Genomic DNA, 57671 nt, shown 5'->3' with positions numbered 1-57671 from the left:
CTTACCACAACGGGCACGCCGTACTCGGCGGAGACCATGTGCGCGAGTTCCCCGGCGATCCGGCGGAACTCGTCGGCGAGGCGAGTGTCTCCGCTGTCGTACAGCACCAGCTCGTGCCGCTCGTCCACGGGTACGGACGGAGACGCCGCGCCGGACCGCTCGCGCCGACCGTGTATCCAGAGGCCGCTCGGCGTCACCTCCACCGCCGCGTCCGGGCCGTGGCGGTAGACACCGGGGCGCAGCAACGGGAGTTCGCGCAACGGCCAGTGATGGTCCGTCACCAGCGGTTCGCGGTGCTGACCGGCCCGCAGCGGCGGGAACTGGACGGACTCCCGGGCCATCACCATGCGTCCGGGGGAGCCGCCGGAGCCGACCGCCACCACCGTCCCCGCGGTGTCCGGCCGGGAGCCGGGACCGATGGGCAGCCCGTTGTATGTCCGCACCGCCCTCCCGGCCTTCTCGGCCAGCGCCGCGCCGAGCGACATGCCCGCCGGCAGGGCGACCGGGCCGAAGCGGGCGAACCGCGCGACGGTCCTGACCTGGTCCGGGAGCGTCCACCACAACCGTGTGACATCGGCCAGCGGTACGGCCTCGGCCCCGGGTGCGCCGACGACCACGGTGACCGCGTCGCACCTGCTGCTCAGACGGGTCGTCAGCAGTGCCCGGTGACGCGGAAACACAGGCGTCACCCGGGCCGGGCGCAGCCACAGTCCCGCGGGGACCGGCTCGGCCAGCGTGCGTCTGCTCACCAACCAGGCGTCCGTGGGCAGGTGCTGCTCCCACTCGGGGCGGGGGAAGCGCCGCCCCTCCCCCGAAGTGCCTCCACCGGGGTCGTACCGCGTCCAGCCCGGTCCCTGTTCGGCGTCGACGAAGAGGGCGCCCTCCGCCGTGGGCCGGGGCCGGCCGAGCGCGGTCACCACGGTCCGGCCCGTGCGGGCGGCGAGCCACCGCCCGGCCTGCGCGGCGCCGCCGGGAGGCGTACGGCCGAAAACGACCCGCAGGCCCGCCGCGCCGGCGGGCAGCGCCCGGACCACGTCGTGCAGCGCCCGGACCACGTCGTGCAGGAAGCCGGGGGAGGCGCCCGGCGGGACGTCGATGACGACCAGGGTGTGCTCGGGGTCGTGGGCCAGTCCGGCCGCGTACATCCAGGACCGCTGGTCGAGGGCTGCGGAGGGGTGGACCAGCCAGGAACTGCCGGCCCGGCGGGCGACCAGGCGCGTGCCGGGCCCGGCGCCCGCCTCGCTCACCGGACCGTCCGGACCCTCGCTCAATGCCCGGTGCCCGTCTGCCAGAGCACGCTGTCGCCGAGCTTGATCTGCACGTTGCCGTCCGGAGTGATCACCAGGACCGCGCCGGGGTGGCCGTTGGTGTACGACGACCAGTGGACGGTGCCCTGCGGATCGTAGATCGCCATGCAGCCGTCGTCCTGGAAGACCGTCTGCAGGTCGGAGCCCGAAGTGTGGGACGCCCAGCGGGTGACGCCCCGCTCGTCGGTGACGACGAGATCGCCGCCCCCGGTCATGGCCAGCGTCGCCTTGCCTCCCGCCACGGACTGGCCCGGGTTCAGCACGGCGGTGGCCTGGACGACGTACGGTTCGCGGACGGGGGTGGCCGTGGCGATCGGTGTCCTGGAGTGCGCCGGGGGAGCGGTGCGTGGCCCGGAGGAGCCGACGCCGTGCCCCACGACGGCGGTCGTACCCGGGGACGTCGCCGTGGACCGCACACCCTGGCCACCGGCCGGCGTGGGGTCGGCGGGGCTGGACGACCCATGGCCGGGCGAGGGGGACGTCTTCGGCGGTGAGGTTCCCGACGAGACCGGGGCCGGTCCGTCCACGCCCACGTGAACGGCCGGTGCCGCTTCGGTCCGGTCCTCGCCGTGCTGGCTGCCCAGGACCGCGGCCACTGCGATCACACCCGTGCCGACGAGGCCCGCCCCGATGGCCATCGACCCCTTCCTGCGCGACCACTTCCGGTTTTCGTGCGATCGTTTCCGGCCGGTGAGGGGCGTGGAGACCGGCCGTCGCGCGTCCACGCCGGAAGCGGGCGCGCGCACGGGCCCGCTCAGTGACTCCGACGGTGGCGGAGCGGTGACAACCTCGGTACCGGACACGTCGTCCACCCAAGGCAGTGGCTCGTTCCACAGGGCGGTCTCCGCGTCGGTACGACCGGGGGGCCCGAGCTCCCACCCGGTGCCGCGCCCCGGCGTGGGTTCCCCGCTCGGCTGCGGCACCTGAAAGGCATTCATGTTTCCCACTTCACTTCAGCGTGCGCCCGGCGCGGCTTGCGAGCGCAGGCTAACGCGCCCGCGGGCGCGGCCGGTTCGGTGCGGACAGCGGGCGGGTACGAACGGGAATCCGAGTGGTCCTTCCGTACATCCCGCGAGCCGACCCGCAGGCCGCCTTGCGCGGACACGCCCCGCGGGACCTATGCGACAACGGGCTGCGCCGGAACCCGCCCCCAGGCCGCGACGGTGCCCAGACACAGGTCCGTGAGTTCTCCACTGCTGACCTGGGTCAGGAAACTGTCCAGTTCGGCAGGGGTGATGTGGAAGGAGTCCTGGAGATCAGACCTCAGCTGTTCGGCGCTGAGCCGCCAGAAGCGGCCCATCGGGCCGGGGCCCACCGAGGAGGCCGATGCCTCCATCCCGACGGCCGTCAGGCCCGCCGACGCGAGAACTCGGGATAGGTCACGGGCCCATGTGCAGTCGGTGCCGATCCGCGCCTGGACGGCGGCGCACATGGCGAGGCTGACCTTGCGGTAGAGCGGGTTGGGTGAGGACTCCAGCGGGAACTGGGCCAGGTCTTCGACGACGAGCCATCCTCCCGGCTTGAGCCAGCGGGCGACCCTCGCGAGGTCGGCGTCCCGACTGCGCAGGTGGGAGAAGACCCAGCGGGCGTGGATGAGGTCGAAGGAGCCCGTGGGAAACTCGTCCCGTGTGACGTCGTGTTCCCGCGCCTCCCAGCCGTTCCTGCCGTCGAGGTCGGGGAAGAGCCGGGTGTCGATGTCGGTGGCAACGACCCTTCCCCGCGGGCAACGGGCCGCCAGCCAGCGGGCGGTGGTCCCGAGTCCGGCTCCTATCTCCAGACAGTGCCAGTCCTCCCGCAGGGGCAGACGTCCAAGACGCTGGAACGTGTTCTCGTCCAGCGCCTGGGCGAGTGCTTCGAGGCGCTCGGCCTCGTCCGGACGCAGATGCGAGAAGACATGCTCGCCGTACACCTCCCCGGAGGGGGCCGGCGCGCTTGATGTGTCGGTCACTTCACTGCTCACTATCTCTTCACGAAACGGTGACCCGGCGGAACGGAAAGTCGCCCGGAAGCCGTGGCCCACGGCCGCGCAGCCGGAAGCCTGCGCGGCGACAGAAGGGGTCAGGCGCTGCCTGGTTCGATGAAAGGCGCGCGCTCCATCAGGTGCCGGACCCGGGCGAGAGCGCTGTCACGGTCCGGCTCCGACGATTCGGCCACGCTGAAGGACAGGCCGAGGAGGGAAGCGAACCGCCCTCCGTTCTCGTGGGCCAGCGCGGTACTGCCCTCCCACAGGGCCGACCGCAGAAGGGCCGGGGTCAGTTGCAGGGTACCCGCGGAGCCGACGACGATGTGCCGCGCGAGGCTCTGCTCCAAGGCGGTCGGCGTCCACTTGCCCGTGGCCGCGTCCTGCTCCAGGGCAGCGGTCAGCTCGGAAAGCAGGCCGGACGGCGAGACCGGTGCCGAAGGCGGCGAGTCGTCCAGGTCGACGGGTTCGGACATGTGTCAGTTCCTTCGGAGTGACGGCCGGAGTGTCGGCGAGGAGGAGATATTGGAACGGGCCCGTGCTCGGGCCGTCGCATCCGTCAGCGGTCGCGCAGCAGATCCGCCGCTCGCTCCGCGATCGCGAACACCGTGGCGTTGGTGTTGGCGGACACGATGGTCGGCATGACCGAGGCGTCGGCCACCCGCAGCCCCTCGACGCCCCGCACGCGGAGCTGCGGATCGACCACGGCTCCGTCGTCGGTGCCCATGCGGCAGGTGCCGCTGTAATGCGCGTACGTACGGATGTTCCGGCGGACATAGGCGCGCAGGGCCTCGTCGTCCTGGACGTCAGCCCCCGGCAGGGCTTCCGCGCCGCGCCACTCGGCCAGTGCCTCGGTCCGGCCGATCTCCCGGACCGTGCGCAGACCGTGCACCAGGGCGTCGACGTCCCGAGAGTCCGTGTAGTAGCGGGGGTCGATGACGAGCGCGTTGCCGGGGGTCGCATCGGCCAGCCGGACCGTGCCCCGGCTGAACGGCCGCATGAGCGCCACCATGAGCATGTAGCCCTGGTCCATCGCGGGACCGGGCAGGGTGTCCTCGCGCAGCGGCACGTCCACCATCTGGAGCTGGACGTCGGGTCCGTCCAGTGACGGGTCGGTGCGGATCAGTCCCGCGACCTCGCCGTGGTTGCCCATCGAGGGCGGAACCGGCCGGGAGGACTGGTAGACGACACCGGTGAAGGGGTGGTCCTGGAGGTTCGATCCCACCCCGGCGAGGTTCAGTCGCGGTTCGACGCCCACCTCACGCAGATGCTCCTCCGGGCCGATGCCGGAGAGCATCAGCAGCTGGGCGGAGCCCAGCGCGCCCGCGGTGAGCACCGTCTCCCGGGTTGCCCGCGCGCTGTACCGCAGCTCCCCGACCCCGTACTCGACGCCCGTGCACCGCTCGCCGTCGTAGGTCAGCCGGTGGGCAAGGGCGTCCGTCACCACGGTCAGGTTGGGCCGGTCGAGGGCGGGGCGGAGGTACGCGGTGGCCGCATCCAGCCGAAGACCGTCCATGATGGTCAGGTCCTCCCAGCCGAAGGCCTCCTCCAGGCCGCTGGTGAAGTCCTCGGTGATCGGGTGGTCTGCCTGCCGCACCGCCTCGAGGAACGCCTCGGACAGCGGGTGGGGCCGGGCGGCGGGAGCGACCCGCAGCGGTCCCTCCATGCCGCGGTAGCGGGGGTCACGGCCGGGTACACCCGTGAGGTTCTCACTGCGCTTGAAGTAGGGAAGGAGCTCGTCGTACGTCCAGCCGGTCGCGCCGGCCTGCTCCCAGGCGTCGTAGCTCGAGCGGTGCCCGCGCAGGAAGGTCATGGCGTTGATGGACGAACTGCCGCCGAGGGCCCGCCCGCGCGGCAGAGGGATCACCATGCCGCCCGCGCCCTCCTGTGGGACACTGCGATCGGCCCAGTCGGCGTCGGAGCCCATCAGGGCGGGCCAGGCGGGGGGAACCGCCATCAGGTCGAGGGGTTCGGCGCTCCCCGCCTCGATCAGCAGGACGCGGACTTCCGGAGTCTCCGACAGGCGGGCCGCCAGCACACATCCGGCCGTACCGGCTCCCACCACGACGTAATCGTACGCTTCTGTTTGCATCATCCAGCCTGTCCGGGCCAGTCACATGAGTGACTCAGTAACTCAAGTTTGAGATCATATTAGTCACATGTTTCAAGGTGTGCGAACAGGAGGTCCCGGATAGATACCCGGAGGCGCTCGTCGGCGTCGCTTCCTACGTATCGCCCGGGCCATCACCGTCAGATGACGTATGGGAAAGGGGAGGACACGGCTCGCATCATGGAGGAGCGGCACGGGGTAGTGCGGGGCGGCCCCTGTCCCAGAAGCGGGAAGCGAGCAGATGACACAGCCGGAAACAGTGAAATACCACCCCTTCCATTCATCGTCGGAGCGGCGGTGGGAGGAATGAGAAAAGCGCATCTCGCCTCCACCGCCACGTACTGGGTCGCCAAGCGGTTTCCGGTGATCATCTCCTGTGAGTTCTCCTACGACGTACGCGATCCGTACGCCGTCACGCTGATCCTCAATTCGGAGGGTGAGCATCCGGTGCGGTGGGTCTTCTCACGGGAACTGCTCGCCGACGGGCTCACGGGTGGCGCCGGGGAGGGCGATGTCACCGTGTGGCCGGAGAACGACGGGGCCGACCGGTGGTTCCTGTGGCTGGAGGTGGGGCGCGACCCACACACCGCTCTCTTCGAGATACCGGCCGATGCCGTCACCGAGTGGCTCCTCGAGACCTACCACCTCGTGCCCGAGGGGCGAGAAGGGGCATGGGTGACATGGGACGAGCTGCCTCACCTCATCGAATGAGACTGTCGGACTTCCTGTGCTCATACTGCTGCGCATCTCACCAAGGAATGTCACACTGAGTTCGTGCACTGACGCCCGGAGACCTGTGTTCGATGTCTCCGGCGGCAGTCCGGGATTCACCTGCGGAGCGCGATCAGCATGAGGAGCCGACCCAAGGAGGTGCCGCATGCCCGGACCCGAGGCAACGAACACCACGGACTTGGTGACGCACTACAGCGCTCAGCTGGCCAACGACCTTGAGCGGAACGCCGAGGAACAGGACGGTATCCGTGCCGAGCTGGAGCAGCTGGAAGCCCGCCTCGGCGCGCTGCGGCGCGATCACGCCGTTCTCATGACGATGCGGCAGGCTCTGGAGAGCGGCATACCCCTCCAGCACGTGCCCGCGTCACCCGGGGAGAACGCGACGGGTGGCCCCCTGGGCGGGCGGGGCCTCGGCGGGCGCAAACAGCGCGTACCGACCCTGGTCAGTCTCATCCGAGCCCACCTGGCCGAGCGGTCCGGCCCCTGTTCCGCCGGCGACGTCGCGGCGACGCTGAGTGAGACACAACCGGACCGGGCCATCAAGACCACTGTGGTGCGTACGACATTGGAGGGGCTTGTCGCGAGAGGTGAGGCCCGACGCATCAAGGAAGGGCACTCGGTTCGCTACGTCGCTGCCTGAGACACACCGGGTCCCGCTCTTTCCCGTGCAGGGGGAACGGCGGGACCCGGAGGCGGTCACTGGAAGTCGCAACCCGGGTTCGGGGCGTCCTCGGACAACGGCGCGCCGTGGGGAAGGACGTAGAGGACGTCGAGAACGACCGGGACGGTGCCCAGGTTGCGCCCTATGTGCACGTGGTCGGCGCCCGCGGGCTCCTTGATGTAGTGGCCCTGCTTGTAGACGCCGTCCGAGGCGCACGAGGCGTCGAAGTGGCTCAGTGTGCCCTGCTCGACGTAACCGATGAGCGTACCGTCGTGGTAGTGCCAGCCCGTGCTCTGCCCCGGCGGCAGGGTGATGCGGCGCAGGATGTAGTCCTTCGAGCCGATCGTGGTTTCGGAGATGATGGTTCCGGTCACGCCCGGGCCGGCAGGGGTGGCGGAAGCCGGCACCGCCGCGGCACTCAGCGAGAGTCCCGCGACCGCCGCGGCGGCGAGGCTGGCACGGACCAAGTTCCTGGCCATAAGTAACCTTTCAACAAAAGCCGCTAGAAGCATCACTCATGTTAATGCCTCTTCGAGGGGCAGAGTGACATCATATGACTTGTGTTGATGACAGCATGACAGAGTCAGATCACTTGATCGCTCTGTGGCCGGACATGCTGGACAGATCACGAATGCGCGGTATACAAGCCGTGCCATGAACCCGGTGTCGCTCGGCGTCTTCCTGTGCTTCTTCTTGCTCGTCTCGGTCATGGGATTCCTGGCCGCACGGTGGCGCCGGATCGACGGCGAGCAGACCCTGGACGAGTGGGGTCTCGCCGGACGCTCCTTCGGCACCTGGGTGACCTGGTTCCTGCTGGGCGGCGACCTCTACACCGCGTACATCTTCGTGGCCGTGCCGGGAGCGGTGTACGCGACGGGCTGGCCCGGGTTCTTCGCCATCGCCTATTCCAATCTCGTCTACCCGCTCGTCTTCACCTTCCTGCCGCGCCTGTGGTCGGTCTCCCACCGGCACGGATACGTGACCACGGCGGACTTCGTCCGTGGCCGGTTCGGCTCCAGAGCCCTGTCCCTGGCCGTGGCGGTCACCGGAATCCTGGCGACGATGCCGTTCATCGCACTCCAACTGGTCGGCCTGCGGGCCGTGCTGGACGTGATGGGCCTGGGGGGCGGGAGCGACACCAGCACGGTCGTCAAGGATCTGCCCCTGCTGGTCGCCTTCGGCGTGCTCGCGGCCTACACCCTCACCTCCGGGCTGCGCGCACCGGCCTTGACCGCCTTCGTGAAGGACCTGCTGATCTATGTCGTGGTCGTCGTGGCGATCGTCTACGTTCCCTTCCGGCTCGGTGGGTTCGGTCAGGTGTTCGCCGAGGTCCGCCGCACATTCGCTGAGACCGGTCCGGGGACCGGGCTGCCGCGCGGCGCGCTCGTCCCCACGGAGCGGGGACAGTGGACGTACGCGACACTGGTCCTCGGCTCCGCGCTGGCGCTGTTCGCCTACCCGCACGCCGTCACGGCGACCCTCTCCTGCCGAAGTCGTGAGGTGATTCGCCGCAACACCGCGATCCTGCCACTGTACTCGCTGATGATGGGGTTCCTCGCACTGCTCGGCTTCCTGGCGATCGCGGCTCAAGTCAAGGTGTCCGATGCCCAGTTGGCTGTACCACAGCTGTTCGAGGACCTCTTCCCCGCATGGTTGGCGGGCGTCGGGTTCGCGGCGATCGGCGTGGCCGCGCTGGTGCCGGCCGCCGTCATGTCGATCGCGGCGGCCAATTTGTTCACCCGCAACGTCTACAGGGAGTTCGTCAAGCCGGACGCGACGGCCGAGCAGGAGACCCGCGTCTCGAGAATCGTCTCCGTGTCGGTGAAGGCCGGCGCACTGGTCTTCGTCCTGACCATGGAAGACACTGTGGCCATCAACTACCAGCTTCTCGCCGGCATCTGGATCCTGCAGACCGTTCCCGCGCTGGTCGGCGGCCTCCTCACCCGCTGGTTCCACCGCTGGGCGCTGCTGGCCGGCTGGGCCGCGGGCATGGTGTACGGCACGGTGGCGGCATACGGGAAGGCGTCACCGACGCGGAAGCACTTCGCAGGCAACGCCACGGAGATCCCGGGCATCGGCGCGAGTGGCTACATCGGCCTCACGGCCTTCGTGCTGAACGCCGTCGTCACCGTGGCGCTCACCCCCTTGCTCAGGGCGGTGCGGGCGCCGGAGGGCGGCGACGAGACCGAACCCTCGGACTACACGGCGGACCCGTACGGCGAAGCGGGCAGAGGGAGGCGCTCCCACTGATCCGGCCGTGCCCGTCCCGAAATCACTGCGACAATGCGTCCCTCAGCGCGGCACGGGAGGTGATGCCGAGCTTCGGGAAGATGCGGTAGAGATGGGTGCCCACCGTCCGGTGGGAGAGGTAGAGCCGCTCGCCGATCTGTTTGTTGGTCAGCCCCTCGGCGGCGAGCATGGCGATCTCCACCTCCGTGGCAGTGAGACTGCCGGTACCCGTCCCGCCGACGATCGGCAGAGGATGATTGCGACCGGCGGCCCGCAGCTCGGCGCCCGCCCGGTTGGCCCAGGGGGTGGCGCCGAGGCGCTGGAAGACCGCGAGGGCGGTGCTGAGGTGTGAGCGGGCTTCGGCCATGTCGCCGTCGCGGCGCAACCGCTCACCGTAGAGGAACTGCACGCGGGCGTAGTCGAACGGCCAATGATGGGCGCCCGGGGCCGACACGGCGCGCTCGAACAGGGCAAGTGCCTCCTCGTCAGGGGCGACGAGCGCCTCGGCGGCCAGGGTGAGCAGGGCGAGCCTGGGCGACAGGTCCGGCAGTCCCGCCTCCCGTATCGCCCGGGTGTGCGACTCCGCCTCCGCGGTGCGGCCGGTCCGCACCGCCGCTTCCACGAGATCGAGGGCCACCCACAGGGCGTGGGACGTGTACGGGGCCAGCCGGCCGGCGGGGCTGAGCCGGGAGGCGTGCTGGTAGGCGGCCTCCCAGTCCCCGCGTCCGGCGGCGGAGAGTGCCTGGGGGTGGTGCGCGGTGCGAGCGGCGCCGTGGGCCTTGCGGGCGGTGGTGACACGGGTGAGTTCATCGGCCCACCGGTCCGCCTCCGTGTCGCCGCGGACGGCGGCCAGCAGGGCCTTGTGCAGGTAGAAGAACCAGGTCACAAAGGTGTATCCGTGGCTCTCGGCGAGTGCCAGGCCCTCGTCGGCCAGCCGTTCGGCCTCCTCCCAGCGCCCGGCTGCGAAGTCGTCGAGGCCCAGGTGCAGCAACGCGCTCAGCGCGCTGCGCACGGCACCGCCCGACCGGCCGCTTTCGACAAGGGCCCAGGCCCGCGCGCGACAGCCGTCGAGCAGATCCAGGTAGATCGCCGAGGCGTGGAGGCGGACCAGCTGCTGCGGCTCCCGCCACTCCTGCTGGCGGTCGATGAGCTCGGCCAGGCGCCGCCGCTGCCCGGGTGACGTGCGGGCGGCGTCAGGCAGGGTCCTGCTCATGAGCAGCAGCAGCTCCGGGGACTGAGGCCGGAGCCGTTCGATGGCGGCGTACAGCGGCGGCCAGTAGTCCTCCCGGCCGGCGAACCAGCACATCATCAGCAGGGTGTGGAGAGCCTCGACGAGGTCGGTGCGGGAGGCGTCATAGCCGTGGTCGCCGTTCTCGATGGCGTCGACGAGCAACGTGTGCGCCGCCTCGACGTCGCCGTCACCGTTGACGAGCACGTAGGCGGCGGCCGCAGCCGAGTGCAGCGAGCCGCCGAACCGCGGACCGACAGTGCGGATCTCGGCCAGCAGACGGGTGGCGGTACCCAGGTCACCGGTGAGGTGGGCGGCCAGGTAGGAGGCCTGGGCCAGCCGTCGGCAGCGGTCGTCGGCGGCGGTGCTGAACTGCGCGGCGCGCACGAGAGCGGACAGCGCACCGGCCGCGTCACCGCGGCGGAGCTTGCGGTGGGCGGCCTGCTCGAGCGCGTTCGCGACCGACTCGTCGGTCCCGCTCGTCGCCTCGGCGAGGTGCCGGGCACGGCGCTCCGGATCGTCGGTGAACAGGTCGGCGAGCAGACGGTGGATCCGGCGCAACGCGGCTTCCTCGGCGGACTCCACCACCGCCGAGCGTACGAGGGGGTGACGGAACTCCACCTGCCGCGAGGCGAGGTCCACCTTGACCAGTTTCGCGCTCTCCGCCGGTGCGAGATGTTCGAGGGCGGGTTCGGCGCCGGTGGCCCGCTGGAGGATCCGCAGGTCACCGGTGCCCTCCTGAGCCAGAATCAGGAGGGCTTCCCGCGTCCGCGCAGGCAGCAGCGCGATGCGTGCCGCGAACGCCGACTCGACATGGCGGGTGAGCGGGAGCACGTCCGGCAGTGCCGCGACGCCGGAGAGCTGGTCGGGGCTCAGGGCCGAGGGCAGTTCCAGCAGTGCCAGCGGATTGCCGCGGGCCTCGGTGACGAGGCGGTGGCGTACACCGGGCACCAGATGGGGGAACGCCGTGCGCAGCAGTTCGTCCGAGGCGGTCCGGTCGATCGGTCTGACCTGGAGGGTGGGCAGACCGCTGCGCTGGAAGTGGTCGCGTTCGTCGTTGCGCGCGGCGGTGATCAGGCCGACCCCGCTGCCGGTCAGACGCCGGGCCACGAAACCGAGCGCGACCGCACTTGGGCTGTCCGCCCAGGGCAGGTCGTCCACGACGAGGAGCAGCGGTCCCGACTCGGCCTGGCGGCGCAGCAGGGTGAGGAACGCGTTGAGGATCACCAGCCGTGGTGGGATCGGTCCGGTCAGCATGCCGAAGGCCGCCAGCAGGGCGTCGCGGAACACGTCGTCCAGCTCTGTCAGCACCGAGGCCATCGGGAGGAGCAGTTCGGCGAGCACCCCGTAACTGACGTCCGCCATGTACTGCACGCCGGTCGCCCGAATGACGTGTGCGCCCTGCGCGGAGGCGAGGTCGGCAGCGGTGTCCAGCAGACGGGTCTTCCCCACACCGGGCTCACCGTAGAGGAACAGGGAATCGCCCCGGACCCGGGACCGCTCCAGGAAGGTTTCGATCCTGCGCAGCTCTTCGGCGCGGCCGAACAATGGCCGCGAAGGGGTGGCATCGTCCATGGGCACACCTCTGGAGGGTCCCACTGTCACCTCGGGCAGCCTGGAGGAAGCTTAGGTGACCATGGAGACTGACTGGCTCTTACTTAACTTATTCAACATACATGATTTAGTCTATGAAGAAGCATGACAAGTGGTAGTTAAGTCTTCGGTAATCATGTCAGTATGTTCACAGGCTTCTGCCGCATGATCCCTAGAACCTTTCTGGAGTACTTGCATGAGCAACGTCGACAGTCCGGACACCTCAGCCCTGACGGGCGACTACGCGATCGACCCGTCCCACAGCACGATCGGTTTCGTGGTGCGGCATGCCATGGTGACCAACGTCAAGGGCGGCTTCCGGGACTTCACCGGCACGCTCCACCTCGACGGCGCCGACCCTGCCAGGTCCACGGCCACGCTCGACGTGCGAATGGACAGCGTCGAGACCGGCAACACCGACCGTGACGTGCACCTGAAGTCGTCCGACTTCTTCAAGATCGACGAGTACCCGGTCATGACGTTCCGCTCCACCAAGGCGGAGTCCCTGGGCGGCGACGACTACCGCATCACCGGCGACCTCTCCCTGCTCGGTGTCACCAAGCCGCTCACCATCGACCTGGAGTTCAACGGTGCCGCGAAGGACCCGTTCGGCAACGAGCGCGTCGGCTTCGAGGGCAAGGCCGAGATCCTGCGCTCGGAGTGGGGCCTGACCTGGAACGCGGCGCTGGAGACGGGCGGCGTCCTGGTCTCCGACAAGGTCAGGCTCCGGTTCGACATCTCGGCGGTCAAACAGGCGTAACGGCAGGCGGGGGCAGCGTGCCGATGCCGGACCGGCCGCCGGGCGAGCCCGGTGGCCGGAGCCGTGCACGACCATCCGACGGCCGCACGCCGCGGGAGACGACCGTCGCACGAGCCGGTCCTGCGTCGTGACGGACTCCGCCTCCGCCCAGGTCGTCAGCGCACGCGCACTCCGGCCCGGAACACGCCGGCGACGTTCAGGAGGGCAGCGGCGTCAAGCGCCGGATCGCCCTCCACCACGAGCAGGTCGGCGTCGTAGCCGGCACGGATCCGTCCCTTCCGGTCGCCGAGTCCGGATGCCTCGGCCGCCCGCGCGGTGACGGCGGACAGCGCCGCCCCGGCGGAGAGGCCCAGTCCGCGGAGTTCGGCCACCGCGTGCGGCAGCACGTCGTGCGGTTTGAACGGGGCGATCCCGGCGTCGGAACCCACCACTAGACGGGCGCCGCGCGCGTGCAGCTCTCCGTAGCCCGCGTGGATACGGCCGAGCTGCGCGGCGATGGCCGTTGGCGGCGTGCCCGGCGCCTTCGGGTCGACCCCCAGCGTCACACTGGCGAACACCGCGCTACCGGCGATCGCGGTCAGCACCTCGTCGCTGGGATCGCAGCCCTCGGGCGTGAGGAAGCTGACGTGTTCCAGGGTGTCGACTCCCGCCTCCACGGCGTCGAGGATGGCCCGGTTGCCGTGCGCGTGCGCCGCCACGCGCAGACCGAGCCGGTGTGCCTCCTCGACCACCGTGCGCAGCTCGTCGACGGTGTACTGCGAGGCGTGCGGAGCCATCGAACCGGGTGTCATGTTGCCCCCGCTCGCCATGATCTTCACGACGCCGCATCCCCGCGCGTGCCGTTCCCGGACTGCCGCGCGCAGGGCTTCCGTACCCTCGGTCTCCCCGCCGAAGAAGTGGCAGTGGCCGCCGACCGGGGTCAGCGGAGGGCCGGCGGAGACGATGTGCGGGCCCTGGCCGGGACTCCGCTCGAACTCCCGAGCGAGGGCCACCGCCAGATAACCACGGTCCCCGAGGTCACGGACGCTCGTGACACCGGCGTCCAGTGCTCTGCGCGCGGTGCCTCTCATCCGTCGGAGCAGCTCGTCGTCGTCCGTCTCACCGAGCGCGGTGACCGGGTCTTCGCCGGCATCGAAGGCCAGGTGCACATGGGTGTCGATCAGTCCGGGCAGCAGACAGGAGTCGGGGCCGTAGTCGACGAGTTCGGTGGCCGAGAGGTAGGGGTCCATGTCGTCGACGCCGGTCACCGCGGCGATCCGACCGTGCTCGATGTGCAGCGCACAGGGACCGGACCATACCGCACCGTCGAACATGCGCGCAGCACGTATCACATATTGACTCATGTGCTTCACCATAGTGACAAGGCGCGTGGCTGATTATGACTTCAGGAAGTCTTAACACTTCCTTGTGTTGTGCATCGCCCGACAGCACGATGACTCTCGCAACTGTCACTACCGCGCTGTCGAGAAAGGCTGCGATGAACGACGTGCCCTATGTGGGCCGCAGGCGCCTGCTGAAGATGTTCGGTCTCGGCGCCACCGCCACGACCGCCACGGTCCTGCAAGCCGATCCCGTGCTCGCCGCGACGCTGGGCCACGACGAACGCACCGGTGTCTCCCCCACCGGTTACAAGGCCCCCACCGGACTCGCCGGAGACACCCCCGCCAAGACCACCGCCGATTCCTGGATCACCTCCCACAGCCGGACGATCACGGAGCTGAGCGACGAGATCTGGCAGCACGCCGAGCTGTCCCTGCGGGAGTGGAAGTCCGCCCGGGCTCACGCGGCGTTGCTGGAGCGCAACGGCTTCCGCGTCGCATGGGGCTCCGCCGGTTTCCCGACCGCGTTCACGGCCACCTACGGCTCCGGCGGCCCGGTGCTCGGCTTCAGTGCGGAGTACGACGCCCTGCCCGGCCTCTCCCAGAAGAAGGGCGCGTCGTCGCACGACCCGCTCGTCTACAACTACGACGCCTACGGCCCGACCTACGGCGGCGGCCACGGCGACGCGCACAACCTGCTCGGCGGCGCGGCCACCGCCGCCGCCATCGCCGTCAGCAAGGCCATCGAGGCACACGGCCTCAAGGCCACGGTGAAGCTCTTCGGCAGCGCGGGCGAGGAGCAGCTCGTCGGCAAGGCGTACGCCGTCAAGGCCGGGGTGTACGACGGCCTCGACGCCGTCCTCGACTGGCACCCGTTCAACGTCACCATGCCGTTCTGGAACACCACCAGCGCCCTGCTGTCGGCCACCTTCACCTTCCTGGGCGCCTCCGGCCACGGCGGCACCCCGCTCGGCAACAAGAGCGGTCTCGACGGCGCGCTGCTGATGGCAACGATGTCGGAGTACTTGCGGGAGAAGAACGTCGCCCCCTCGGGCCGCTTCCACTACGCCATCATCAACGGCGGCGGCGCCCCCAACGTGACACCGGACATGTGCTCCATCTGGTACTACGTCCGCGAGGGCAGCCCGGCCCGCGCCCAGGTTCTCTACGACAAGATCGTGGACTGCGCCAAGGCCGCGGCGCAGGCGAGCCAGACCCGGCTCGTGCACAAGTTCCACTCCGGCACCTGGAACCTGCTCGCCAACAAGGCGGGCGCCGAGCTGGTGTACGACAACATGCTGCGCATCGGCGCACCGCAGTTCACCGAGGACGACCACGCCCTGGCCAAGGCGATCCAGAAGTCGCTGGGCAAGCCCGAAACCGGCATGCCCACGACCATCACCCCGCTCGCGCCGCCCGCCGCCAACTACACCGGCGGACTGGCCACCGACGCCGCCGACGTGAGCTGGCAGGCGCCGACGGCCACGCTGCTCGCGGCGGCCTATCCGCCCGGACTGCCCAACCACAACTGGGGTGTCACCGCCACCGCCGCGACCCACATCGGTCACCAGGCCATGCTCTCCGCCGCCCGTTACATGGCCGCCTCCGCCGTCGACCTCATCGAACAGCCCGACCTCCTCCAGGGCATGAAGGACGAGTTCAGGGAGCGCACGAGCGGGGTGACCTGGAAGAGCATGATCCCCGACGGCACCCAGCCGCCGCTGTACGAACCGCCCGCCGAGTTCCTCAAGGCGACCGGGCAGTCCTGGCCGCCGCCCGGCGTCACCTGGCCGATCCCGCAGATCGTCGCCCAGGAGCAGCTCGGCACCACCGGACCCGCGCTGCCACCGGTGACCTGACCCCAGCCGCGCCACACTCCGACCCCGTCCCCAGAGAAGGAGCCCCGTCCATGAACATCGGCATCGGCCTGCCCATCGGCGATCCCGGCCTGCTGACCGCCTGGGCCCGGCGGGCCGATGCCGGCCCGTTCAGCTCGCTCGGCCTGCTCGACCGGGTGGTCTACGACAATCCCGAACCCCTGGCCGCTCTCGCGGTCCTCGCGGGCGCCACCTCGCGCATCCGCGTACAGACCGAGGTCCTCCTCGCCCCCACGCGCGACACGGTCCTGCTGGCCAAGCAGGCGGCCACCATCGACCGGATGACCGGAGGCCGGCTCGTACTGGGCCTCGGCGTCGGCACCCGCGCCGACGACTACGCGGCCGTCGGCGCCGACATGCGAACCCGGGGCCGCCGCCTGGACGAGCAGCTGGCCGTCATGCGCCGGCTGTGGTCCGGCGCGGACCACAGCGACGGCATCGGCCCGGTCGGACCGCGCCCCTCCCGCCGGGGCGGCCCCGAGGTCCTGCTGGGCGGGTTCCAGCCCGCCGCCCTCGAACGCGTCGCACGGTGGGCCGACGGCTACCTGGCCGCTGCGCCCGTGCCGATGGTCGGGGGCCTGTTCGACACCGTGCGCGAGGCCTGGCGGGAGCACGGCAGGGAGGGCCGGCCCCGGCTCGTCGCCCAGCTCAACGTCGCGCTCGGCCCGCAGCGGCTGCTCGACGAGGCGCGCGAAGCCCTGCTGAGCTATTACGCCTTCACCGGCGTGGCCGACCGGGTGGCCGCCGGTCTCCTGACGACGCCGGCGGCGATCCGTGAGGCGGTCACCGCCCTCGCCGACCTGGGCGCGGATGAGGTCGTGCTCTACTGCTACGGCCTTGACCAGGACCAGGTGGACCGGCTCGCCGACGTGGTGTGAGACACGGGGGGCGCGGTCCGCCGACCGCCCGGGGTGTCCCCGCGGGGCACGGTAAGTGCCCTCCCGCCGCCCATGCCGGGGGCCATCCGTTCCGGGAGGGCCCGGCCCGTCGGCGGGTGCCGCACCGAGAACGGACACCGACCGCCCGGTCCGCGTCGTTCCGGTCACGCGGGTCCGGTGGCCCGGGGAGCGTGACGGCGTCACAGCGGGCAGACTGCCGCGGTGTGCGGGACCCGGCGCGGTCGGAGCGGGCGGCCCACGGTCCACATGATCCGCGCTCCCCCTTGCCCCCCACCCAGGTTCGTCCTCCGCCCGGGACCCCACCGTGCACGCCCGGCTCGTCAGCGGCCGGAGAGGCTGCCTCCGCCGTCCACACCGAGGACCTGACCGGTGATGAAGCCGGCGTCCTCGCTCAGCAGGAAGGCGATGGCCGCAGCCACCTCCGCCGGGCGGCCGAAGCGGCCCATGGGCACCGAGCCCAGCACCCTGGCCTCGTCCGCGCCGCCCACCGGGTGCTTGTCCCGGAAGAGTTCGGTCTCCACCGGTCCGGGGGCGACCGCGTTGACCGTCACCCCGTGTTCCGCCAGCTCCAACGCCCACGTGCCGGTCAGCCCCACCAGCGCGCTCTTGGCCGCCGCGTAGCTGCTGCGCGTACGCGAACCGTACTGCGCCCGGCTCGTCACATTGACGATCCGGCCCCAGCCCCGCTCCCGCATCCCGCCGACGCAGGCCTGGGTGACCTGCACGGCGGCCCGCACGTTCAGGTCGTACACCTCGTGCAGCGCGTCGAGGGTGATCTCACCGAGCGGTTCCGGCAGGACGATGCCGACGTTGTTGATGACCGCGTCCACGCGTTCCGCGCGGGTGACGGTCTCCAAAAGCTCGCGCGTGGCCCCGGCGTCGGCGAGGTCGCACGGGTGCAGCACTCCCGGGAACCCGCTGTCCGGGACACCGCGGGCGATCCCCAGCACCCGGTGCCCCCGGTCGGCGAGACGGTGCGCGGTGGCGAGGCCGATCCCCTTCGACGCTCCTGTGATCAGCACGGTACGTCCGGACAACAGCGGTCTCCTGTCCTTGAGCATCCCAGACTTGACCCCCTCGCCGATCTTCCCACCCGCCGCGTCCGGCACCTCGCCGTCGTGCGCCTCCACGGCGGCGGCGAGGTACGGAAGTGCCTGGGAGCGGGTACGCGAAGGAATCCGACGTCTGCGTGTGTGACCAGTCATCTGCCGCCGACCGGACCTCCTCGGATCGCGCGCACCGGAGCGGGGCGATTACGTCGTAATAGACGCTGGGGCCGGGGCGACGTGCCGTGCGCCGGTCGTCCTGCCTGGCGGGCTCACCCTGGAACCACGGCGGGCCGGTGATGTCGATGACCGCCCGTAGCGTCAGGGTGAGGAGCGCAGGAGGCGGCCCAAAGCCGTGCGGGAGGTGACGCCCAGCTTCGGGAAGATGCGGTGCAGGTGGCTGCTGACCGTCCGGTGGGAGACGTAGAGACGCTCGCCGATCTCCCGGTTGGTGAGCCCTTCGGCCACCATCAGGGCGATCTCCAGTTCCTGCGGGCTCAGCAACTCCCGCGCGTCGGGCACCCCCTCGGCGCTCGCCTCGCCGGAAGCCCGCAGTTCGCGGCGGGCCCGCTCGGCGAACGTGACCGCGCCCAGGGCGTCGAAGGCGTCACGGGCGGCCCGCAGCGGGGTGCGCGCGAGGGCGTCGCGGCGTCTGCGGCGCAACCACTCGCCGTAGGCCAGTTGCGTCCGGGCGCGGGCGAAGGGCCAGCGCGTCAGGTCGGCGGCCAGTGCCTCGGAGAACTGGCGTTCCGCGTCGGCGTCGTCGGCGAGGACCGCGCGCGCGAACCGCACTCCGATGTGCAGCGCCGGCGACGGATGGACGGCCGCGACCTCCTCCGCGCGGCCGACGACCCCGCGGACCTCCTCCGCGCGGTGCGCACGCAGCGCCACGTCCACCAGATCCATCAGCCCGTAGTGCAGCGCGGACGGGTGGAACGCGGGCGACGCCGGATCGTGCGGCTGCCGGAGCCGGTCCAGGGCACCGTCCAGGCGGTCCTGCGCGGCGGCGACCTGCGCGAGCGCCAGGTGGGCGGTCGCCAGGACGGGGCGGGCGCGGTACGCGCCGCCGAGACCGATCGCCTCCGTGGCCAGTTCCTCCGCTTCCGCGAACCGCCCGCCCAGCGCGGCGATCAGCGCCTGGGTGGCGCGGATCATCGCCCGCAGCACCGGCTGGGAGGTCTCCCCGGCCAGCCGGAGCGCCGCGTCGGCCGACGGGACCGCCACCGTCAGATCGCACAGCAGCGCGGCGCTCCACGCCCGCACCGTCAGCGCCTTGGCCAACAGACCGAACCGGCCCTGGGCCCGCAGGCCGTTCAGGGCGGCGGCGGAGAAGCTCGCGGCCAGTTCGAAGGCGCCGACCAGGACCGCGGCCGTGCCCAGAGTCTGGTCGGTCACCGCGTGCCCGCTGGGGTGTGCGGCCCAGTGGCGGAGCCGGGCGAGGACGTGCGCGCCGTGCTCCCCGGGTGCCGCGCAGGCCATTACGGCCAGTGCCAGCGGCTCGTCGGCCGGTTCCAGGCGTTCGGCGAGGGCGGCCACGCGTCCGGCGGCTGTGTGACCGCCGTCCACCCACACACAGTGCACTGCGGCCGTCCACAGGATGCGCAGGGCGAGTGCGCCGTCCCCGTCGTCGGCCACGTCCTGGGCCAGATCGGTCAGCGAGACGACGTCGGTGCCCTCGGGCACATCGTGTTGGAAACGGGCCGCCGTCCACGCGGCCCGGGCCCGCTGCCGCGCGGACAACGTACCGGCATCCGCGCGGTCCACAAGCCGGGCCACCTCGTCGCGCCGCCCGGCCTCGACTGCGAGGTCGGCCGCGCGCAACAGCAGCTCGGCACGGCGTTCCGGGCAGTCGCTGAGCTGTGCGGCGTCGTCCAGCGCGGCGACCGCGGCCAGGACACCGCCGCGTTCCGTCTGCTCGGCCGCCGCTTTCAGGACGTCGTCCGCGTCATCGTCCGGGCCCGGCCCAGCGGCCGGGACGGGCTCCCGGGGCGGCCGGGGCCTGGACGGCGTCCGGTCGATGGCGGCACGTACGCGGCGGAGTTCCTCCGGGCTCGCCCCGGACAGCACCGCCCCGCGGATGACCGAGTGCCGGAACCGCAACTCGCCCCCGTGGACCGTGATCAGGCGCCCGCGCACGGCCGGAGCGAGATCATCGGGATGGACGGACTCGCCGGCGATCAGCTGTGCGGCCTCCACCACCGCCGTGACGCCGCTGTCCTGGTGAACCGCCGCGATCAGCAGCAGCAGCCGGGTGAACGGCGGCAGCCCGGCCAGCCGGGCGCGGAAGGCGCTCTCCACCCGGGGCACGGGCGGGGGCGACACGGTCGTCGTCGCTTCACCGCACGCCTCATGGGCGACGCGTGCCAGTTTGACCAGCACGAGCGGATTGCCGTCGCCCTCCGCCAGGACACGCGCCCGCAGAACGGGGGAGAGGCCGGGTGCCCGGGAGTCGACGAGAGCCGCGGCCTCGGCAGCGCCGAGCGGATCCAGCGGCAGCACCGGCAGACCTGTGGTGTCCGCCGGGGAACGGAAGCCCTCGCGCAGCGTGGCCAGCAGCACGATGGGCTCGGACGCGAGCCGGCGGGCCACGAAGGTCACGACGGCGGCGGTGGCCGCGTCCAGCCAGTGCACGTTCTCGATCACCTGTAGCACCGGGCGTCGTGCCGCCGCCTCGGCGAGCAGGTTGAGTGTGGCCGACGCCACCTGAAACGGGCTGGCGTCGGGTGCCGGGCGCGTGTCCAGGCAGGCCCGCAGCACCTCGCGCTGGCCCGGAGGCAGCCGGCCGTCGAAGACGCGGACCGGTCGCAGCAGTTCGCCGAGCGCGGCGAACGGGTGGCGGGAGCCCGGTTCCGTGGCGACGGCGGTCAGGACCTGCGGCCCGTCCTCCGCCAGCGAACCCAGGGCATGGCGCAGCAGGGCCGTCTTGCCGATTCCCGGCTCGCCGGTCACCAGCAGGGCTCCGCCGGATCCGGCCAGTCCCCGGTCGATGACGTCCCGCAGGGTGGCGATGGGGCCCTCACGCCCGATGAATGTCACCGTGCTCGCTCCCGTACCTGTTACCCGCTCGGTCGAGTCTAGTCAGGGCCCGCGCCGGGCACCGGCGGAGTGCCGGACCCGGGCCTGCCGTCCAGTGTTCGCGGGTCTTCCCGCGCCGGGCCGTCACCGGACGGGCGGGAAGACCGACGCCAGTTCGGCGCGCGATGAGATGCCCAGCTTCGGGAACACCCGGTGCAGATGGGTGCTCACCGTGCGGTGGGAGAGGTACAGGCGCTGCCCGATCTCCCGGTTCGTCAGTCCCTCGGCTGCCATCTGCGCGATCTGCAGTTCCTGCGGCGTCAGCCGGTCCCGGGCGTCGGGCTCGCGACGCCGGCTGGTCTCACCGGAAGCGAGCAGCTCCCGGCGAGCGCGGTCGCCCCACGGGGCGGTGCCCAGCGCGTCGAAGGCCTCGCGGGCGGCCCGCAACTGGACCCGGGCGTCCGTCACGCGACGCTGGCGGCGCAGCCACTGGCCGTAGGCGAGCTGAACTCGGGCCCGGTCGAAGGGCCAGGCGCACCCGCCCTCGGCCAGTGCCCGCTCGAACAGCGCCTCCGCGTCGTTGTCGTCGGCGAGGACCGCGCGGGCGTAGCACAGGCCGCTGCGCAGGGCGGGCGACGTGCTGCGCAAGGCGGCCTTCTCCATCTCGGCGATCACCGACCGGGCGCGCCGGGTGTCACCGCTGTGGACAGCGGCGTCCACCAGCTCGATGAGGGCGTAGCAGCGCAGGGCCGGCTGGTGGGCCGGGTCGGTCGGGTCGTGCATGCGCAGCAGATGGGCGTACGCCTCTTCGTGGCGGCCCGCTCCCATGGCGGCCAGTCCCCGGGCGATCTGAGCGGTCGCCAGTACCGGCCGGGCGGCGACGGGCAGTCCGATCCGCTCGGCCCGGGCCGCCAGCTCCATGGCGCTGTCATACCGCCCCTGGAGCGCGGCCGTCCGGGCCTCGGTGGCGACGTTGATGCCATGGAGAAACGTTTGTCCTGTTTCCCGGGCCAGCCGGCTGGCCTCCTCGGCGACGGGGATGGTGGAGGACAGGCGTGCCAACTGGGCGCCGCTCCAGGCCTGAGCGCCCAGGGCCCGGGCGAGCAGGCCAAGCCGGCCCTGCGCGCGCAGTCCGGGCACGGAGACCTCGGACAGCTCCTCCGCCAGCTCGAAGTCGCCGACCAGCACGGCCGCGCTCCCGACCAGCCGGTCCGCCTGGGCGTCGCCCGCCGTCCGGCCGGCCGCCTGCCGCAGATGCGTCAGGACCCGGCTCCCGCTGGTCACCGGCTGGGCATAGGCGAGGATCGCCAGGATGCGGGGGTCGTCGTCGGGGAAGGGCAGCGCGTCGGCGAGGGCGACGATGTCACGGCGGGCCGCGTCGCCAGGTTCGGACCAGAAGCAGCGCAGCGCGGCGCTCCACAGGATCCGTACGGCGAGGTCGTGGTCGTCCTGGGCCATGACGGTCCGCACCAACTGGGTCAGCAGAGCGGTGCCCTCGGAGGCGTCCCGCATGCCGTCCTCCAGGCCACCCTTGATCCACTGGATGCGGGCCCGCTGCTGCGGGGTGGTGGCCCACGGGGTCGCCGCGTCCAGCAGCCGGGTCAGCAGGTGCTGCTGGCCGGTGTCCACGGCCTGGTCGGCGGCCTTGAGCAGCCGTTCGATCCGCTGGTTGGGCCCGCTGCTGAGGCGGGCGGCCTGTTCCAGGGCGAACACGGAGTCGGCGGCACCGCCTCGGCGGTAGGCGCGGTCGGCGGCGGCCTCCAGCCGGTCCGCGAGCCGCGCGTCGGGCCGGACCGTGGCCGCCGCCTCGTGCCAGGTCCGGCGGTCGGATCCGGGTGGCAGGCAGCGTGCCAGGGCCGCGTGGACCTCCCGGCGACGGGCCGCGGGGGCCGCCTGCCGGATCGCCGAGCGCATCAGCGGGTGCCGGAAGCGCACCATGTCCCCGGCCGTCTCGACCAGCCGGGCCGAGACGGCGGGAGCGAGGTCCGCGGCCGTCACCGCGGCAGCGGGACGCGGAGAAGCGACACTCAGGATCTCGGTGAGCGACGGGCTGTCGTCGCAGGCGGCCGTGAGCAGGATGCGGCGGGTCGTGTCCGGCAGGGTGCGCAGCCGAGCGGTGAACGCGTCCTGGAGCCGCCGGGACATCGGGGTCCAGGGAGCGTCGGGGGAGATCGTCTCGTGCCCCGAGGTGTCCGTCGCCAGTTCGGTCAGCGCGAGCGGGTTGCCGGCCGCTTCCTTCAGCAGCTGCTGGCGGGCCACGCGGGCCAGGCCGGGCGCCCGCTCGTCCAGCAGGAGGGCGGACGCCTCTGCGGACAGCGGCCCCACTGCCAGGCCGGGGATGTCGGCGCGGGTCAGATGCGAGGGATAGCCGTCCCGCATGGCGGCCATCAGCAGGATGGGCTCCGATTCCAGGCGCCGGGAGAGGAAGGCGAGGACCTCGGCGCTGGCCCCGTCGAGCCAGTGGACGTCGTCCACGACGAGCAGCAGCGGCACGTCGGCCGCGGCCCGTGCCAGCAGATTCAGGGCGGCGAGCGCCACCAGGAACACGTCGTGGACGGGTGTGTCCGTGATGCCGAGCGCCGCCTGGAGCGCGTCCCGCTCGTTGTTCGGCAGATCGCCGATCAGGGCCCTGAACGGGAAGATGAGCTGATGCAGTCCGGAGAACGGCAGCAGCGTCTCCGACTCCACGCCGACCGTGGTCAGGACGCGGTGCCGGCCCTCTGTGCCGTGCCGTGCCGCCTCCTCCAGGAGCGCGGTCTTCCCGATACCGGGTTCGCCGTGTACGAGAACGGCGCCCCCTTGTCGGGACAGGCCGTCGATACGGTCTTGCAGGAAGGCCGTCTCGTTCTCACGGCCGAACAGTGCATCGGCGGGAAACCGCATCGCCGGCACCTCCATGGGAAACATCCCAGAAACTAAAAACCGGTGGATAAGCGGGTGGACGGTCCTGGGCGGGTCCTGCCGGCAGTTGCACGACACAGCCAGTAACTTTTCCATAGCAGTGTACTACGTCGGTTCGTTATCCCGGTCCCACTGCCTTTCCGTGCTTCAAGTGGTTGATTTCGCGTCCCGGTTCGCATCCGAGGAAATGCCGGAAGTATTGCAGAGCCGTCATGGCCGACGGCGAATACGCGGAATTAGTCGCAGGAGCGAATACCCTCTGCGTGCTTTTTTCCGCGCTCGGAAGGTGCCACCGGGTCGCATCCGCTGCGGGCGCGGTGAGGACGTCGGTGGTCGCGCCGTTCGCGTAGTCGTTGCGCACCTGAACGGCACCGAACGCGTATCGGTGTCGGACGGTCCGCTCGCGTTCGGTCGTGCGGCGATGACCTCGGCCGCCTGAACGGCCGTACCGGACGGGGGCTGACCACGGCGTCGGTCGCACGGTGTCCGTGCCGCCGGTGAGGTGGAGCCCCAGGCGGCGGCCTCGCGGTCGAGGAGGACCACGGCCACGGCCCCGCGTACGGCAAGCCCGCCGGCCCTGGGGCCCCCGGACCGAAGGCGAGGTGCTGGATCTCCTCGCTGTCGCCCTCCGCCACGTGGACGTCATCGCGGGCCCTGTGGGTCCGCGTGCCGTACGCCCGGCCGAAGGGGGCCTGAGAAGAGCTCACAGCGGACGTATCGTCTCGGCGAGGAGCCGTGGCTCGGACAGGAACGGGGAGTGGGCCGTCCGCAGCGACTCGACGACTGTGGGATTTCCGGGGAACGCCTGGTCCGCCTCCGCGATGAACAGGTCCTGTAGCGCGGGCGGGACACACCGGTCCCGCGTGCAACGTACGTACGTGCGGGGAACGGATCCCCATCCGTCGTCCGTCAGATGCGTCGTCTGGGCCGCGAGACCGATGGGCGAGTCGGAGCCGAGCAGCGCGATGGCCGCGTCGGCCACCGGCTGGGGTACGTCCCCGTAGAACGCCTCCCGCAGGCTGCGCAGCACCTCCTCGTCGTCGCTGCGTGTGTCGATCCGCAGGGCGCCGATCGCCGAGGGGTCACCGGACAGCAGCGCGGGCACGTGGGATTCCGCGAACTCGGGGCGTTCCATGTACGTGAGCGCGGCCACGTTGGAGGCGGGCATGTACCCGCTCACATAGACGACCCGGGCGACGAGACCGGGGTTCTCCTGCGCCACGCGCGTGATGACCGGACCGCCCATGCTGTGCGCCACCAGCGTCACCGGCGCGCCACATCCGATGCGCCGCACCGCGTGGGTCAGTCCGGCGGCGGCCCGGGCGACGTTGACGTGCGCCAGCAGGGAGAATTCCGTGGCGAACGCGCCGGGGTCGAACGGCCTGCTCAGCAGCGCGGCAGGCCTGCGGGCCCGCAGACCGTGCCCCGGCAGGTCCACGGCGACGGCCGGTCTGCCCAGTGCGGCCAGTTCCACGATCACTTCGTTCCAGCACCAGGCGCCGTGGAAGGCGCCGTGCACCAGCACCATCGGGCCATGACCCATACGGAGGTACTCCCCTTCTGCGAAACCCGGGCGTTACGGGCCGTCGGTGATCCACGGCACCTGTTGCGCCCCCTTCACGACTCTCCGTTCGCGCGCCACCGGGCGCATCTGTCATTCGACGGTGCGGTGACTGTCGTGCGCCCGGGAACGCTCCGCGTCACGGCGGTGCCGGCTGCCACGCGGTTGCTCGGAGGCCGGGCGCACACCGCCGTGACGGTCCCGCGAGAACCCCCCTCGATGACCGGTTCCGGAGCCGTCGGCGGTACGCGAGAGCCATCGGCAGAAGAGGGTGCCCGCACGGGGCCGGTCCGTCGCGGCGCGGCGGTGGCCGCGGCGCCGCGACCGCTCGGCCCGGCGTCACCGGTCGGGACCGGCGCCCGTGCGACGGGGTTTGCCGGGCTCGCCTGTCCGCCGACACAGGCGGGCTGACGGTATACGGCCGACTCGAAATACGGCCGACTCGAAGGACTCGGCGACGCCGGCCCCTGGGCGAGGTGCAGGGTGACGTCCATGCGTCGATGATCCCGCGCGCGGGGGGCTCCGCCCGCTGGGTGCCCAGTCGCCCCCGGGGTCCCCGGCTCGCACGTCGCTGCTCACGAGGCACCCTGCACCGCGTCGCCGGTCACGTCCCCCTCCGTGCCGGGGCCAACCGCCTGAAGCCGGTCCCCACGTGACAACCCGGCCATGAATGGCACGGCGCGCACGAGACGCCGTACGCGCCCGGCCACCGAGAACGGCATCGCGGTGACGGCCAACGCCCGCGGCCTCGCCACCCCCCCGGCGTCGAGTTCGCCCCACCCCACCGCGCCACCCGCATCCGCGCCCTGCTCGACGCGCCCGCCGGCCCCACCGGCGCGCGCCCCGGCTGGACGTCCGCCCTGCTGACGGCGATCACGACCTACGTGCTGCTGGGCGCGACGAGCGCGGAGCACCCGCGCACACGTCGGCCGCGGGGTCCACCCGGCCCGGGCCCGTCGGCTCCGGGCCGACAGCGCTCCGCCCCCGGGCGGGCGGTGACGCGCCAGCCCGGGGGCGGTGGATCGGGTCACAGCGCGGCGGCGGTCGCCGGTCGACGAGGGAGCGCACGACGTCTTCACCACCGGCCGCCGCCCGGACGCCCTGGACGCGGCCGTGAAGCAGATCGGCCGCAACGTCACCGGGGGCCAGGGCGGCTCCCCCTCACCCGGCTCCCCCTCACCCGGCTCCGCCTCCGGCGCTCATGCGGGTTGAGGGTCGCCGCCGGGAGTTCGCCGGCGCCGCCCGGTGTGCCCCGCGCCGGACGCCGCGCGCCGTCGTGGCGCGGACCGACGGGTCAGCCGGTTTCGTAGCGCACCGGCAGGCTCACCGGACCGCGCATCATCCCCGCCGGGATCCACCCCAGCGTCTCCAGGGGCGTCGTGGGTTCAAGGCGGGTGAACCGGTGCAGAAGCGTCCGCAGCGCGATCTGGATCTCCAGGCGGGCGAGCGGTGCGCCCAGGCAGTGGTGGATGCCGTGCCCGAAGGAGAGATGGCGGACGGACGGGCGCGTGACGTCCAGAGCGGCCGGGTCCGCGCCGTCCGGCAGGGGAGCGTCCCGGCTCGCGGACACCAGGGACACGACGACGACGTCGCCCCGCGGAATCGGGACCCCGGCGAGCACCAGGTCCTGTGCGGCGAACCGGTGCGTGGTCAGTTCCACGGACGTGTCGTACCGGAGCAGTTCCTCCACCGCGCCGGGCAGCAGGTCGGGCCGCTCACGCAGCAGCCGAAGCTGGCCGGGGTGGCGCAGGAGCGCCACGACGCCGTTGCCGAGCAGATTGACGGTGGTCTCGTGCCCCGCGACGACCAGCAGCAGGGCGGTGCCCACCAGTTCCTCCTCGGACAGCCGCCCGTCCTCCTCGTCACGCGCGGCGACCAGCGCGGACAGCAGGTCGTCCGCCGGCTCCCGGCGCTTGTCCGCGATGAGCCGGCCCAGCAGCCGGTGCAGACCGGCCACCGCCTCCCGGTGTCCGTCCGTGCCCACCTCCAGTGCCTTGCTGCTCCAGGCACGGAAATCGGCGCGATCGGCCGTCGGGATGCCGAGGAGTTCCGCGATCACCGTGACCGGCAGGGGCGCCGTGAACGAGTCGATCAGGTCCGTCTCCCCGGACGGTGGCAGCGCGTCGATCAGCCCGTGCGCGATCTGCTCGACGCGCGGCGCCAGAGCGGCCGTCCGCCTCGGGGTGAACGCGGCGGAGACCAGGCGGCGCAGCCGGGTGTGCTCCGGGGGATCGGCCTCCAGCATCTGACCGCCGAGTCCGACACCCGGCTGGTTGAGGACGTATCCGGCGGCCGTGAGCGCCTCTGCGGCGGGTACCGGATCCTTGAGCAGCGCGGGGTGGGTCAGGGCCGCGCGCGCCTCGTCGTAGCCGACGACGAGCCAGCCTTCGATGCCCGAGGGGAGCAGTGCCCGGTGCACGGGACCCGCCGCGCGCAGACGGGCGTACTCGGCCTGGGCGTTCGCCTTGAAGGCGGCATCCAGGCGTACCAGGTCACGACCTGGAGATATGTGTAACTCAGTCATGGCATCAGCCTATGCGGCTTGGGGAGGACAGTGTCCCGGGCAGCTGAACAAATGACCTGCTCCATCATCAACTAGGCTGACATCAGCCGCACCTACTTGTTCTCACCATCACGGGTCATGCCCCGGCCCTTCACCGACTGAAAGGTCAGGACTGCACGGATGGCCAAAGTCATCGTGGCGTCGACTCCTCTGCACGGACATGTCACTCCCATGCTCGCCGTCGCCCAAGGCCTGGTGCGGCGCGGACACGAGGTCCGCTTCCTCACCAGCACCCGGTACGCGGACCGGGTGCGCGCCGCCGGCGCCGCGTTCGTTCCCCTCCCGGGGCAGGCGGACTACGACGACCGCGCGCTAGACGTACAGTTCCCGGGCCGGGCGGCGGCCCAGGGGCCCGGCCGACTGATCTTCGACATCAAGAACCTCTTCGGTGACGCGATCCCGGACCAGTTCTCGGCGCTCCGGTCGCTCCTGGCCGAGTTCCCCGCCTCCACCGTCATCAGTGACCTCCTGTTCTTCGGAGCCCTGCCGCTCTCCCTGGGGACCCCCCGCAGCGACCGGCCCACCACGGTGACCATGGGCATCTCGCCCGTCCCAGTCGACAGCGTCGACACCGCGCCGTTCGGCTTCGGCGTGCCGCCCCTGCCGGGAGCGGAAGGCCGGGCACGCAACGAGGCGATGTACGCCCAGGCGCGCGAGGTGTTCGCGGACGCGGAAGGGCATGTGGGCAAGGTGCTGGCCGGCCTCGGGGTGACACTCAGCCGGTCGCTCTTCAGCGAGTCGGCCGCGGCGGCGGACCACTTCCTCCAGCTGACCGTGCCCGGTTTCGAGTATCCGCGCAGCGACGCCCCGGCCTCCCTCCGGTTCGTCGGGGCGCTCCCGTCCGAGCCCGGTACGGATGCGGAACTGCCCGAATGGTGGGACGACCTGGTCCAGGGGAACGGGCCGGTGGTCACCGTCACCCAGGGGACCGTGGACAACGCCGACTTCTCGCCCCTGCTCCTGCCCACCCTGCGTGCGCTGGCCGACCTCGACGTGACCGTCGTCGCCGCCACTGCCCGCCCCGGCGGTCCCGAGGCGGTACGGGCCGCGCTCGGCGAGCTGCCCGCCAACGTCCTGCTCGGTGGGTACATCCCCTTCGACCGGCTGCTCCCGCTCAGCGACGTGCTCGTCACCAACGGCGGCTACGGCGGCGTGCACACCGCCCTGCGCCACGGCGTCCCCCTCGTCGTGGCCGGTACCACCGAGGACAAGCCGGAGGTGGCCGCCCGGGTCGAATGGGCGGGCGCCGGCGTCAACCTGCGCACCGACGCTCCGGACGAGGAGACCCTGCGCACGGCCGTGGGAACCGTGCTGAACGAGCCGAACTTCCGCAGCCAGGCGCGCGCACTCCAGGCGGAGATGGCGCAGTACGACCCGTTCGCGGCGATCGCCGAGGTCGTCGAACGGGCCGAACAGGCCTGAGACGACGTGACCGCGGGCCGGCCGGGCCATTGCCCGGCCGGCCCGCACCGCAGAAGCCGTCACAGGTCGTCGTAGGACTCGCTCAGCGCCAGGGCGACCAGTTCGTCGGCGGACAACTCCGCCAGACCGGCGTCGTCATCCCCCCCGGACGGCCGTGCTTCCGTGTGACCGTCCCCGCCGTGACCGGACGGTTCCGGCTCCGGACCGGGTGCCAGCAAGCGCTCCAGATGGCCGGCGACCGCCGCCGGTGTGGGGTGACTGAACGCGAGTGCGGCCGGCAGGGACAGGCCCGTCTCCCCGGACAGCCGGTTGCGCAGCTCGACCGTCATCAGCGAGTCCAGTCCCAGGGCGTGGAACTGCCGGCCGGGGTCGAGGAAGCCCCGGCGGTGACCGGTGATCTCCGCCACCGCGTCCAGGACCAGGTCCAGCAGTTCCGCTCCCCGGCGGGGTTCCGCCCGGGCGTTCTCGCGCGCTCCCTCCTCCGGGGCGGTGCCGGCGGAGGGCCGCCGGTCACCTGTCAGCCGTCCCGGCAACAGGACCGGGTCCCCGGCCGCCAGCGCCGCGTCGAAGAGCACCACGCCCTCTTCGGCGGTGATCGGCAGCATGCCGCCGCGCCGGATGCGGGCCAGGTCCGCGTCGCCCAGCGCGGCCGCCATGCCCGCCACCGGTTCCCACAGCCCCCACGCCAGCGATACCGCCGGCAGCCCGAGGGAACGCCGGTGCCGGGCCAACGCGTCCAGTGACCGGTTGGCGGCGGCGTAGGCGGCCTGCCCGGCGGTGCCCAGGATGCCCGCCGCGGAGGAGAACAGCACGAACATCGCCGGCGGCCGGTCCCTCGTCAGCTCGTGCAGCGTCCACGCGGCATCGACCTTGGGACGCAGTACCTGTGTCAGCCGCTCCGGGCTCAGCGCCGTGACAACCGCGTCGCCGAGCGTTCCCGCGGTGTGCAGCACCGCCGTCAGCGGACGGTGCGCCGGTACACCCGCGACCAGCCGGGCCAGTGCGTCCGGGTCCGTGACGTCGCACGCCGCCACGGTGACCCGGGCACCGAGCGCGCCGAGCTCGGCCACCAGTCCGCGGGGGTCCGCGCCGCGCCGGCCGGCCAGCAGCAGGTGCCGGGCGCCGTGGGCGGTGACCAAGTGCCGGGCGAACACCGCGGCGAGCGCACCGTCGCCCCCGGTGATCAGGACCGTCCCGTCCGGATCCAGGGAAGGCGCGACGGGGCGCGCCTGCGCGGGAAGCGGCACCACGGCCTCTCCGAAGACGGCCCCGGCGCGCAGGGCCAGCCGGGACCGGCCCGCCGCACGCGAGTCCGCCACCGCGGCCGGCAGCACCGCCCGGGACACCTCGGTGCCGTCCACGTCCACCACCGTGCACCTGCCCGGATGCTCGGACTGGACCGAGGCCAGCAGCCCCCAGCAGGCGGCGTGCGCCGGGTCCGCCGTCCCTGCCGGCGGCACGGCCACCGCGCCCCGCGTGACGACCACCAGATGGGCACCGTCCGGCTCCGGCCGCGCCAGCCAGGTCCGTACGATCTCCAGCGCCGTACGGGTCGCGGAGTGCACGGCCCGCGGACCGGTGCCCTCGGGAACCGGCAGCTCCACCACCACGGCCCCGGGACCGGCCGGCACAGCGCCCAGTGCCCGTGCGGGGTCCGGGCCGCACACGGTGACCGGCTCGGGAGCGCCCGCCGCGGGGCGCGGGAGCGCCACCCATTCCGGCCGGTGCAGCAGGCCGTCGACGGGCGGCTGCGGCGAGGGTCCGGCCGGGTCGTGCGGCACCCCTCGGGGGCGCGCGGACGGAGCGGACCGTGGTGAGGGCACGGCCCGGTCGCGCCGTCTGTCTTCTTCGGGGCGGGCAGGGTGGTGCGATCCGGAGGGCGGCGGCGAGGACGGGACGGAGCCGCGCGTCACGCCCCCGGCGGACCGGGACAGGAGACGATCCCGGGAGATCGGCAGGAGGAGCAGCGCCTCCACGGACGCGACCGGCTCCCCCCGGTCGTCGGCGATGTCCACGCTCATCTCCCCGCCGTCATGGGGGCGCAACGCCACGCGCAGGACGCCGGTCGCCGACCGGTGGATCGCGAACCCGCGCCACACGAACGGGATGTGCGGCAGCAGCCGCCCCTCGGGCCCGGAACCGTCCAGCAGCGGTGTCAGCCGTTCCGGGACGCCGTCGAGCCCTAGGGCGTGCAGCGCCCCGTCCAGCAGCACCGGGTGGACCCCGGTCGCCGCCCCGTGCACGCCTGGTTGGGCGCGCAGCTCCGCGAACAGTTCCTCCCCGCGGCGCCAGCAGCGGACCAGTGAACGGAAGGAGGGCCCCCAGCGATAAGCGCCCAGGGCGGCATGATCGTCGTAGAAGGCGTCGGCCGGTACCTCCACCGCGCCCGGGGGCGGCCACGCCTGCGCTCCGGCCCGGGGGGCCTCGGCGGCACCGGAGCCGATGGTGAGCGCGCCCCGCGCCAGCACGGTTGCCCCGGCGGAGCCGTCCCCGTGGTGCAGCAGGGTCACCGCCCGGCTGCCGGAGCTCTCCGGACCCAGTCGCAGTTCGATGCGCGCGTCGGCGTTCCCGGCGAGGACCAGTGGTGCGTGATGGGTCAGCTCGGCGACGTGCGGGCAGCCGACCCGGCCTCCCGCCCAGGCGCACAGTTCCAGCCAGGTGGTGCCCGGCACCACGGTCCGCCCCAGCACCTGGTGGTCGGCGGTCCACGGCTGGGCGGTGACGGACACACGGCCGGTGTGCACCACCGTGCCGTCCTCCTGTGTGTACGACGACTCCAGCAGCGGATGCCCGGCCGGCGCCGTCGCGCCCCCGGCCCAGAACCGGGTGTGCCGGAACGGGTAGAGGGGCAGCTCCAGCGCGGAGGGCCCGTAGCCGGGGTACCAGTCCACCGCGACCCCGGCCGCATAGGCTTCGGCCAGGGCCCACGCCAGCGCGTCCGGTTCCGTCCGGCCGGGCCGGACCAGGACGACCCGGCCCTGTTCGCCGGCCCCGCCGTCCGCGCGTGCCGCGGAGGTCCAGGGCCCCCCGCCCAGCAGCAGCGCGGGCGAGTCCGCCGGAGCGTACGGGGCACGCGGTTCCCGCGCTGCCCAGTACGCGGCCGAGCGCAGGACGTCCGGCCCCACCTCCTCACCGGTCACGTCCGACACCACGGGCAGCCCGGGCGGCCGGAACTCCAGCCGCGCCACCACCTCGCCGATCCGGTCGCCGGCGGTGACCAGGGCGGCGGCGCCCTCGGGGGTCAGCACTCCCGCCAGCCGGGCGGCGGCCACGCGTCCCGGCCCGCGGCCCCCGACGAAGAAGGGGTGCACGCCGTGCCGGGCGAGCGTGCGGGCGAGCGCCATCGCGAACGCGAAGGTCCGGGCGGCGGGGTCCCCGCCCGCCGACGCGTCGGCGGGCAGCCCCAGGCGACCGGCCTCCTCCCGCCACGCCGCCGCGAACACCGGGTGCGCCCTCGCGAGTTCACGGCCGGCGTCCGGCCGGTACGGCTCACCGGGCAGGAGCAGTCCGAGCCGCTGCCGGCCCTGCGCCCGCCCCCGCACCAGGCGGGGGTCGTCGGCCCCGTCCGCCAGACGCTCCAGCACCGCCGCGAACTCCTCGGGTGTGCGCGCGACGACGGCCGCCCGCTCCTCGAACACGTGCCGGGTGGTGGCGAGCGCGTGCGCGACCGCGGCCGGGGGCTCCGGCTCCCGTGCGGCCAGGGCACGGGCCGCCGCGCGCAGCGCCGCGTCGGAACAGGCGGACAGCGGCCACACGACGAGCGCGCCCGGCGCGACGTCCGGTACGGGTCCCGATGTGTGTACCGGGGCTTGTTCGAGAATGACGTGGGCGTTGGTGCCGCTGAGTCCGAACGCCGACACACCGGCCCGGCGGGGCCGCCCGGTCCGCGGCCACGGCGTAGTCGCGGTCAGCAGCCGTACCCGCCGCTCGTCCCAGTCGACGTACGGCGTGGGCCGGTCCACGTGCAGGGTGCGCGGCAGTACGCCGTACCGCATGGCCTGCACCATCTTGATGATCCCGGTCACGCCGGCGGCGGCCTGGGTGTGCCCCAGGTTGGACTTGGCCGAGCCGATGAGCAGCGGCTCGCCGCCCGGGTGGCGTTCGCCGTAGGAGGCGTGCAGGGCGCGGGCCTCGACGGGGTCTCCGAGCGTGGTCCCGGTGCCGTGCGCCTCGACGGCGTCGACATCCCCGGGGGCGAGCGCGGCCATGGCCTGGGCCTGGCGGACGACCCGCTCCTGAGCGGGCCCGTTGGGCGCGGTCAGGCCGTTGCTGGCGCCGTCGGAGTTGACGGCGCTGCCGCGCAGCAGGGCCAGCACCCGGTGTCCGGCGCGCACGGCGTCCGACAGCCGTTCGAGAACGAGCAGCCCGGCGCCCTCGCTCCATCCGGTGCCGTCGGCGGCGGCCGCGAACGGTTTGCACCGGCCGTCCGGTGCGAGTCCGCGTTGCCGGCTGAACTCCTGGAAGGGACCCGGCCCCGCCATCACGGTGACCCCGCCGGCCAGTGCCAGCGAACACTCCCGCGCGCGCAGGGCCTGGCTCGCCACATGGACGGCGACCAGCGAGGAGGAACAGGCGGTGTCGACGGTGAGGGCCGGCCCGTGCAGTCCGAGCGTGTAGGCCACCCGTCCGGAGACGACACTGGAGGCGGTGCCGGTGACGTGGTGGCCCGAGGTGCCCAAGACGGCTCCGTCCGCGTCGTAGTCCTGCGTCCAGGCGCCGACGAAGACACCCGCCGACGTGCCGCGCAGGGCCGCCGGGTCGATCCCGCCGTGCTCCAGGGCCTCCCAGGCGACCTCCAGGAGGATCCGCTGCTGCGGGTCCATCGCCCGTGCCTCGCGCGGGGTGATCCCGAAGAACTCCGCGTCGAAGCCCGCCGCGTCCGCCAGGAAGCCCCCTTCGCGTACGTAGCTGTGCCCGGGTGCCGGCACGTCGGCGTCCGCGCCGAGCGGGGCGGCGGGGGAGTGCAGGGCGGCGAGGTCCCAGCCGCGGTCGGTGGGGAAGGGCCCGATGACGTCCTCGCCCCGCGCCAGCAACTGCCACAACTCGTCCGGTGAGTGCACTCCGCCCGGCAGGCGGCAGGCCATGCCGACGATCGCGATGGGTTCCGCGCCGCCACCGCCCGCGCCGGCGGTGCCGCGGTGGTCGGCGGTCCCGCTGTCCGCCCCGGCGCGGTCCTCGGCGTCGGTGCGGCAGGCGTCCCGGACGCGGCTGTCCGCTCCGCCGCCGTCGTCGTTCCCGGCCGGGTCCTCGTCCGCTGCCCGGCCGCCGCCCGCCGTCGGGGCGTCGGCCCGCGTCCGCTCCTCGTGCGCCGGGGAGCCTTCCGTGGCGGGGGTGCCGGTCGCGGTGGGGGAGCCGGTCGCGCTCGGGGCGTCGTTCCCGGCCCGTGTGCCGTCCGTGTCCTTCGCGGCCTCCGTGTCTTCCGTGAGGCCGGTGGCGGACGTGGTCCGGCCGGTGCCGGGGCCGACGGGAGCCCCGGGGGCCCCCGGGGCTCCCACCCGGTACGCGCCGGTGCCGTGGTCCGCCGGAGCGCCCCCCTGCACGGCCGTCCCCTCCCCGGCCGCGTACCCGTCCAAGAGCGCGGGCGCCGGCGTGTCCGCCAGCAGGCGGGCGACGGCGTCCGGGGTGGGGTGGTCGTAGACCAGCGTGGCCGGCAGGGGGGCGCCGATCGCGGCGGCCAGCCGGTCACGCAGGTCGACGGCGAGCAGCGAGTCCACACCCAGCGCGTGGAACGGGAGGGCCGGATCGATCCCGGCCACCGGATGGCCGGTGACCGCCGAGACCTGTGCGACGACCAGATCACGCGTGCGTGCCGGTGTCTCCGTCGCCCGCTGCGGGCGCGGCCCCGCCGGCCGCCGGCCGTCGGAGCCGGCGGCCGGCGGCGCGACCAGGTCCAGCAGCGGCCGGGGCCCGGCCGCCCGCAGGACGGCGGCGAAGCGGGGCCAGTCGACATCGGCCACGGTCACGGTGGGCCGCCCGTCCTCGACGGCCTCCCGCATCGCCGCGAGGGCCGCGTCCGGTGCGAGGAAGCGCAGGCCGCCGCGCAGCAGCCGGTCGGCCAGCCGCTCCTCCCGCGCCATGCCGCCGCCGGACCAGGGGCCCCAGGCCACCGAGGTGGCGGGAAGACCACGCTGGAAGCGGCGCTCGGCCACGGCGTCGGCGCAGGCGTTGGCCGCCGCGTAGGCGCCCTGTTCCACCCCGCCCCACACGCCGGCGGCCGATGAGAAGACGACGAACGCGTCCACGGAGTCACCGGCGAGTTCGTCCAGCAGAACGGCGCCGGTCGCCTTGGCCGCCAGCGCCGCCGCCAGCTCACCGGCGCCGGTGCCGGCCACCGGGGCCCGGTGGTCCACCCCGGCGGCGTGCACCACGGTGCGGATCGGGCCGTGTTCCGCCTCGGCACGCTCCCACGCCGCGGTGAGAGCCGCGCGGTCGCTCACGTCGCAGGCGACATGGGAGACCGTGGCACCGGCGGAGAGCAGCCGCCTGGTCAGCCCCGTGGCGCCAGGGGCGCCCGGACCACGGCGGCTGAGCAGGACGACATGCCGGGTGCCGTGGTGGACCAGCCACTCGGCGGTGTGACCGCCGAGCGCCCCCGCTCCGCCGGTCACCAACGCGGTGCCGCGCGGCCGCCAGCCGCGGACCGCGGAGAGTGGTGGTGCGACGGCGAGCCGGCGCACGTGGAGACCGTCCGCGCGCAGGGCGAGCGCCTCCTCCGGGCCGGCGTGGTCCAGCACCCGCACCAGTCGGCCGACGGCCGCGCGGTCGGTCACGGCCGGCAGGTCGACCAGCACGTGGCGCCGGGCCGGATCCTCCAGCGCCGCGGTTCGCACCAGCCCCCACACCGCCGCCTGCGCCGCAGAGGTCACCGGCTCCCCGCCCGCGTCGACGGCGCCACGGGTGAGCAGCCACAACGGTGTCCCGGGCGCGGCGTCACCGGCCGCTCCCAGCAGCAGGAGGGTAGCGGCCGTTCCCGCGCGCAGATCCGGGTGCACCGGATGGGGCCGCGCGTCCAGGGCGAGCAGGGACAGCACCCCGTCCAGCGGCCCGGCCCCGCGCAACCGCGCGGCCAGCTCGGCCCGCTCGGTGTGTCCCGTGACGGTGAGCCGGGTGATCCGCGCGCCGGCGTCCGCGAGCGCTCCGGACAGAGTCGAGGCCAGGTCCCCGGCCGGGGTTTCGGCCGACGGGTCCGCCGACCGGGTCCCTCCGTCCGTCCCGTCCGGTACGAGCAGGGCCCAGTGGCCGCGGACGGCCGCCCGCGCGGTGTCTCCGCCGGTGCCCGAGGGGCCGGTGTCCGAGGGGACGCCCGCCGGTCCGGCGGTCCGGCGGTGCCAGACGACGTGGTAGCGGGTGGGACCGGGTGCACCGGGTGCACCGGGTGCACCGGGTGCACCGGGTGCACCCGGTGCGGCGGTGTACGGGGTGGGGTCGGCGACGGACGAATCGGGATGCCCGCCGGGCGTTCCGGGACCCGTGCGGGGCGCGGCGGGCAGCCCGGGACGCGTGCCGGGCGCATCGGAATGCTCCGGGTGGGTGCCGGGCGCGTCGGCGTGCCCCGTGGTCGTACCGGCGGGTCGCGGGTCGGCGTGCGTCTGCGGCCGTGCCCGGTGGAGCGGGGCCGGCCGGTCCTCGGCGACGTCCGGCCCCGCCGTTCCGTCCGCCAGCCAGAAGCGGCTACCCCCGAAGGGGTACGTCGGCAGATCCGTGAGCCGGCCCGGCAGCACGGCCGCCCAGTCCAGGGACATACCCGCGCAGTGGGCGCGGGCCAGCGCCGAGGCCAGGCGGTGCGGCTCGGTACCGGTCCCGCCCAGCAGCGGCACGGTGACGGCGTCCGGCACCATCCGGCTCAGGGTGGAGTCGGGACCGGCCTCCACGAGAACGGTCACGCCCTCGGCGGCGAGGGCGCGGGACGCCTCCAGGAACCGTACCGGGCTCAGCAGTTGCCGGGTCCAGTAACCGGGGGAGGACAGTTCGTCGGCGGTGGCCGGGCGGCCGGTCAGCGTGGAGACGACCGGAACCGTGGCCGGCCGGAACTCCAGGCCGAGCAGGACCCGGTGGAAGTCTCCGACGGCCTCCTTCAGCAGTGGCGAGTGGAAGGCCCGGTCGCCCGGCAGACGGACCGCCCGCACACCCGCCGCGGCCAGGGCGGCGGCCAGTTCCTCCACGGCCGCCGGTTCCCCGGAGACCGAGACCGAGCGGTCGCCGTTGACGGCGGCGATCCAGACGGCACGCCTGGTGAGGAAGGGCAGCACCTCGTGCTCTGCGGCGAGCACCGCGAGCATGGCCCCGGCCGGCGAGCGCTCCTCCACCAGACGGCCGCGGGCGCACACCAGCGTGCAGGCGTCCGCGAGGCTGAACACGCCCGCGGCGTGCGCGGCGGCGATCTCGCCGACGGAGTGGCCGACGAGACGGTCGGGCCGCAGCCCCCAGCCGCTCAGCAGCCGGAAGAGGGCCGTCTCCAGCGCGAACAGCGCGGGCTGGGTGTACCGGGTGTGGTGCAGCGCTGTCTCGTCCCGCCACATGACCTCGCGCAGCGGGCGGTCCAGACACGGGTCGAGGAGGTCGCAGACCTCGTCGAAGGCCGCCGCGAACGCGGGGAACGCGGCGTACAGGTCCCGCCCCATGCCGAGCCGCTGGCTGCCCTGCCCGGTGAACAGCACGGCCGTGCCGCCGGGTTCGGCCGCGGGGGCCCGCACCACCGAGGACGTGGTACGTCCCGCCGCCAGGGCTTCCAGCCCTTCGACGAGCCGGTCGCGTCCGGCGGCGACCACCGCGGCCCGTACGGCGAAACGGGACCGGTGACCGGCCAGCGTGCGTGCCACGTCGGCGGGCGCTGTGCCGGGTGCGGCGGATAGGTGGCGGGCCAGTTGCACCGCCTGCTCGCGCAGGGCGGTCTCGTCCCGGGCGGACAACAGCCAGGGCAGCGGCCGCTCTTCCCCGGTTGCGGTGCGGTGCGGGGCGGCCCGCCCGGCCACCGCGTCCGCCGAGCCGCCGGGAGCCGGGGGTTCCTCCAGGATGAGATGGGCGTTGGTGCCGCTGATGCCGAAGGCCGACACACCGGCGCGGCGCGGTGCCGCGGACCTCGGCCAGGGCCGGGACTCGGTCAGGACGGCGACCCCGCCGCCGTCCCAGTCGACCTTGCCGGTGGGCCGGTCCACGTGCAGGGTGCGCGGCAGGACCCCGTGCCGCAGCGCTTGCACCGTCTTGATGACACCGGCCACACCCGCGGCGGCCTGCGTGTGTCCGAGGACGGACTTCACCGAGCCGATCCACAGCGGCGCGCGGCGGTCACCGCCGTAGGCGGAGATCAGGGCGGACGCCTCGATCGGGTCGCCCAGTGCCGTGCCGGTGCCGTGTGCCTCGACGGCGTCCACCTCGTGCGGTCCGAGCCCGGCCGCGGCCAGGGCCTGCCGGATCACGCGCTCCTGGGCCGCACCGTGCGGGGCGGTCAGCCCGTTGCCCCCGCCGTCGGAGTTGACGGCGCTGCCCCGGATCACGGCCAGCACGGGATGTCCGGCGGCGACGGCGTCAGTGAGGCGTTCCAGCAGCACCAGGCCCGCGCCCTCGGCGAATCCGGTGCCGTCGGCGGCGTCGGCGAAGGACTTGCAGCGGCCGTCGGGGGCGAGCCCGCCCTGCCGGGTGAACTCGGCCAGCACGCCGGGTGTGGCCATCACGGTGGCGCCGCCGGCCAGCGCCAGGTCGCACTCGCCCGACCGCAGGGACTGGGCGGCCAGGTGCAGGGCGACCAGGGAGGAGGAGCAGGCGGTGTCCACCGTGATGGCCGGGCCCTCGAACCCGAAGGTGTAGGCGAGCCGTCCTGACGCCACGCTCGCGGAGGTGCCGGTCAGCAGGTGCCCGCCGCTCTCCCCGGCGTCCGCGAGCCGGGGCCCGTACTCCTGGGCCATGACGCCGGTGAACACCCCGGTCCTGCTGCCGCGCAGGTCGGCGGGGACGAGCCCCGCGCGTTCCAGCGTCTCCCAGCCGACCTCCAGCAGCAGCCGCTGCTGGGGGTCCATCGCGAGGGCCTCGCGCGTCGAGACGCCGAAGAAGGCGGCGTCGAAGCGGTCGGCGCCGGCCAGGAAGCCGCCGCGCGTGGTCGCCAGGGCGGTTCGGGGCCAGCCCCGGTCCGCCGGGAGGGGCGTCAGCGTGTCGACGCCGTCCGTGACCACGCGCCACAGGTCCTCCGGTGAGCGCACCTCGCCCGGGAAGCGGCAGGCCATCGCCACGACGGCGATCGGCTCACCGGCTCCTCGCCCGGCCGGACCCGTCGCCGCCGCTCCGGTCCCGTCGGCCGCCCCGTGGCGGGGAGTCCCCCGGTCGGACAGGGCCGCCGACACCAGATGGCCGGCCAGGGCGGCGGCGGTGGGGTGATCGAACACCACCGTGGTCCGCAGCCGCAGGCCGGTCGCCGCGCCGAGCCGGCGCCGCAGCTCGGTGGCGGACAGCGAGTCCAGACCGAGGTCGCGGAAGGCGCGGCCGGGATCCACCGCGGCGGGGTCCTCGTGCCCCAGGACCTCGGCCGTCAGGCGGCGGACCAGAGCGAGCGCGGTGGCCCGGCGGCGGTCCTCGGGCAGGCCCCGCAGGCGTTCCCGCCAGCTCTCGTCCGTCGGTTCCGCAGCGGGCCGCTCCGGTGCCTGCGCCCGCACCGGGTCCAGGCGGGCCCCGATCACGTGGGCGGGAAGGCCGCCGGCCAGCACGGCGTCCAGCACCCGCAGCCCGTCCTCGTCGGTGAGCGGAGAGATGCCGCGGCGCCCGAAGCGGGCGCGGTCCGCCCGTCCCATGGCGCGGGTCATGGCGCTCTCGCGCTCCCACAGCCCCCACGCCACCGAGGTGGCGGGCAGCCCTTCGGCACGCCGCAGCACCGCCAGCGCGTCGAGGAAGGCGTTGGCCGCGCCGTAGTTGGCCTGGCCCTCGGCGCCGAGGGTGCCGACTACGGAGGAGAAGAGCACGAACGCGGCGGGCCGGGCCGCACGGGTGAGCGTGTGCAGGTGCCAGGCGCTGTCCGCCTTGGCCCGCAGGACGGTGCTCAGCCGACGCGTGGTGAGGGTCCCCACCGTCGTGTCGTCGAGGACGCCTGCCGCGTGCACGACCGCGGTCAGCGGGTGCGCGGCGGGTATGCCGGCCAGGACCGCGCCGAGGGCGTCCCGGTCGGCCGCGTCGCACGCGACGATCCGCGCGTCGGGTCCCAGCTCGGCCGCCAGCCGTCGGGCGCCGGGCGCCGCGGGGCCCTGGCGGCCGAGCAGCAGCAGGTGCCGGAAGCCCCGTGCGCGCAGGTGCCGGGCCACCAGCGCGCCGAGCGTCCCGGTGCCCCCGGTGATCACAACGGTGCCGTTCCGGTCGGGTGCGCCGGGAACGGGGTGACCCCGGCCGGGGTCACCGGCCGGGTCGGACGCGCGCGGTTCCCGGGCCCGGCCCGGGACACGTGCGGGCGCGTACTCCGGGCTGCCGGGCGGTGTGGCCGGTCCGGGTGCCGGGGCGGTGACGCGTTCCGGTGCGGGTGTCTGCGGGTTGTGGGGTGGGGCGGTCGGTGGTGGTGCCTCCGCGTTGTGCGGTGGGGGTGTCTGCGGGTCGGGGTGCGGTGTGACCGGCGCGGGTGTCTCCGCGCTGTGCGGCGGGGTGGCCGGTCCGGGTGCCGATTCCGTGGCGTGCTCCGGGGCGGGCGTTCGCGGCTCGCGAGCCGGCTCCAGCGGTTCCGGGACGGTGAGACGGGTCAGACACGGCGTGAGGAGCCGGCCGCGGCGCACCGCCACCTGGTCCGCGCCGCAGGCCGCGGCGGCCCGCAACGCGGTGCGGTCGGCCGGGTCCACCGGCTCGTCACCGCCGCCGGCCGTCTGCCCGCCATCGGCGTCGGCGTTCCCGCCACCCGCACCACCGGTACCCGTACCGGAAGGGGACAGCGCGTCGGCGGAGGGGGCCGGCTCGTCCAGGTCCACCAGCACCAGCCGGCCGGGATGCTCGCGCTGGGCGCACCGCAGCAGCCCCCACACCGCCGCGGCCCCGGGATCGAGGACCGGCTCCCCGTCCGCGACGGCCACGGCCCGGCGGGTGCTGATCAGCAGCCGTCCGCGTTCGCCCCGCGCCCGCCAGGCGCGCACGGCGGCCAGCGCGGACCGGGCCGTCTCGTGCGCGGCGGCGGCCGGGTCGGCGCCGCCGGGGCCGGCACAGTGCACCATCTCCAGGACGTCGTCGTCCGCGTCCGCGCCGCGTGCCCCCGGCCCGGCGGTCTCGCGCCACAGCAGGCGGTACAGGTCCCGGTCGCCGGGGCCGGACCGGGGCGCGGGACGAAGCGCCACCTCGCCGATCTCCAGCACCGGCGTCCCGGAGGGGTCGGTGGCCAGCACCCGGTGGGTGCCGGGACCCAGCGCGACGGCCCGCACCCGCAGATCGCGGGCCCCCGCGACCAGGACGCGGACGTCCTTGAGGGAGTACGGCAACAGCACGTCCCCGTCGGCCCCGGCCGCGTCGCGCAGCAGCGGTTGCAGTACGGCGTCCAGCAGGGCCGGATGCAGTGCGAACCCGGCGACCCCGTACGCGTCGCTCAGGCGGGCCGTCGCGAAGGAGGTGCCGCCGTCCCCGTCCCCGGCCCGCCACACTCCGGTCAGGGCGCGGAACGGCCCGTCGTAGGCGTAGCCGGCGGCGAGCAGATCCTCGTACCACCCGTCAGGGGCCGTGGGCTGCCCGGGCGGCGCCCAGGGGGACGAGCCCTCGCCCGGGTCCGGTGCCGGATCGGCAGTCAGGACGCCCGTGGCGTGGACGGTCCACGCACCGGCGCTCCCCGGCCCGGCCGGGCGGGACGACAGGGTGACGGTGCGCCGACCGTCGTCCTCGTCGCCGAGCACCGCCTGCACGGTGACCGCGCCGGTCTCCGGCACGGTCAGCGGCGTGTCGATGACGAGGTCGCGCAGCAGGGGCGTCCCGGCCCGCCGGCCCGCCCACAGGGCCGCCTCGGCGTACGCGGCGGCCGGCAGCAGGACGCGGCCGGCCACGGTGTGACCGGCCAGCCAGGGACGGGAGGCCAGGGACAGCTCGGTGGTGAGCACGGTGGTGCCGGTGCCGGCCACGTCGACCGGCGTGCCGAACAGGCCGTGGCCGCCCGCGACGGCGGCCGGGCGCGCGGCGGGAGCCAGCCAGTGGCGCCGCCGCTGGAACGGGTACGTCGGCAGCGGGACGGCCGGCGGGCCGGACGGCGCCGGCACGAGCCGGTGCCCGTCGACCGGTACGCCGGCCGTCCACGCGCGGGCGACCGCGCGCGTGAAGTGGTCCACGCCCGCGTCGTCCCGCCGAAGCGACGCCAGGACGGTGACCTCCGTGCCCGTCTCCTCGGCGATCTGCTCGACCGCGTCCCCGAGCACCGGGTGGGGCCCCGCCTCCACGAACAGCCTGTGGCCGTCGGCCAGCATGGCGCGGACCGCCCGGTCGAGCCGGACCGGTTCGCGCAGGTTGCGGAACCAGTAGCCGGCGTCGAGGGCCGTGCCGGGGCACCGGGCGCCCGTGGTGGCCGAGTAGAAGGGCACCGCCGTCCCCGTGGGGGCGGGCCCGGCCAGGGCCTCGGTCAGCCTCTCCCGCAGCCGCTCCATCCACGGGGAGTGGCTGGCGTAGCCGACGCCCAGCAGCCGGGCGGGTGTGCCGCCGGCCTCCCACTCGGCCACCAGCGCGCGCAGTTCGGTCCGGTCGCCGGCCAGTACGGTGGCACGCGGTCCGTTGACGACCGCGACGCGGACTTCGGAGCCCCGGGCGGCGAGATGCGCGCGTACCTCCCGCTCGCCGAGGGCCACGGACGCCATGCCGCCGGTGTCCGGCGCCGGCTCCGCCAGGAGGCGGGCCCGCACCGCCACGATCCGCGCCGCCTCCTCCAGGCTCAGCGCCCCGGCGGTGTGGGCGGCGGCGATCTCCCCCTGCGAATGCCCGACGACGGCGGTGACGGGCACGCCGTGATCGCTCCACAGCCCGGCGACCGACACCGACACGGCGAACAGGGCGGGCTGCAGCAGGTCGACCCGGCCGAGCAGCGCGCCTGGCTCGTCGTACAGGAGGTGGCGCAGGGTCAGGTCACTGTGGGCGGCGAGCGCCTCGACGGCCGTACGCAGCCGCCGGGCGAACGCGGGCGACCCGGCGTACAGGGCGCGCGCCATGCCGGGCCACTCGCCGCCCTGCCCGGGGAAGACCAGGGCCACCCCGTCATGGCCGCCGGCGGTCCCGCTCTCGGCACGGGCGTGGGCCGAACGGTCCGCCAACGCCCGCAAGCCGGTGCGCAGTTCGTCCGCGTCACTGCCCCATACCGCGGCCCGGCGGGACAGCCGGGCCCGGCCGGTGGCAAGGGTGTGCGCGACCTGCCGTACGTCGGCCCCGGGATGGTCCACGGTGTACTGGGCCAAGGCGCGTGCCTGAGCACGCAGTGCGGCGGGCGTGTGGGCGGACAGCAGCCACAGGGCGGGCACGGACCGGGGGACGGGCGCCGGGTCGGGGCCGCCCGGCTCGCCGGCCTCGCGGGTGTCCGGTTCCCGCGGCCCGGCCTCGGACACGTGGGCATCGGGCGCGGACGGGACGGGCGGGGGCTCCGCGAGGATCAGGTGGGCGTTGGTGCCGCTGATGCCGAACGACGACACCCCCGCCCGGCGCGGCCGGCCCCGGTCGGGCCACGGCCGGGACCGGGTCAGCAGCCGCACCCGGCCGCCGCCCCAGTCCACCTCGCGCGTCGGTTCCGTCACGTGCAGGGTCGCGGGCAGTTCACGGTGGCGCAGCGCCTCGACGGCCTTGATGACCCCGGCGACGCCGGCCGCCGCCTGGGTGTGGCCCAGGTTCGACTTGACCGAGCCGAGCCACATCGGGTGGGCCGGGTCGCGGTCCCCGCCGTAGACGGCGAGGAGCGCGCCGGCTTCGACCGGGTCCCCCAGGGCCGTGCCGGTGCCGTGCGCCTCGACCGCGTCCACGTCGTCCGGCCCGAGTCCGGCGGCGTCGAGCGCCTGACGGATCACCTGTCGCTGCGCACGGCCGCTGGGTGCCGCGAGTCCGTTGCTGGCACCGTCGGAGTTGACGGCGCTGCCGCAGACGACCGCGAGGACGGGGTGACCGTTGCGGCGGGCCTCGGACAGCGGCTCCAGCAGCACCAGACCCGCGCCCTCGCCGAAGGCGGTGCCGTCGGCGTCGTCCGAGAACGCCTTGCACCTGCCGTCGGATGCCAGCGCCTGCCTGCGGCCGAGTTCGGTGATGACACCGGGCGCGCCCATGACGGTGATCCCGCCCGCCAGGGCGAGCCGGCACTCGCCGAGCCGCAGGGCCTGCGCCGCCTGGTGCAGGGCGACCAGCGAGGAGGAGCAGGCGGTGTCGATCGTGAGGGCGGGGCCCTCCAGGCCGAGGACGTAGGCGATCCGGCCGGAGAGCAGCGCCGGGGTGGTGCCGGTGAAGAGGTAGCCGTCGTGTCCGGGGGAGCCGTCCGCGGTACGGGGGCCGTACTCGTGGCCGGTGCCGCCGATGAACACTCCCACGCGTTCGCCGCGCAGCGCGGTGGGGTCCAGTCCGGCGCGTTCGAACGTCTCCCAGGCCAGTTCCAGCAGGATCCGCTGCTGCGGGTCGAGCGCGTCGGCCTCGCGCGGGCCGATGCCGAAGAAGTCCGCGTCGAACCGGTCGGCGTCGTGCAGGAACCCGCCTTCGCGGACGCCGGCCGGCCCCAGCCCGTCCGGGCCCGCGGGCCAGCCACGGCCGGCGGGCAGCGGACCGGCGGTGTCCCGGCCCTCGGCCAGCGCCTGCCACAGGTCCTCCGGTGAGGCGATGCCACCGGGGAACCGGCAGGACATGGCCACCACGGCGACCGGTTCGTCGCCGCGCGGTGCGGTGCGCGCGGTGCCGGCCGCGTTCGCGGTACCCGACGGGTGTGGGCCGCCGGTACCGTCGGCGCGGGCGAGACGGGCGCCGAGCGCGGCCGGGGTCGGATGGTCGAACAGCGCCGCCGCCGTGACCGTGATCCCCGTGGCGGCGCTGAGCCGCCGGCACAGTTCCAGGGACAGCGCCGAGTCGAGGCCGAGGTCGCGGAAGGGCCGTGCGGGATCGATGTCCTCGGCACCGCCGTACCCGAGCACCCGCGCCGTCAGTTCCCTCACGAGCCGCCCGGCCTCCCGCCCATCGAGGGCCGCGGGTACGCCGGCGGGAGCGGTGGTGACGGCGACGGCGTTCCCGGACACGACGGCGTCGGCGTCGTCGGGTTCCCCCGAGCCCGCGCCCGCGGGGACGGGAACTCCGCTGCCCGTCCGTTCCCGGTCGGTGGCCGGTGTCCCTGCTGCGCCGGAGGCGGTGGCCGGGCCGGTGGACACTTCGGACGTCGTGCGGGTGAGGTCCGGGACCTGCGCCCGGCCGGCGTCCGCGCGTTCGGCCGGTACCCGCCCGTCCATGACCGCGTACGAGCGCCGCTGGAAGGCGTAGGACGGCAGGTCCGCGGGCGCGGGCCCACCGGTGAAGTGCCCCGACCAGTCGACGTCGGCGCCCAGCACGTGCGCGGTGGCCAGGGCGCGGTGGAACCGGGTCACGCAGTCGCCGTGCCCGTCGGAGGCGGACACCAGCCGTACGGCGGTGTCCGGGGCCGGTGCGCCGGTGCCCTCCGACACGAGGAGGTGTCCGGCGTCGCCGTATCCGCCCGGGACGGCGACCGGTCCCGTCTCCGCGGTGGTCGGTGGCGGCCCCACCGTCACGAACAGGTCGTGCCCCGCTTCCCGCAGAGCGCGCACGGCATCCGCCCATCCACCGGGCGCCGGGAGCAGGCTCCAGTGGTCGGGGGCCAGCCGGTCCCCCACCACGGCGGCGCCCGTCACCGACGAGTACAGCGTGCTTGTCCGTCCGCGCCTGCGGGCCCGCTTCGGGGGCGCGGCCGCGGACCGGTCCGTGACCAGGAGCCGTACCGCCTCCGGCAGCGAGAGGTACCCCGTCAGACAGGCGGCGGCGAGTTCCGCCCCGCCCTCGCCCAGGACCGCGTCGACGCGCAGGCCGCGTGCCTGCCACAGCGTGCCGAGCGCCATCGTCAGGGTGAACGCGGCCTCTTCGTCGTGGACGCCCGAGGGGGTCAGCAGGTCGGCGCGCACCGCCCGGCCGGTGACGGCGGCGAGGGCCCGTTCACAGCGTGCGACGGCGGCGGCGAACGCCGGTTCGGCGGCGAGCAGGGCGCGCACCTCGGCCGGTTCCAAGGACACCCCGGACCGCAGCAACAGGGCCGTACGGGCGGGGCGGAACGCGGTGCCCAGCAGGACCCCACCGGTCGTCCGGCGGCCGTCGGTCAGGGCGTCGAGACCCGCGGTGAGCGCTGCGGAGTCCCGGCCGACGACGGCGGCCCGGTGGGCCAGGTGCGCCCGCCCGGTTGCCAGGGTCCGGGCGACGGCGGCCGGCGGGAGCGGACCGGCCGCCTCCAGGTGGCTGCGCAGCCGGGCCGCCTGGGCACGCAGCGCCTCGGGAGTCGCCCCGGACAGCACCCAGGTGTGCGGCACCCCGTCCGCGCCCCGCCGGACCCGCGCGGACCGCACCGTCCGGACCCGCGGCGGTTCGGCGAGCACCAGGTGGCAGTTGGTGCCGCCCATGCCGAAGGAGGACACGCCGGCGACGCGGGGACCGGTCACCCGCGGCCAGGCCCCGCCCTTCCGGCGCACGGTCAGCCCCAGCTCGGCCAGCGGGATGTCCGGGTGCGCCGCGGCGAAGTTCAGCGATGCGGGCAGCCGCCCGTGCCGGAGGGCGAGCACCACCTTGGCCAGCCCCGCGACGCCCGCGGCGCCCTCCAGGTGACCGATGTTGGTCTTGACCGAGCCCACCGCCAGCGGTTCGGTCCGGTGGGGACCCAGTGCCGCGCCGAGGGCGCGCGCCTCGACGGGATCGCCGGCCCGGGTGCCGCTGCCGTGCAGTTCGACGTACGACAGTTGCTCCGGGCGGACGCCGCAGCGCTGCCAGGCGTCGCGCAGGAGCTCTTCCTGCGCCGCGCGGCTCGGGGTGGTCAGGTCCTCGTCGGCACCGTCGTTGTTGACCGCCCCGCCCAGCACCACGCAGTGGACGCGGTTCCCGTCGGCGAGCGCGCGGGACAGCGGTTTGAGGACCACGGCCGCGCCGCCCTCGCCGCGGACGTACCCGTTGGCCCGGGCATCGAAGGTGTAGCAGCGGCCGTCCGGCGACAGGGCACCGAAGCGCCGTGTGCTGAGCGCGCCGGTCTCGCTCAGGAGCAGGTTGACGCCGGCGGCCACCGCGGTGTGCGACTCGCCGCGCCGCAGGCTCTCACAGGCGAGGTGCACGGCGACCAGCGAGGAGGACTGGCCGGAGTCCACCGTGAAGCTGGGGCCGCGCAGCCCCAGGGCGTGGGAGACGCGGTTGGCCAGCATGGCGTGACTCGTCCCGGCCAGGGTGTGGGCGGTGACACCGGTACCGCCGGCGCCGGTGACGGGCGACGGACCGGCCATCGCGCCGACGAACACGCCGGCCGGACCACGGCGCAGGACCGCGGGCGGGGTGTGCGCGTCCTCCAGCGCCTCCCAGGACAGTTCGAGCATGAGCCGTTGCCGCGGGTCCATGGCGGCCGCCTCGCGCGGTGAGATCCCGAAGAGGTCCGGGTCGAACGCCGTCACGTCGTCCAGCAGTGCGGCGAACTCCGCCCCGACGGCGGGACGGCGCGCCGCCGGGACCCCCACCACCGCGTCCCGGCCCTCGTCCAGCAGGTGCCAGAACCGGCGGGCGTCCGGTGCCTGCGGCATCCGGCAGGCGATACCGATGACGGCTATGGGTTCGTCATTCACACCTGACATCAGGTTACTCACGCCAGTGAACATAACATTATGTCAACATTCAGCAGTACTGCTTTGTTGACTTCGATGGATCGCTGGAAGGGGAGTCGGAGTATGACGGCGGGCCGGGAAGAGGTCGACCACGAGCGACTCGTGGCGGCGTTGCGGAAGTCGGTGCGTGACAACCGACGACTAGCCCGCCGGTACACCGAGCTGAGGGACCGACTGGACGAACCGGTGGCGGTCGTCTCCATGGCGTGCCGTCTGCCGGGCGGCGTGCGGACTCCCGAAGATCTGTGGGAGCTGGTCGACACCGGGAAGAGCGCCGTCGGTCCGTTGCCCGAGGACCGCGGCTGGGACCTCGACACCCCGCACGGGTCGCGCACCGGGCCGGCCGGGGGCTTGCGCACCCGGCGCGGCGGATTCCTCGCGGACGCCGCCGACTTCGACGCCGCCTTCTTCGGCATCACCCCCCGCGAGGCCGTGGCGATGGACCCGCAGCAGCGGCTCCTGCTGACGACGGCGTGGGAGGCCGTGGAACGCGCCGGGGTCGTGCCCGGCACACTGCCGGGACGCCCGGTCGGTGTCTTCACCGGCGTCCTGGCCTCCGACTACCACCCCGGCTTCGGCCGGGTGCCCGACGGATACGAGGGTTACGTCCTCACCGGAACCGGCACCAGCCTGGTGTCCGGCCGCATCGCCTACCTCCTCGGGCTGCACGGTCCGGCGATCACCGTGGACACGGCCTGCTCGTCCTCCCTCGTCGCCGTTCACCTGGCCGTCCAGTCCCTGCGGTCGGGGGAGTGCGAACTGGCCCTGGCGGGTGGCGCGACCGTCATGGCGACCCCGCAGACCCTCGTGGAGTTCGCCGTACAGGGCGCGCTTGCGGCGGACGGGCGCTGCAAGGCGTTCGGCGCCGACGCCGACGGGACCGTGCTGGGCGAGGGCGCGGGGATGCTGTTGCTGGCCCGGCTGTCCACGGCCGAACGTCTGGGCCTGCCCGTGCTCGCTGTCGTACGCGGCTCGGCCGTCAACTCCGACGGCGCCAGCAACGGGCTGACCGCCCCGAACGGCTCGTCGCAGCGCGCCCTGATCCGAACCGCCCTGTCCCGGGCCGGACTCACGGGCGCCGACGTGGACCTGGTGGAGGCGCACGGCACCGGAACCGCGCTCGGCGACCCCGTGGAGGCCGACGCGCTCATCGACACCTACGGCCAGGACCGCGCGGACGACCAGCCGCTCTGGATCGGCTCCGTCAAGGGCAACGTCGGCCACACCCAGGCCGCCGCCGGCGTGACCGGCGTCATCAAAGCGGTGACGGCCATGGTGGCGGGGCGTATGCCGCGAAGTCTCCACGCGGAGGAGCCCACCGCTGCCGTTCGGTGGTCGCGGGGGGCGGTCCGGGTCCTCGCCGAGGCCCGCGCCTGGCCGCGGCCAGGCAGGCCGCGTCGCGCTGCCGTGTCCGCGTTCGGGCTCAGCGGCACCAACGCCCACGTGATCCTCGAAGAGCCTCCCGCCACCGGACCGGCGGCGGCCGGGGGTGTGTCCGCCGGGTCCGGCGCCGGCCGCCCGCTCGTGTTCCCGTTGTCGACGCGGACGGCCGAAGCGCTGCCCGAGCAGGCGGCGTCGCTGCTCGCCCATCTGACGGACCGTCCGGACCTGCCGCCGGCTGCCGTCGCCCGCACGCTGGCCGTCGGCCGCACGCGGTTTCCGCACCGCGCGGCCGTGGTGGCGGCCACCAGGGACGACCTGCTGGAAGGCCTCGCCCGGCTCGCCGACGGTGAACCGGGGTCCCCGGGTTCGGAGGCCGGCGGGTCCCCGGACCTGGCGGAGGCCCGTGAACTGGCGGCGCGCTTCCGGGCGGGGGCCGACGTCGACTGGAGCGCCCTCTTCGGCTCGGCACCGCCCCGCACGGTGCCGCTGCCCACGCACCCCCTCCGACCCCGTCGCCACTGGTGGCCCCTCACCGCCGCACCGGCCCCGCGTTCCCGCACGTCGTCGGCCGGAGCCGTGACGCCGGCCGACGACATGGCGGTGGGACCCGTGGCCGCGGCGGTGACGGTCCTGGGGGCGGTGCCTGGCGGCATGGCACCGGGCGACGGCGCGGGGGCCGGGTACGGGGTGGCGCCTGAGGTGGCCGTGGAGGGTCAGGCCGTCCGGGAGGGTGCCGCGGCTGCTGGTGGTGAGGTGCCTGTACAGGGGCCCGCGACGGTGCGGGGTGTGGGGGCTGACAGCGGTGTGGTGGCGAAGGACGTGTCCGTGTCCGGGCCCGGCAGCGGGGCGGAGACCGGGACGCCGGTGGCGGCCGAGAGCGTGCGGACGGCGGGCGACGGCGCGGGGGCCGGGTACGGGGTGGCGCCTGAGGTGGCCGTGGAGGGTCAGGCCGTCCGGGAGGGTGCCGCGGCTGCTGGTGGTGAGGTGCCCGTACAGGGGCCCGCGACGGTGCGGGGTGTGGGGGCTGACAGCGGTGTGGTGGCGAAGGACGTGTCCGTGTCCGGGCCCGGCAGCGGGGCGGAGACCGGGACGCTGGTGGCGGCCGAGAGCGTGCGGACGGCGGGCGACGGCGCGGTGACCGGAACCGGTGGAGCGGCCATGGACGCGGGGGCGGTCCAGGGCGTCCGGATGCCAGCGCAGGTGGCCACGGCCACCACCGGCCATGGTCCGGCCGTAACCCCGCAGGGGTGCGAGCCGGAGCGGCTGGACGTGCTGGTCAAGAGCTCGGTGGCGGCCGTGGCGGGCCACGAGGACTGGCGGCTCGTCGACGCCGACACCGCGTTCCGCGACCTCGGACTGACCTCGCTGGGGCTGACGGAACTGCATGAACGGCTGCGCGAGGCGACTGGCCTGCCCCTGCCCACCGGACTGCTCTTCGCGCACCCGACCCCCCGTGCCCTCGCCGCCCAGCTCGGCGGCATGCTCGCGCGCCCGACACCGGCACCGGCCGGACACCCCGGACCCGCCCCGGCACCCCGCCCCGTCCTGGACGATGCCCGCTCCGCCCCGGACCACGACGCCATCGCGATCGTGGGCATGGGCTGCCGCTATCCGGGCGGCGTCACCGGCCCGGAGGAGCTGTGGCGGGTGGTCGCCGGGGAACGGGACGCGACCACCGGATTCCCCGAGGACCGGGGTTGGGCGGTGAGCGGGCTGCCGGACGGTGCCGCGCGTGGCGGTTTCCTGGACGACGTCACGGCATTCGATCCCTCGTTCTTCCGGATCTCCCCCCAGCACGCCACGGCGATGGACCCGCAGCACCGGCTGCTGCTGGAGATCTCGTGGGAGGCCCTGGAGCGGGCCGGAATCGACCCGCTGACACTGCGTGGCTCCCGGACCGGGGTCTTCGTCGGCATCGCCCTCCAGGACTACCGGCCGCGTGACCCCGGCACCGCCGGCCACCGGGCCCTGGGCACCGCGCCGAGCGTCGCCTCCGGCCGGATCGCCTACCACCTGGGACTCCACGGCCCGGCGGTCACGGTGGACACCGCCTGCTCGTCCTCGCTGGTCGCCCTGCACCTGGCCTGCCAGTCGCTCCGGTCGGGCGAGAGTGCGCTCGCACTGGCCGGCGGGGCCACCGTACTGGCGACACCCGAGGCCTTCACCGAGTTCCACGCCTTGGGCGGTCTCGCCTCGGACGGCCGGTGCAAGGCCTTCGGTGAACAGGCCGACGGCACCGGATGGGCGGAGGGCGCGGGAGTGCTGGTGCTGGAACGCCTGGCGGACGCGCGCGCCGCCGGGCACCCGGTGCTCGCGGTGGTGCGTGGCAGCGCCGTCAACCAGGACGGCGCCGGCAACGGTCTGTCGGCTCCCAACGGCACGGCGCAGCAGGCAGTCATACGCGACGCGCTGGCCGCCGCCGGCGTCCGCGCCGCACAGGTGGACCTGATCGAGGCACACGGCACCGGGACCCGGCTGGGCGATCCGGTGGAGGCCGAGGCCCTGCTGGCGACGTACGGCACCGACCGGCCGAGCCCGGCCTGGCTGGGGTCGCTCAAGTCCAACATCGGTCACACCATGGCGGCCGCAGGCGTCGGCGGTGTCATCAAGACCGTCATGGCGATGCGTCACGGCAGCCTCCCGGCGACCCTGCACGCCGGGCGGCCCACGAGCCGGGTCGACTGGAACACGGGACGGCTGCGCCTGCTCACCGACGCCCGCGACTGGCCCGTCCGGGACCGGCGCTTGGCGGCGGTCTCCGCCTTCGGTATGAGCGGGACCAACGCCCACGTCGTCCTGGAGGAGGGCAGGCCGGCTGAGACCGCCCCGGCGCCCTCGGCTTTCCCGGCGGCTCCGGCGCCCTCGGCCGTCCCGGTGCCCGTTGGCGGTGTTCCGTCGCCGGGTCCGTCGGCCACCGTCGGCGCCGCTGGACCGGCCGGGGCTCCTGGGTCCGCCGGGCCCGCCGGTGCCGCGTCGCCGGATGCCTCGGTGCCGGCCGAGCCGGTGGCCTGGCCGGTGTCCGGCCACACCGACGCCGCGCTGCGCGCCAATGCCGGCCGCCTGCACGCCTGGCTGTCCGAGCGTCCCGGCGTGACCGCCGCCGAGGTGGCCCACGCCCTCGCCCGGCGTTCCGCCTTCCGTCACCGCGCGGTCGTCACCGCCGGCACCAGGGCCGGGCTCCTCGACGGTCTGCTGGCCGTGACGGAGGGCAGGCGGTACGCGGGGGCCGTGGAGGGCGTACCCCGGCACGACGCCGTGCTCCTCGGCGTCCTGTCCCCCGGCGTCGCGGACGGCGGGCCGCGGAACTGGCGCGCGTACGGCATGGTGCCCGAGCGGCTGCTGCGGCTCGGGCGGGACGGCGGCGCCGCCGCGCGTACGGCGTTCACGGGTCCCGGGCACCACGTGGTCGTGTGCTTCACCGACGGTGACAGCAGCCTGTCGGACCTGGTCCGCGAGGCGGCCGTGGAGGCGGGTGCGTCGGCGCAGGTGCTGTCCGTGCCCGTCTCGCCCGACCCGGCGACGCTCGCGGACGTCCTGGGACGCGCGTGGACCCTCGGCCTCTCCGTCTCCTGGCCGGCGGGGGAGATCCCCGGGCCCCCCGTCGAACTGCCCACCTACGCCTTCCAGCGCAGGCGCCTCTGGACGGCGGAGCAGACAACCGAACCCCGCGCCGGCGGTGCGCCGGCCGAGGTTCCGGCGGGTTCCGCGGCCGGGTCCGGCAGGGTGTCACCGGACCGGGCCGTCACGGGTTCCGGGCGGGAGGCCGGGAGCGTGCCGACCGCCGCTGCCGTGGAGGTCGCTGCCGTGGGGTCCGCTGTCGGCGAGGCCGCTGTCGGGGTGGTCGCTGCCGTGGGGCCCGCTGTCGGGGAGGTCGCTGTCGGGGAGGTCGCTGCCGTGGGGTCCGCTGTCGGCGAGGCCGCTGTCGGGGAGGTCGCTGCCCTGGGGTCCGCTGTCGGCGAGGCCGCTGTCGTGGAGCCCGCTGCCGTGGGGCCCGCTGTCGACGAGGCCGCTGTCGTGGAGGTCGCTGTCGAGGAGCCCGCCGTCGTGGAGGTCGTCGGCACCTACGACTCCGTCCTGTCCGTCGTCGTGAGCCTCACCGCGGGCCTGCTCGGTGTGGACGAGGACGCCGTGGACCCCGGCCAGGGCTTCTTCGCACAGGGGATGGACTCACTGACGGTCACCTCGCTGTGCGAGCTACTCGCTGACCGGCTGCACCTGACAGTGGACCCGACCGCCTGCTTCGACCACCCCACCCCCGCCGACCTGGCCCGCCACCTGACGGGTCCGGTGCCGAGCCCGCTCGCTGCCCCGCCCGCGCCGGCCACTTCCATGCCGCCCGTCGAGGCGGTGCCCCAGCCCGCCGCACCTGTCGGCTCCACGGAGCCCTCGGCGCCCGTCCGGGCCGCGCGCCTCTCCGTCCGCCCACCCGCCGCGATCGCCACGACCCCCACCCCCGCCGCGGGAACCACACCGCCACTCCCCACCACGCACACCACCCCGGCACTGTCGACCACGCGCACCCCCGCCTCGCCGTCGCCCACGCGTGCCCGCGCCGCCACCGGCAGGACGGCACCTCCCGCCGCGACCGCTCCCGTCACCGGGCCGACGGCCCCGCGCGCCGCCCGCACCGGTGGCTCCGACGCCATCGCCGTCGTCGGCATGGCCTGCCGGCTGCCCGGCGCCGACAGCCCCGAAGCGCTCCACCGGCTGGCGGTCGAGGGTGGGGACGCCCTTCGCGAACTGCCGGACGGGCGCTGGGACGCCGAGAGGTTCCACACCGCCGCGCCCGGCGCCCCGGGCATGATCACCGCCCGGCGGGCCGGGCTCCTGCCGGACATCGACACCTTCGACGCCGCGTTCTTCGGCATCGCGCCGCGCGAGGCGGCGTACATGGACCCGCAGCAGCGGATGTTCCTGGAAGTCGGCTGGCACGCGCTGGAGGCGGCCGGTCTGGCCGCGGACCGGCTGGCCGGGACCCGCACCGGGGTGTTCCTCGGCATCACCGGCGCGGACTACACCCAGAGCACCTTCCAGCACGTGCCGCCCGAGAGCCTGGACGGCTACGTCCTCACCGGCGCCGCCTCCACCTTCGCCGCGGGCCGGCTGTCGCACCGGCTGGGACTGAACGGACCGAGCCTGTCCGTGGACACCGCCTGCTCCTCCTCGCTGACCGCGCTGCACCTGGCCTGCCAGAGCCTGCGGGCGGGCGAGTGCGGCGCCGCGCTGGTCGGCGGGGTGAACGCGCTGATCGCTCCGGAGCCGTTCGTCGTCCTGTCCCGCGCCGGGATGCTGTCCCCCGACGGCCGGTGCAAGCCGTTCGACGCCGCCGCGAACGGTTACGCCCGCGCGGAGGGCTGCGTCGCGGTGGTCCTGCGCCCCTTGGCGGACGCCCTCGCGGACGGCGATCCGGTCCTTGCCGTGATCCGCGGCTCGGCGGTCCGGCACGACGGCTCCAGCAGCGGCGTCACCGTGCCCAACGGCGGCGCGCAGCGCGCGGTCGTCCGCCAGGCCCTCGCCGACGCGGGGGTCCGCCCCGCCGACATCGGCTACGTCGAGACCCACGGCACCGGGACCGCGCTGGGTGACCCCATCGAGCTGCGGGCCCTGGGCGAGGTGCTGTCCGAGGACCGTTCCGCCGGCAGCCCGGCGGTCATCGGCGCGATCAAGGGCAACGTGGGCCACCTGGAGGCGGCGGCCGGGCTGGCCGGCCTCGTCCACGCCATCGAGACCCTGCGCACCGGGCGCATCGCCCCCATCGCCCATCTGAGTACGGTCAATCCGGCCATCGGTATCGACGCGCTGCCGCTCGTCCTGCCCACCGCCGCGCGGCCGTGGCCGCGCGGCGAGCGGCCCCGCCTGGCCGGTGTCAGTTCCTTCGGTGCCAGTGGGACCAATGTGCACGTCATCCTGGAGGAAGCCCCACGCACCGCGGAGCGGGAGCCCGAGCTGGAGCCGGAGCCCGAGCAGAGGTCGGCCCCGTCGGCCGTTCGGCAGCCGGAGCCGGAGCCGGAGCCGACGTCCGAACGGCCGGTCCGACGCGAGCGGCTGATCGTACTGTCGGCCCGCGACGAGGAGGCACTGCGCGCACTGGCCGACGCCCATCGCGCGGCTGCGTCGGCACCGCTCGCGGACCTCGCCCGCAGCACGGCCACCGGCCGCACCCACTTCCGGCACCGGCTCGCCGTCAGGGCCGCGACACCCGAGGAGTACCGCGCCCGCCTCGCCGCGCACCTCGACGGCCGGCCGGCCACCGGGGTGCACACAGGCCGCGCGCCCGCCCGGCCGCCGCGCATCGGGTTCGTGCTCACCGCGCAGGGCGCCGCGTCCCCGTCCGCGGCCAGGGCTCTGTACGGTACGGATCCCGCCTTCCGCGCCGATCTCGACCGGTGCGACACCCTGTTCGCCGAGCGGCTCCCGCACGGCCCGCGCCTGCTGGACGTGCTGTTCGCGCGGTCCGGCGCCATGGAACCGGGCGCCGGTGAAACCCGGGCACGGGCCGTGGAGTTCGCCGTGCGGTACGGGCTGCTCCGGCTGTGGGAACGCTGGGGCGTACGCCCCGCCGCGGTGCTGGCCGGCGGCACCGGCAGCCACGCCGCCGCCGTCGCGGCCGGCGCGGTCTCCCTGGCGGACGCGCTGGCGCTGATCGCCGACCCGACCGCGGAAGCCACCTGCGCGGTGCCCCGGCTGCCACTGGTCTGCGCGACGAGCGGCGAACCCGTCGCGGAGGACGGGCGGGCCGTGCGCGACATGCTCGACCGTGCCGCCCGGCCGGGCGGGGCCCCCGCCGCGGGCGCCCGCCTCCTGGACGCACTGGACTGCGCCCTGTACGTGCACCTGGGCCCCGAAGAGCCCGCCCTCGCCCACGCGTCCCAGGCCGCCCCGCGCCGTCACATCGTGGCCCCGCTTCCCGGTGCCGAGGACCCCACGGGTCTCCTGGCCGCACTCGCCGAGCTGTACGTCACGGGCGCCGGAATCGACTGGGAACGGGTCTACGAGCATGCGTCCGGGGCCCGGATACCGCTTCCCCCCTACCCCTTCACCCGACACCGCTACTGGTACCCGACGCACCCCCGACCCTCCGCACAGCCGCCCGCTCCCCACACCACGCCGCCCGCCGGCCCGCCGTCCGCCTCGGAGCAGACCGCTCCGCCCGCCGGCCCGCCGTCCGCCTCGGAGCAGACCGCTCCGCCCGCCGGCCCGCCGTCCGCCCCTGGTCCGGTCGCTCGCCCTGCCGCCCCACCGGTCACCCCGGGCTCCGGTGACCAGCCCGCCGGGCCCCCAGCCCCCGCATCCGGCCCCGCCCCCACCCCAGTCCCTGCCCCGCCGGCCGGTCCGCCAGGCGAAAGGCTCCTGACCACCGACTCTCACACCGGCCTCGGCGACTGTGTCAGCGGCGGTACGGCCGTGGTCAACGCCGGCTTCCACATCGAGGCGGCCGTACGCGCCGGGCGGGAGCTGTACGGCACCACGCACGTGCGTCTCACAGGTCTGACCCTGCCGCACGCCATGCTCCTCCCGCAGGACGGCGGCGGTGTGCACACCCGCGTGACGCTCACTCAGCCCACCGAAGGGGGAGCGGGCTTCACCCATCAGGGCCGTGTCGCACCGCAGGAGGCGTGGCGGACGCATGCCCGGGGCACGGTGCTTCCCGGTCCCGTGGCCCCCGCCCGGCTGAGCGCGGCGGACCTCGACGCGATCAGGCGCCGGTGCGCGAGCACCCTGACCGGTCGGGCGTACTACCGCGCCCTGTGGCGGCGCGGCCTGCACCTCGGTCCGTCGGCGTGCTGGCTGACCAGTGTCGCGCGGCGCGACGGCGAGGCGCTCGCCGTGCTGCGGGCCGCCGACGCGGAGGAGGAGGCCGACGGCTGCGCGTTGCATCCGGGCGTGGTCGACTCCGCGCTCCAGCTCGTCTTCGCATGCGAGTCTCCCGGCGCCCCCGCCGACCGCGTGTACGTGCTGGTGTCGATGGAGGAGTACGTCTTCCACGGCCACGACGGCGGCCCGTTGCTGTGCCATTTCTCCGTACGGCCGACCGCACGGCCCGGCGGCACGATCACCGCGGACGTCCAGCTCCTCGACGACGGCCGGCGGGTGGCGGAACTGCGCGGGGTGCGGATGCTGGCCGCGAGCCGCGACACCCTCCTGCGCACACTGGGCACTCCGCACCGGCCCACCGTGCCCGGAGCCCACACGGACCCGGTACGCCGTGCGGACCCCGTGCCGCCGGCGGACCCGGCGCCCCACGCGGACTCCGCCCCACCCGACGACCTCCGGCCTCATGCCGACCCGAGGTCCGACGCCGACCTCCGGTCCG

General features: G+C 74.3%; 23 protein-coding genes (2 of these 23 cut by a window edge). 9 read left to right on the top strand and 14 right to left on the bottom strand.

The annotated features are described in order from the left end of the window. From ACH4LD_RS35985 to ACH4LD_RS35965, 5 genes are all read right to left on the bottom strand, one after another. Positions 1-1247, bottom strand: the 5' portion of a protein-coding gene (locus ACH4LD_RS35985; protein WP_398057314.1) for a hypothetical protein. Its footprint begins 34 nt before the window's first position; 1247 of the gene's 1281 nt are visible here — the first part of the coding sequence; its start codon is at positions 1245-1247; its stop codon lies beyond the left edge, outside the window. Positions 1248-1267: 20 nt separating this feature from the next. Further along, on the bottom strand, positions 1268-1945 hold the full coding sequence (locus tag ACH4LD_RS35980; protein ID WP_398057315.1) for a hypothetical protein: 678 nt from the start codon (positions 1943-1945) through the stop codon (positions 1268-1270). A gap of 479 nt (positions 1946-2424) precedes the next feature. Then, the gene (locus ACH4LD_RS35975; protein WP_398057316.1) at positions 2425-3255 is read right to left on the bottom strand and encodes a class I SAM-dependent methyltransferase; all 831 of its coding nucleotides are present in this window, start codon (positions 3253-3255) and stop codon (positions 2425-2427) included. A gap of 110 nt (positions 3256-3365) precedes the next feature. Next, a complete protein-coding gene (locus ACH4LD_RS35970; RefSeq protein WP_398057317.1) occupies positions 3366-3743 on the bottom strand; it encodes a hypothetical protein in 378 nt (125 codons plus the stop codon). An 83-nt stretch (positions 3744-3826) separates the two neighbouring features. Then, complete coding sequence (locus tag ACH4LD_RS35965) at positions 3827-5332, bottom strand: GMC family oxidoreductase (RefSeq protein WP_398057318.1); 1506 nt, start codon at positions 5330-5332, stop codon at positions 3827-3829. Between the two features lie 351 nt (positions 5333-5683). Here ACH4LD_RS35965 and ACH4LD_RS35960 point away from each other — a divergent pair, with 351 nt between their 5' ends. Both ACH4LD_RS35960 and ACH4LD_RS35955 read left to right on the top strand, forming a co-directional pair. Next, positions 5684-6088 carry an SsgA family sporulation/cell division regulator gene (locus ACH4LD_RS35960; protein ID WP_398057319.1) on the top strand — a complete coding sequence of 135 codons (405 nt, stop codon included), beginning with the start codon at positions 5684-5686 and terminating at the stop codon, positions 6086-6088. Between the two features lie 166 nt (positions 6089-6254). Further along, the gene (locus tag ACH4LD_RS35955) at positions 6255-6749 is read left to right on the top strand and encodes a hypothetical protein (protein ID WP_398057320.1); all 495 of its coding nucleotides are present in this window, start codon (positions 6255-6257) and stop codon (positions 6747-6749) included. Positions 6750-6805: 56 nt separating this feature from the next. Here ACH4LD_RS35955 and ACH4LD_RS35950 read toward each other — a convergent pair whose 3' ends face one another. Then, on the bottom strand, positions 6806-7249 hold the full coding sequence (locus ACH4LD_RS35950; RefSeq protein ID WP_398057321.1) for a cupin domain-containing protein: 444 nt from the start codon (positions 7247-7249) through the stop codon (positions 6806-6808). Between the two features lie 175 nt (positions 7250-7424). Between ACH4LD_RS35950 and mctP the strand changes: the two genes are divergently transcribed. Then, positions 7425-9020, top strand: a complete 1596-nt coding sequence (mctP, locus tag ACH4LD_RS35945) for a monocarboxylate uptake permease MctP (protein ID WP_398057322.1) — start codon at positions 7425-7427, stop codon at positions 9018-9020. A gap of 22 nt (positions 9021-9042) precedes the next feature. On the opposite strand, the gene ACH4LD_RS35940 is transcribed toward mctP, so the two are convergent. After that, positions 9043-11802: an AAA family ATPase gene (locus tag ACH4LD_RS35940; RefSeq protein WP_398057323.1), complete on the bottom strand. Its 2760-nt coding sequence runs from the start codon at positions 11800-11802 to the stop codon at positions 9043-9045. A gap of 214 nt (positions 11803-12016) precedes the next feature. Here ACH4LD_RS35940 and ACH4LD_RS35935 point away from each other — a divergent pair, with 214 nt between their 5' ends. Then, a complete protein-coding gene (locus tag ACH4LD_RS35935; protein WP_398057324.1) occupies positions 12017-12580 on the top strand; it encodes a YceI family protein in 564 nt (187 codons plus the stop codon). Between the two features lie 155 nt (positions 12581-12735). Here ACH4LD_RS35935 and ACH4LD_RS35930 read toward each other — a convergent pair whose 3' ends face one another. Next, the gene (locus ACH4LD_RS35930) at positions 12736-13923 is read right to left on the bottom strand and encodes an amidohydrolase family protein (RefSeq protein ID WP_398057325.1); all 1188 of its coding nucleotides are present in this window, start codon (positions 13921-13923) and stop codon (positions 12736-12738) included. A gap of 134 nt (positions 13924-14057) precedes the next feature. On the opposite strand from ACH4LD_RS35930, the gene ACH4LD_RS35925 reads away from it, so the two are divergent. Together ACH4LD_RS35925 and ACH4LD_RS35920 are read left to right on the top strand one after the other, a co-directional pair. Next, positions 14058-15758 (top strand): amidohydrolase, encoded by a 1701-nt coding sequence (locus ACH4LD_RS35925; RefSeq protein WP_398057326.1) that lies wholly within the window; start codon positions 14058-14060, stop codon positions 15756-15758. A gap of 50 nt (positions 15759-15808) precedes the next feature. Then, entirely contained in the window at positions 15809-16654 is an 846-nt protein-coding gene (locus ACH4LD_RS35920) for an LLM class flavin-dependent oxidoreductase (RefSeq protein WP_398057327.1), read from the top strand. A gap of 341 nt (positions 16655-16995) precedes the next feature. Here the strand turns inward: ACH4LD_RS35920 and ACH4LD_RS35915 are convergent, their stop codons facing one another. From ACH4LD_RS35915 to ACH4LD_RS35900, 4 genes are all read right to left on the bottom strand, one after another. Beyond that, on the bottom strand, positions 16996-17712 hold the full coding sequence (locus tag ACH4LD_RS35915) for an SDR family oxidoreductase (protein WP_398057328.1): 717 nt from the start codon (positions 17710-17712) through the stop codon (positions 16996-16998). A 330-nt stretch (positions 17713-18042) separates the two neighbouring features. Then, positions 18043-20757, bottom strand: a complete 2715-nt coding sequence (locus ACH4LD_RS35910) for an AAA family ATPase (RefSeq protein ID WP_398057329.1) — start codon at positions 20755-20757, stop codon at positions 18043-18045. A gap of 123 nt (positions 20758-20880) precedes the next feature. Next, positions 20881-23619 (bottom strand): ATP-binding protein, encoded by a 2739-nt coding sequence (locus tag ACH4LD_RS35905; RefSeq protein ID WP_398057330.1) that lies wholly within the window; start codon positions 23617-23619, stop codon positions 20881-20883. Positions 23620-24340: 721 nt separating this feature from the next. Beyond that, entirely contained in the window at positions 24341-25180 is an 840-nt protein-coding gene (locus ACH4LD_RS35900) for an alpha/beta fold hydrolase (protein ID WP_398057331.1), read from the bottom strand. A gap of 1035 nt (positions 25181-26215) precedes the next feature. On the opposite strand from ACH4LD_RS35900, the gene ACH4LD_RS35895 reads away from it, so the two are divergent. Then, the gene (locus tag ACH4LD_RS35895) at positions 26216-26410 is read left to right on the top strand and encodes a hypothetical protein (protein ID WP_398057332.1); all 195 of its coding nucleotides are present in this window, start codon (positions 26216-26218) and stop codon (positions 26408-26410) included. 82 nt (positions 26411-26492) lie between these two features. Here the strand turns inward: ACH4LD_RS35895 and ACH4LD_RS35890 are convergent, their stop codons facing one another. Continuing rightward, a complete protein-coding gene (locus ACH4LD_RS35890; protein WP_398057333.1) occupies positions 26493-27722 on the bottom strand; it encodes a cytochrome P450 in 1230 nt (409 codons plus the stop codon). A 159-nt stretch (positions 27723-27881) separates the two neighbouring features. Here ACH4LD_RS35890 and ACH4LD_RS35885 point away from each other — a divergent pair, with 159 nt between their 5' ends. Then, entirely contained in the window at positions 27882-29183 is a 1302-nt protein-coding gene (locus tag ACH4LD_RS35885) for a glycosyltransferase (RefSeq protein WP_398057334.1), read from the top strand. A gap of 59 nt (positions 29184-29242) precedes the next feature. Here ACH4LD_RS35885 and ACH4LD_RS35880 read toward each other — a convergent pair whose 3' ends face one another. Then, a complete protein-coding gene (locus ACH4LD_RS35880) occupies positions 29243-47935 on the bottom strand; it encodes an SDR family NAD(P)-dependent oxidoreductase (protein WP_398106210.1) in 18693 nt (6230 codons plus the stop codon). Positions 47936-48037: 102 nt separating this feature from the next. Here ACH4LD_RS35880 and ACH4LD_RS35875 point away from each other — a divergent pair, with 102 nt between their 5' ends. Next, positions 48038-57671, top strand: partial view of an alpha/beta fold hydrolase gene (locus ACH4LD_RS35875; RefSeq protein ID WP_398057336.1) — the 5' portion only. The gene runs 1367 nt beyond the window's last position; the window shows 9634 of its 11001 coding nt (coding positions 1-9634); its start codon is at positions 48038-48040; its stop codon lies beyond the right edge, outside the window.

Source organism: Streptomyces sp. NPDC017676, from assembly GCF_044329325.1.
In the GTDB taxonomy this organism is placed as follows: Bacteria; Actinomycetota; Actinomycetes; order Streptomycetales; family Streptomycetaceae; genus Streptomyces.
This window is presented reverse-complemented; position numbering and strand designations above follow the sequence as displayed.

Excerpts from the sequence above, each read along its gene's own strand:
- ACH4LD_RS35980 (WP_398057315.1), bottom strand. The coding sequence starts at position 1,945 with ATGGCCATCGGGGCGGGCCTCGTCGGCACGGGTGTGATCGCAGTGGCC.
- ACH4LD_RS35970 (WP_398057317.1), bottom strand. The coding sequence starts at position 3,743 with ATGTCCGAACCCGTCGACCTGGACGACTCGCCGCCTTCGGCACCGGTC.
- ACH4LD_RS35960 (WP_398057319.1), top strand. The coding sequence starts at position 5,684 with ATGAGAAAAGCGCATCTCGCCTCCACCGCCACGTACTGGGTCGCCAAG.
- ACH4LD_RS35955 (WP_398057320.1), top strand. The coding sequence starts at position 6,255 with ATGCCCGGACCCGAGGCAACGAACACCACGGACTTGGTGACGCACTAC.
- ACH4LD_RS35950 (WP_398057321.1), bottom strand. The coding sequence starts at position 7,249 with ATGGCCAGGAACTTGGTCCGTGCCAGCCTCGCCGCCGCGGCGGTCGCG.
- mctP (WP_398057322.1), top strand. The coding sequence starts at position 7,425 with ATGAACCCGGTGTCGCTCGGCGTCTTCCTGTGCTTCTTCTTGCTCGTC.
- ACH4LD_RS35940 (WP_398057323.1), bottom strand. The coding sequence starts at position 11,802 with ATGGACGATGCCACCCCTTCGCGGCCATTGTTCGGCCGCGCCGAAGAG.
- ACH4LD_RS35935 (WP_398057324.1), top strand. The coding sequence starts at position 12,017 with ATGAGCAACGTCGACAGTCCGGACACCTCAGCCCTGACGGGCGACTAC.
- ACH4LD_RS35930 (WP_398057325.1), bottom strand. The coding sequence starts at position 13,923 with ATGAGTCAATATGTGATACGTGCTGCGCGCATGTTCGACGGTGCGGTA.
- ACH4LD_RS35925 (WP_398057326.1), top strand. The coding sequence starts at position 14,058 with ATGAACGACGTGCCCTATGTGGGCCGCAGGCGCCTGCTGAAGATGTTC.
- ACH4LD_RS35920 (WP_398057327.1), top strand. The coding sequence starts at position 15,809 with ATGAACATCGGCATCGGCCTGCCCATCGGCGATCCCGGCCTGCTGACC.
- ACH4LD_RS35905 (WP_398057330.1), bottom strand. The coding sequence starts at position 23,619 with ATGCGGTTTCCCGCCGATGCACTGTTCGGCCGTGAGAACGAGACGGCC.
- ACH4LD_RS35900 (WP_398057331.1), bottom strand. The coding sequence starts at position 25,180 with ATGGGTCATGGCCCGATGGTGCTGGTGCACGGCGCCTTCCACGGCGCC.
- ACH4LD_RS35890 (WP_398057333.1), bottom strand. The coding sequence starts at position 27,722 with ATGACTGAGTTACACATATCTCCAGGTCGTGACCTGGTACGCCTGGAT.
- ACH4LD_RS35885 (WP_398057334.1), top strand. The coding sequence starts at position 27,882 with ATGGCCAAAGTCATCGTGGCGTCGACTCCTCTGCACGGACATGTCACT.